The sequence below is a fragment of the Aliisedimentitalea scapharcae genome (assembly GCF_045277565.1).
In the GTDB taxonomy this organism is placed as follows: Bacteria; Pseudomonadota; Alphaproteobacteria; order Rhodobacterales; family Rhodobacteraceae; genus Aliisedimentitalea; species Aliisedimentitalea scapharcae.
Genome location: NZ_CP123584.1, coordinates 4060001 through 4117671 on the forward strand (window position 1 = coordinate 4060001; position 57671 = coordinate 4117671).

Here is a 57671-nt window from a genome sequence, read left to right on the forward strand (position 1 = left end):
CGGACCGATGCGGATGAACTGATCTGCCTGGACCCACAGCTGTTCACAGGGTTTGAGGATCTGTTTTCGCAAAACTCCGGCGACGCTCTTTTTGCCTTGGGGCTGGAGGTTTTTGAATCCCCGACGGATTCCCCGATCCCAGATGGCACATCGGCCCTGAACCATCGACGTTCCGCGGTCTTCAGCGGTCACTACTCCAAGGCCTGGGCAGTTCGAAAACGAATTGGGCTGAAACGTCACGGAATCAAGATCCGTTCCAAGCTGGTAGAGAGCTACCCCTTTGTGATGCCGCCCGGTGTGTATCTGGCCCATCTCAAATATGCGAATTTCGACGTCTTATGGAGCACAAACGAAGTGCGCAAGGAAGTCGCACGGAGCAAGGGAAAGGGATTGCCCGGAACTGCGTGGCGCAAGGCAGACCGATTGAGCAAACAAAAAATACTGCGGGCCACCCAATTGCCGGAACTGCCCTGGGATCAGGCCCGGGATCAGGCCTGGGCAGCTTTGCAATCCCCCTTGCGCGACCCAAAGAACGGACTTGTTCGAACCCGTTCGCTGCGGTTCGAGGCCCGCACTCAGCTCCCCGACTGGTTCGCCAATCTATAGCAGGCTTCGGCCAATCCGACCACACTGCGCCGACCACAGCGCGCCATCGGCGCGCTGCCTGGCCCAACGGCCTGCCTGGCATCTGTGATGCCTGGCAGGCGGGCGGGAGCTCAACGAGAGTAAGAGCACGCTCAGGTTTTGAAAATCCGGTAGATCGCCGGGATGACCAGAACAGTTAGCAATGTGGATGACAGTAGCCCGAACAGCAGGGAAATCGCCAACCCCTGAAAAATCGGATCGGCCAGGATCACCACTGCGCCGATCATAGCCGCCACCGCCGTTAGCAGGATCGGCTTGAACCGAATGGCCCCCGCGGCCAACAGCACGTCTATCGTCGGTTTCTTCGGATCTCCTTCATGACGAATAAAATCCACCAACAGGATCGAGTTGCGCACGATGATCCCTGCCAATGCGATGAACCCGATCATTGACGGTGCCGAAAAGGGTGCTCCGAACCACCAATGCCCGCCCATTATCCCGAGAAAGGTCAAGGGAATCGGCGTCAACACCACCAACGGCAACTTGAACGATCCGAACTGCGCAACCACCAGGATATAGATCCCCAGCAACGCCACCGCGAACGCCGCGCCCATGTCGCGGAAGGTCACAAACGTCACCTCCCATTCGCCATCCCACAACAAGGTCACATGACTTTCGTCTTCGGGCTGGCCATGCATGGCGATCACAGGTTTCTCGCCTTGCTTCCACTCCATCTGATCCAACGCATCGGCCACGGCCAACATACCATACAAGGGGGCTTCAAAATCTCCGGCCAATTCGGCGGTGACCATCTCTGCCGCGCGCCCATTGTGTCGGAAGATGGGAAAGGACATCTGTTCCTCGCTCACCTGGACCACATCGCCCAATTCCACCACACCGCGCGCGCCCGGTAACACGTTGGCCGGAATCGGAGTGGTCAGAAAACGTTCATCCACCACCCGATCGGCCTTGTCGCGTTCAACCCGGATCGGAATTGGACGGCGCCCATCACCACGATGGGAATACCCCACAGTCTGTCCGCCGTTCAGCAGACCAACGGTAGAGAACACGTCGCCCTCCTCTACGCCAAAGAATTCGAGCTGATCCGAGGACACTTTGACCTTTAACCGCCGTGCCGGTTCACCAAAGCTGTCATCTACATCCACCACATAAGGAACGGTTTCAAAGGCCGCACGGATCCGCGCGGCGGCCGCGCGCCGCGTGCTGGCATCCGGCCCGTAAACTTCGGCCAGCAAAGTCGCAATCACTGGCGGCCCCGGAGGCGGTTCAACCGTTTTCAAACTGGTGCCAGCCGGCACCTCCAGTTCACGGAGCAACCCCCGGATCTCGAGCGCAATTTCATGACTGGTACGGTCACGATCGTGTTTTGGGGCCAAATTGACCTGCACCTCGCCCAATTGGGGTTCAGCGCGCAAATAATAGTGACGCACCAGACCATTGAAGTTGAACGGTGCCGCCGCGCCAGCATGGGTTTGCAAGGACACAACCTCGGAGAGGCTCAACAGGGCCGTGGCCACATCCTGCGCCACCGCATCCGTTGCCTCGACCGACGCCCCCTCGGGCAAATCAATCACCACCGACAGTTCCGACTTGTTATCGAAGGGCAGCAGTTTGACCGTCACGTCTCGGGTGTACAGCGCCGCCATCGACCCAAAGCTGAGCGTGGCCACTATCAAAAGGAACAACCCCGACCGAGCTTTTGTCTTCAACACCGGGGCCGCCACGGCGGTATATATCCGGCCCAGCCGTCCCCCCTGCCCTTCGTCATGATGCACCGGTGCCCCTCCGGCGATCTTGATCATCAACCATGGCGTAATGATCACGGCCACAAAAAACGAAAAAATCATCGCCGCCGAGGCATTGGCGGGGATTGGGCTCATATAGGGGCCCATGAGACCGCTTACGAACAGCATCGGCAACAACGCGGCGACCACGGTCAGCGTTGCGACGATTGTCGGATTCCCCACTTCGGCCACAGCTCGGATCGCCTTGGTCACCCGATTTGCATCATCCTTCATCCCCCAATGACGGGCGATGTTTTCGATCACCACGATGGCGTCATCAACCAAAATTCCGATCGAAAATATCAACGCAAACAGCGACACCCGGTTCAGCGTATAGCCCATGATCCAGGCCGAAAACAGCGTCAGCAGGATTGTCACAGGAATGACCACGGCCACCACGATACTTTCGCGCCAACCTATGGCAAAAAATACCAACCCCACGATTGACACCGTAGCCAATCCCAAATGGAACAACAGTTCATTGGCCTTTTCATCCGCGGTTTCGCCGTAATCCCGGGTGACCGTCACTCCGATCCCGTCGGGAACCAACCTGTGGTTCAGCATCTCGACCCGATGCAGGATCTCTTCTGCCACGACCACCGCATTGGCCCCGGCCCGTTTGGCGATGGCCAGTGTCACTGCCGGTGTGCGCAGAGCCTGCCCGGACTCATCCCGGGTCACATTCGCCACAATTTGGTCAGACCCATCCGGAACAAAGGAAATGTCGGCAACATCGCGCACATAAACCGGGCGGCCATCGCGTGCCGTCAAGACCAGGTTGCCTATATCTGCAGGCGCAGTCATCGTTTCACCCGCGACCAGCGGAATCTGTTGGCCACCGTCCCGAACAAGTCCGGTAGAAAACGCCTGATTGGCGGCCTGCACTTTGCCCGCCAGCTGTTGCAGCGTCACGCCGTACAGCGCCAACCGCTCGGGATCCGGGGCAATCCGGATCATCTCCTGAGCTTCACCAACGATATAGGTGAGGCCCACATTCTGGATTTTTGCCACCTCAACCTGCAATTCCCGTGCGACGCGGGTCAGTTCATTGGACTGGGCCTCGTACCCCGGTTTTGGCGTCAGGGTCAGGGAAACGATGGCTACATCGTCAATTCCCCGGCCAACCACCAGAGGCTCGGCAATTCCCATCGGGATCCGGTCCATATTCGCGCGCAGCTTGTCATGCACTCGCAGAATGGCGCTGTCGGCCGGAGTGCCCGTCAGGAACCGGGCCGTAACCATCGCATAGTCATCTCGGGTCTGGCTGTAGATATGTTCGACGTCATTGATCGCCTTGACGATGGTTTCCAGCGGCTCGGTCACCAGCTTGACTGCATCTTCGGCCCCCAGCCCAGGTGCCTGAACATGAATATCAACCAGAGGGACCGAAATCTGTGGTTCTTCCTCGCGTGGCAGGCTGATCAGGGACACCAACCCAACAGCCAGCGCCGCCAGGATCATCAGGGGTGTCAACGGGGATTGGATGAAAGCCCGGGTCAGCGCCCCGGCCATTCCCAAGGCAGGTTGCTTGCGTTCACTCATGGCTGATCACCACCAGGTCCCCAGCGGACAGACCACTGAGCACTTCGGTCCGTTCGTCCACAATTTCTCCCAGCACCACGGCGCGCTCGACCTGCCCGCCGTCATGCTGCACCGTCACAAAATCCAACCCCATGCGAGAGGAAACCGCATCTGACGGCACCAACAGCGCCGCGCGTTGACCAACCGGCAAATGCACCAGGACCCGCGCGTTGACGAAATCGGCATCGAATTCCGGGACATCGACGTCTGCAATCACACGGCCATTTTCAATCTGTGGATAGACCTTGGCCAGATGCCCCTCCTGCACTGTTCCGCTGCCCACGCGGATCGTGGCACCTTCTTTGAGGTCGACCCGATGACGTTCCGGCACCGCAAGCCGCAGGAACAACCCGCCCCCCGCCAAGACCGCAACCGGCTCACCCGGCATCACAACACCGCCGCTGGTCACAGGCACATCCAGAACCCGCCCTGCCACAGGTGCAAACACCGACCCTTCGGCAACCTGCTGTTCAACCACTTGCTTCTGTGCCTGCTGAGCGTCGATCTGGCTGACCAGAACCGCGACCTGTGTGCGCAATGCATCCAGACGCTGGGCCGTCGTGACACCACGTTCCAGCAAGCCTTCGCCCCGTGTCAGTTCGGTCTTTGCATTTCCCAGTTGCGAAAGCAGCGCAGCAATCTGGGCCTCGACGGCCTGCAGTTGCAGCGCCAGCTTTTCATCATGGATCCTGGCCAACACCTGACCACGTTCCACCTGATCGCCCTCTTCAACGGTTAGCTCAATCAGCGTTCCACCGATCCGGGCCCGCGCCGGAACTGTATCTCGCGGTTCCACCTTGGCGAAAACCGCCTTCCATTCGGTCACCATGACAGGCGTCAGCGCTTCCTGTGCCGAAATCACTGTGGGGATCAAGACCCCCATCATTATCGCAAATCCCAATTTCAACATGGCGATATCCTTATCCGGCGCGTGTTCACCACTTCATATGCATATTTTAGAATATAATTCAATCCCTGCACCTCCATTCTGCTATCAGGTCGCACCGCGACACATCCGCGTGAGACCAGGTCCAATACCGACGCATGGTCGTTTACGGACAAGCGGCAGGACAACGGCCGAACAGGCTGTTTCAATCCAAAGAAAGGCCTGACATGGATGCGATCCGACCACGCCGGACAAGGCGGCGAAACTCACCGCCCCTGGCGGCCCCACAGATCATCACTGGTGCCAAACGACTCATCCCGACCTATGATCTGGCGAGCGAAGACCGCCTGGATCTGATCGAGGCGCGGTCAGATCAACTCCTCAAAGAAATCGGGGTCAGGTTTGTAGACGACCCGGAAGCCCTGCGCTTGTTTCATGACGCCGGGGCGGATGTTCAAGGCGAACGGGTCCGGTTCGAGCCGGGACACCTGCGTCAGATCCTGCGCGCATCGGCGTTGCCCTCGTTTACCCAGCACGCCCGCAACCCCGCGCGATCAATCCAGATCGGTGGCGACAACGTGGTTTTTGGCCCCGGCTATGGCATGCCATTTGTTCGGGATCTGGACAACGGGCGCCGGTATGGCACGATCCGGGATTTCGAAAATCTGATCAAGCTGACCTATATGTCCCCCTGGCTGCACCACTCCAGCGGAACAATCTGTGAACCCACGGACCTGCCAGTGAACAAACGCCACCTGGACATGGTGTATGCCCACCTGACCTGCTCGGACAAACCCTTCATGGGGTCTGTCACGGCTCCTGAGCGGGCCAGAGACAGCATCGCCATGGCTCGCATCGCCTTTGGAGCCAGCTTTGTCGATCAAAACTGTGTAATCATGGCCAATATCAACATGAACTCCCCGCTGGTTTTTGACCACGCCATGTCCAGTGCAATCCGAATATATGCCGAAGCCAACCAATGCCCCGTGATTGTGCCCTTTGTGCTGGGCGGCGCAACGGCTCCGGTATCCATGACCGCCGCGGTGACCCAGGCCTATTCAGAAGTGTTGGTCGGCAGCGCACTGGGACAATTGGCCCGCCCGGGTTCTCCGGTCATTTTCGGCAATTTCGTCACCACCGTGGACCTCAAATCCGGGTCGCCTACCTTTGGCACACCCGAAGCCGCTCTTGGGTCTTATGTGGCCGGGCAGTTGGGGCGCCGCATAGGGTTGCCGTTGCGCTGTTCGGGTGCGTTTTCAGCGTCAAAACTGCCAGATGCACAGTCAATGATGGAATCCGTGACAGCTTTGCAGGCAGCCGTGATGAGTGGTGCCAATTTCGTTCTGCAATCGGCCGGCTGGTTGGAAGGAGCGTTAACCATGTCCTACGAAAAGTTGGTCATGGACGCGGACTACCTGGGCTCTTTGCACATCTTTCTCAAAGGTCTCCCCTTTGACGATGAGGCCTTTGCCATGGATGCCTTTGGCGAAGTGGGCCCTGGTGGACATTTCTTTGGCTGCGGCCATACGATGCGGCATTATCAGGACGCATTTTATGACGCTGTGCTGTCAGACAAGCAAAATTTCGAAACTTGGAGCGACCGAGGCAGCCAAGACATGGTGCAGCGCGCCAATCAGAAATGGAAACGCGATTTGGAGCAGTATGAAGCCCCAATCTTGGACCCCGCGGTGAACGATGAACTGCTCTCCTTTATGGCCAAGCGTAAAGAAGATTTACCGGACACCTGGCATTAGGCATCGCGCCAGGTATCCCAGTCTGTCGTTCAACACCGGTGGGCTCCCGCCAACCGGCGACGCTCCCTTGCGGGACCATCTTCGGTTGTTGGGCGTGGCATTGCACCTTTAGGGTGCAATGCCACGCCCAACGGGAACGGGGTCTCGAATGAGACCCCTGTGACGGGCGGGAGCCCATCGCGTTCATTAAAGATCAACGGTGATTTCCCCACCCTCTTCAACCGCTCGGCTTTGACAAAGGATAATAGCCCCTTCTCGCTGAGCTTTAGACAGAACAAAATCCCTGTGTTCCACCTCGCCCGAGATCAGCCCGCATTTGCAGACACCGCAAATCCCGTCAGAACATTTGACGTCGATATGAATGCCATTTGCAGCCAAAACATCCGTAGCAGTCTGGTCGGCGGGCACCTGCAACACCTGACCGGAACGGGCCAGCTTCAAGACAAACGGCCGGTTTTCATAGTCGGGCACCTCGGGTACCGAAAAATACTCGAGATGCCGAGCCGTCTCTGGGAAACCTTGCCGTTCAGCGGCATCAAGCACTGACGCCATGTAGCGATCAGGTCCACAGGTGTAGACATGCCACCCGGATTGATACCCTGCCAGCACTCCATCCAGATCCGCCCGACTGCCTTCGTCCGAGATGTGCAGCGTCACGCAATCGGCCCAAGGCACCGTTTCCAAATCTGACAGAAACCCGCCACTTGCACGGGATGAGACAGAGTAATGAACTTCGAATTTCGCGCCCAGCGCATACAGCCGATGCGCCATCGCCATCATTGGCGTGATCCCGATCCCACCCCCCATGAGAAAACTTTTCTGCGCCGCTTCCTCCAGAGCAAAATGATTGATCGGCTTCGAGATGAAAACCTTGCGCCCCTCTGCAAAGATTCTGTGCAGCAACAGCGACCCGCCGCGTCCTTTGTCTTCGCGCAACACGCCAATCTGATATCTGGACCGATCCGCAGGGTCGCCGGACATGGAATACTGACGCAGGAATTCAGGTGCCACCACAATATCCAGATGCGCCCCTGCCGTCCATTCAGGTAAGTCGGTCCCATCAATCGCACGAAATTCGAATTTGGCCACGTCGCTTCCCATCTGCTCGGCCTTGGCGACAACCACTTGCAACACCGGGCTCTCGCCATCGTTTTCATAGCGATGTTCCCAGGCCCCAGTCTCGCCTCGCGCCCGTCGGGATTGATACTCCTCGGCCGTGATCATAGCTTGATAGGCTTCGATCCCGGCCTCGCGGTCCATGGGAAAAGGGTAAGGCCAGGGGTGCGGGGCCAAAGGAGCTGGATAGACCGCCAGGGTCTGATCGGCGAAATTCAACGTCAGATCCTTTTGCAGGGCGCGGGTGTTTACTGGATTGGGCGTGGGCTGATACGCGCCTGCGGTGTCCAACTCCAGATCCCACCACCACTTTTTGACTGGGTTGACCTCACCATTGCCAACCAGATCATCCAATTTGGCCAGAGCCGGAGCCGTCTTGGGGAAATTCATCGCTGCCCATCGAAACGGAACCTCGGCAAACAATCCCTCCAGATTCCACGGGCAGGTTTTCATGCACCGGCCACACATGGCCCCGCCCGGTGTTCCGATCCGATACGTGGTGCACTTCTGGCTGTCCGATTTCCAGATCTCATACCCGTTAAACATCAACTTGGGACCAGCAGTGATTGCACCGCTCGGACATTCACGGGCACATTTGTTGCAGCTGCTACAAAAATTTTGCAGGCCAAAATCGATCGGTTTATCGTGTGTCAGCGGCATATCTGTGGTCACAACACCCGACTTTAGACGCGGTCCAAGAAACGGATTCAGGATCACTTCACCAATGCGGCTCACCTCGCCCAGACCACTCAGCAACAACAGTGGAGGCTGCAACACTTCACCGTCCAAAACAGTATGGGCCTTGGCCTTGTAGCCCAAGTTGCGGATCTGACGTGCGATAACTCCCCCCAAAAGGGAAAACCGCAGATAGGCCCGCATGGATTGAGCCACCGCGATCCAATCATCCCCCGACGTGCCATCAGTGGTCTCGAAACCCTGATCAATGATCATGCTGATCGCCTGGTCGTGATCTGGTTCAATCGGCGTGCCGGTCGCATCGTGGCTATACCAGGTCCAGTCTGGGCAACGCGATATCCCAACCGCGTCCACGCCCAGGAAATAACTGGCGGCCTTGATATTGGCAGCATTTCGGACCGCATCCGTCGGACGGGGCCCAGCGTCCGATGCTCCGTCCTGCAACAGAACAAAGGCACCCAGCATCCTTCGCTGTGCCATTGATGGTGCTGCCTTGCGGGCGTAGTGACCGCCCTTGGCCGCCTCCTGATTGGCCTTACCCATGTCTCCAAATTGAGCCCGGGCGAACATATCGGCGCGTTTGGGAACACGGGCGACATTGGGTTCATCTATATACGTGGTCGGCGTATCCACCCGCGAGAGGGTTTCGAAAGGATGCGGCCCATCCCTGAAAGCACGCTTTTCATAGGGATCTCTGTTCAAAGCCGAGCGCCGCGACCCTGCACCAACCCACCAGCGCGGCCCCTTGATCTGCAATATCGGCTGCTGGTCCGGCGGCAGGAGCGGCCTGTCGTGGGCCAGATCGAAATCAGTGGTCACCACAGCCACGCCGAACCGCGCCCCAACATAGGGGTTGGTCAGTTCGCTGCCCCTTACCGAGGCCAACCCCGCCGCCACCGTCACCTTGTTCAGGTCCACATCCGAGGTGGTCGCAGTGTGGGCTTTGGCATCCCATCCCAACAGCCGGATGTAATTTGCGATCACCACTGCTGTCTCGGTCGCCCGCAAACAGGCCCGATGGTGCTGGGCATCCTGCAACCAATCACAGCCTATTTCATCGACCCCAGGATCCCGCGGCATGTCGTAAAGAAAAACGATAGCGTGGGTGTGGGCATCAATCGTGGTCGAGGGCGCGTTCATCGCATCCTTGAGGTCAGCCATGATCATATCAATACCCGAAGCCAGGGTTTTGGTCTGGCGCGTTTTCAGATCATGGGACAGTCGGTCAATGTCCGGGTTGCGATATGGTTGCTCCAGACGCGCCGCATTGGGAAGCGGGCCAATTCCGACCATGCTGGCATCAGAGAAATAACCAAAGGCCTTGATGTGGTTGGCGCGCGCTAACGGGGACTCGGGACAGCCGGCTCGCGCAGGGTTTACCTGCCCGTGTCGGATTGCATCCATCATCGCCTGGTATTCCCCCATTGCGTTGACGATCGAGGTCGGCATGTCGGGACGGCGGAAATTCAACGGGTGAAATGGGGGAACCGCGTCCAAGTCGGGCACGGGTCCACGCATCAATCGTTCAAGAGGAAATGGCCCCATGTGCAAGGGGCGGTTCCGGGTCGAAAAAAGCTGGGGCATGTCTGGCTGTCCACCGAGTCGCTTGAATTTGTGGTCTCCTTGACTATCGCAAACTCTTGGGGTCAATCTGTCACCCGAATGGATGACAACTTTCCTCCCCGCCCTTTGCCCCGGGATGACGTGGCCGCATTGGTCGCTGCGGTCCCAACGCCGGACTTTGCCAACCGGTTGCTGGACTATGTTCGCCGGGCCGCCGATATCGCCAATATCGGCACATTCCATGTGGCGGACATGTCCCGCCCCGAACCTGTCCTGTCCTTCTGGGGCGGAGACATGAGTGGCTATTGGTTCAACCGAAACGCCAACGTAATCCTGTCCGATGACAGGTTGATCGACAGTATCCTGGACCGGATCCGTGCATCGCGGGACTATGGATTGACAATCGAGCGGTGGCGACCCGATCCGAGTGACCCGCTCAGCCCGATCTATGCTCGCGACGGGGTAATCGAACGGGTGACCACATCTTCCTGGACCGATCGCGTCGGGCTTCAGACCTTTTTGCTCAGAGGAGAGAAAGCAGGCTGGATCACCGATACTGAAATGGAGCGGCTGCAACGGGTTCTGCCGCTGGTGCATGAGCTGATTGGCCTTCGGCACCGGATCACCGGGTCGATGGGGCTGCGCACACCACCAACCGCACGTGTTTCAGCCCTGCGCGACCGGGATTCTGGACTGTTTGGACATCTGACACCGCGCGAAGCTGAAATCTGCGATTTTGCTCTTCAGGGGGTCACTGTTGCGGGAACCGCGCTGGAGTTGGGTATTTCAGAGAACACTGTGCGCACCCTTAGACGGCGAGCCTGGGCCAAGCTGGGCGTGAACTCGGCCACGCAGGTGGCTGCGCTCATTCTCAGCGAAGCCACCTAACTTTTGCGTCCTTGGAATTTTTGGACGGTCACGCCACCGGACTCCAGACTGCTGCGCACGGATTTCGCCAATTCAACCGCTTCGGCGGTGTCCCCGTGCAGGCAAATGGTATCAATGGCCGTTGGAATGCGTTTGCCGCTTTCGGTGATGATGGCACCTTCGCGCACCATCTCCAATATTCGTGGACCCGCAGCTTCGGGATCATGGATCACCGCACCAGGCAGGGACCGGTCCACCAGTGTTGCATCATCATTATAGGCACGATCCGCAAAGATCTCACCGCACCAATTGCATCTCAGGTCCCGCACCACTTCTTCCATCGCCGTGGCTGCCAGAACCATGATGATGATATCCGGATCAACATCCAGTGCAGCCTCGTAACAGGCGCGCGCCATGGCGTGATCAACGCAGGCCATGTTCGACATCGCGCCGTGCAGCTTCAAGTGACGGACTTGGGTCCCAACGGCCGTCGCCATGCCTTTTGCCGCACCCAACTGATATCGGATCATGTTGCGCAGCGTATCATGGGGCACATGCATCTTGCGCCGCCCGAACCCCTGAAGATCCAGAAATCCCGGGTGCGCACCGATCCCGACGCCATTGTCCCGCGCCCGGGACATTGTCCGGGCCATGACATCCGGATCGCCCGCGTGAAACCCGCAAGCGATATTGGCCGAAGTCACAATGTCCAACAGCGACGCATCATCGCCCATGTTCCAAGGGCCAAAGCTCTCGCCCATGTCGGCGTTCAAATCGACAGTCATGTTCATATCAGCTTTCCTTTTCGAACGGATCGGCCTTGGCCGAAATCACCCCACCAACCAATTGATAGGCCAATAGATCCGCAATGTCGGCCGGATCGCGCACAAGCGGTTGGCAGGCCCGACGCAGATCCTTGAGCTCTTTTTCAAATCGTTCTTCCGCTGCCAGCGCTTCGTCCAACGTGACCCAATTGAACCGCAGCGATGCGCCGGGCTGCGCCTGTGCGATACGGGGCAGATCACATGGCAGAACAGTCCCAATCCGAGGGTACCCCCCTGTCGTCTGGCATTCTCGTAGCAGGACAAAAGGCTTGCCGTCCCCCGTCATCTGGACATCACCGGGGGTGATTACCTCGGACAGGATATTCAATTGGCCTTCGGCAGAAAATCCAACCCCCTCGCTGACCAGCTCGACCCCCATCCGGTTGGCACGACTGCCCCGCTGAAACACAGTGCCCGCAAATCTGTCTCGTATGGCCTGCGAAAACAGAGCCGACTGAAAGCTCTCGACAATCCGCAATTCACCTCCGTCGAACCGGGGTGTAACAGCCAGAACCAGACCTGTTTCCGACCCGCTGTCCGGTCCGACCGGAATTTCATCGCCTGCAAGGATCGCGTGCCCCAGGCCCGCAGACTGATGTACGGCACGCGCGCCCAACAGAACCGGGCTGTTGATCCCACCGCCCAGATGCAAATACCCATAAACGCCACGACGCGCGGCACCAATCGACAGGGTTTGTCCGACCCCCAGCGGGTGAGAGGCATTCCAGGAAACGGGTTCGCCATCAATCGACGCGCTCATCACTGCGCCGGTCAGGGCAATACGCAGCGGGGCTGTGGCCTGAAAATCGCCGCCCATACCCGCCATTTCCAACGCGGCATGGGTCACGGGCTGCGCCAGAAGAGCCGCCCCTTCGGCAAGAGCACGGACATCAGCAGCTCCTCCCTGAGACACCCCCTGACCCAACAACCCCGGCCGCCCCATGTCCTGGATCGTGACCGCTGGGCCAATCCGCAGAACCTTTAGCGCGCTCATGCTCTGATCTCCGTGGCTGTCGCCCCGCCAAAGGATGGATCCCGTTCGCAAATGCGCCCGAATTCCTGTTCGGTGACGGCGTCAAACTGCAGCTCGTCCCCGGCCCGCAGGGCAAAAGGAGTTGCCGCCTTGGGCTGAAATATTCCAAATCCCGTCTGTCCGACATGTCGCCATCCTGTCGGAGTGGACGACGAGAACAGCACAAACTGACTGATTGCCAGCACCAGCGCTCCGGCCGGAACCAAAGGCGTCAATTCGGTTTGGCGCGGGATGTTCCATTCCTTCCCCAGCGGGCCCAGATAGGGTTGCCCCGGCGCGAACCCTATTGTCAGAACACGGACGCGCGAGGAGCTCAGGCTCTCGATCGCCTGGTGTTCGCTCATCCCTGCAAGGTCGGCAGCCTCTGCCAATTGTGGTGCGCGAGACGTCCCATAGACGGTCGGCACCCTCCAGAACCGGCGGCCAACAGGAAGCTCGGCTGCGTACCAATCTCTGGCATCCAGCAGCGTGGACAGGCAGTCATGCAGACGGGCGTGCGACAGGCTTTGAGGGTCGAACCGGACATAGGCCGATGCCAACGAGGTTGAGGTTTCGATAACCCCTTCCAAGTCCAGCTGTTCGATCGCAGTGCGGAATGCCAGCGTCGCCCGGTTCGATGCCTCGGTCATCTGATCGGCAAAGGTGACGAGCATCCCCTGAACACCAACAGTCCGGATCATCGGGAAGCCTTCAGTCTGAGCAAAGTGCACGGGCATAAAACCTCCTTAGCAGGATGGGTGTCAGATACATAGGGATCTGATAACAGCCGATAAAGATCAACAGTGGTTCTGTGGTTTCTGGCGGCAGCGCCACCAGAAACAGCGCGACATTGCGATTTCCAGCGACAATCCCCATCGGGATAGCGTTGCGATCCTGCCCCAGCACTGTCAACAGCGTGAAATATGCGACCTGCATGCCAAAGTTCACGGCGAACGCAACACTCAGCCACCAAAACAACCCCAGCGGGCTCTCAGAAAACGCAGGGCCAATGGCCGACATCAACGCGACAACGATGACGGCCAGCACAATGGATGTCAGCCCATCCAGCCCCGCCCGCCCACGGTCACCCAGATCCGGGGCAGCCAGTTGACGGACTGCAAACCCCAGCGCCACAGCACTGAGAACAACCAGGGTCAATCGCCCCGCAGCCCAAAGCACGTCCTGCAGATCACCGATCTGCGGAAGCAACCAGAACACCGGCAATGCCGTCACCGGCAACAGTGCGGTTCCCAGGACCAAGACCCGCAAGGCACGGGCCGGATCACCGCCCACCAGAATGGTAAAGTTTGGGGCACCGGTGACGGACGGTGCCGCCAAAACCAGAACGACGGCCATTGCCAAAGGCCCCAGCCCGAGATCCAGGCCGATCAACATCAACACTGCCCCCACCGGCAGCGCCAATTGCAAGATGAGGACCTGGCCAAACGCCTTGCTCAGATCCACCCCCGTTGCGTCGCGATAACCGACACGAAACGCAGTAAAAAACAGCAGCAGCGAAACCAGCTCGGGGATCCAGGGGCGCATCACCGCCGCCACCCCTGGCAAGATCAACCCAGCCAGCAAACCCAGAACCAGACAGAGCCGCCCATACCGGGCGACCCTGCCAAGGAGATCAATGATCATGCCACCGCTATCTCTGTCTGAGGTTATCAGGCAACCATGTGGCCAGTTCCGGGAAGGCAATCAAAACGAACACCATCAACACCATGATCAGGAACATCGGGATCGCAGCCCGAGCGATGTACCCCATCTCATGCCCTGTCATTCCCTGCATCACAAATAGGTTGAACCCGATCGGCGGTGTAATCTGTGCCATTTCCACAACGACAACGATGAAGATCCCGAACCAGATCAGGTCAATCCCGGCGGTCCGCACCACCGGCTCGAGCACGGCCATGGTCAGCACCACAGTCGAAATCCCATCCAGAAAACAGCCTAGGATGATGTAGAAAACCAAAAGCACCATCAACAACGCAAACCGCGAGAACTCCCAGCTGGCAATCATTTCAGCCAGCTCCTTGGGCAGACCGGTTTTGGCCATCGCGAATTTCAGGAACGCCGATCCCGCCAGGATCAATGCAATCATCGCCGAGGTCCGCACCGCCCCAATGGTGGAATCACGGAAAGTCTGCCAATTCAGTGACCCCTGCGCGATCGCCAGAACCCAGGCACCGACGACGCCCAACGCGGCCGCTTCGGTCGGAGTCGCAAAGCCCAGGTACATTGACCCGATCACCATCACCACCAAGAGTATTACCGGGATCAGGAACCGAGAATTCTTCAGCTTTTCCATAAATGTCATGCCGGTTTCCTGATCCGGGTTCCATGATTTCGACACTTTGGAATAGATCGCGACGTAGGCCATGAACATGGATGCCAGAACCAGACCGGGAACGATTCCGGCAAAGAACAATTTGATGATCGACACGCCATCAATGGTAACGCCATAGACGATCAACGTCAGCGATGGCGGGATCATCAGACCCAAGGTCGCCGCCCCGGCCAACGTCCCGATGGTCATGGTTTCGGGATAGTTACGTTTGCGCAGTTCCGGGATCGACATCTTGCCCACAGTGGTCAAGGTCGCGGCCGACGAACCGGACACGGCGGCAAACACGGTACACCCGACGATATTGGCATGGACCAATCCGCCCGGCAGGCGCGCCATCCACGGGCTCAGGCCTTTGAACATGTCCTCGGACAGTCGGGTCCTGAACAATATCTCACCCATCCAGATGAACATGGGCAGGGCAGCAAGTTCCCAGGATTTCGAGGCAGACCAGATCTGGCTGACCATATCCTGACCGATGGTGCTGGAATTCGAGAACAGTTCGAGCGCAACCCAGCTGACGCCCATCATGGCAATACCGACCCAAACACCGCTCCCCAACAACAGGAACAGGACGGCCAGGAAAATCAGAACCAAAAAGACATAATCCATGATTCAGACCTCCTGCGTTTCGATGTTGTCGTGGGAGATACGGTTTTCTCCCTTGAAGATCAGATTGATCAGGCTGTCTGTCAGGGCAATCGCAAGCAGGGCGCCACCAATGATCATCACCGATTGCGGGATCCACAGGGCTGTCCTGTCTTGGGCCTGGCTGACATCGTTGAATTTCCACGACCAGTAAACGAACTGGCGGGCGTGCCAGACAAAATACCACATCGTGGCCGAAGCCACGGCAAAGCACCAGATATCGACGTAACGCTTCATTTTCGGGCCGACGGCATTCAGCAACAGCGAGACCCGGATGTGCGATCCACGGTTCAAAGCTGCGGCAAACCCCATGAATGACGCAGCAGCCATAAAGTAAGCTGCATATTCGGGTGCGCCCGGAAATACTTCGCTGGACCATCGGGCCAACATTTGAAGCATGATCAGCGCCAGAATGGCAATCATGCACAAGGCCGCAATAAATTCAGCTAAGCGGTATAAAAAGTCCAGTCCGACCCTGAGGCTGCGCAGAACGCCCATCGTGTCACCCTCCCATTGGATGCAATTCGGGCGGCACGTGACGCGCCGCCCGATTGTTTTGTGTTACTGCATGGCTTTGAAGGCATCGACGATGGCTTTGCCTTCGTCGCCTGCGGCTTCCAACCACTCATTGGTCATGGTGACGCCGATTTCTTTCAGCTCACCCACCATCTGATCCGACGCGGGGCCAACAGTCATGCCACCATCGCGCAGCCCCTGAAGGGTGAACCCGGTGTATTCCTTGGCCCGCCAGTTGCCGGCATATTCAGCCAACTCGGCGCATCCCGTGATGACGTTCTTGTGCGCCTCGGCCGTATCTGCCCAGACTTCGGAATTCACCATCACATAGTTCCGCGGCAGCCAGGCATCGACCTCATAAAAATAGTCCAGGGATTCCCAGACCTTGCGGTCGTATCCAGTCGACCCCGACGACACCATGGATTCAGCAACCCCGGTGGCAAAGGCTTGGCTGATTTCAGCTGCCTCAATAGTTACGGGCAGCATTCCGGTCAGCTCGGCCAGACGCGAAGTGGCGTTGTTGTACGAACGGAACTTGATGCCCTTCATTTCCGCGACCGAGGTCACTTCGTTCTTGAAATACAGCCCTTGCGGGGGCCATGGCACAGCATAAAGCAGCGTCAAGTTCTGCTCGGACAGAACTTTTTCAAGGCTCGGCTTGGCCGCTTTCCACAATTTGGCGCTGTCATCAAATGACGTGGCCAGAAACGGGATCGAGTCGAACCCAAACAGGGCGTTTTCATTCTGATGACCAGAGAGCAGACGCTCGCCGATCGGGGCCTGGCCGGTCTGAATCGCGCGTTTGATATCCGCACCCTTGAACAGCGAGCCCGACGGATGGGTCACGATCTCCAGCTCGCCTCCGGTGCCGGTGGTCACGCATTTCGCGAATTCGGCACCCGTGGCGGAATGAAAGTTCGAGGCAGAATACGCCATCGGCATGTCCCAAGTTTCTGCCATCACCGGCGCGGCGGCAACTGTCGAAACGGCGGTCAGCGCGGTGGCTGCCATCAGGTTGGTCAATTTTTTCATGTTCTATCTCCCTATTGGTTGGTTTTGCCTGATCTTTTTGTGTCTGGCCTACACGTAACGTGCAGGCGAATAGACGGACACGTCAACGTTTGGTTGTCGTCCCGCTATCATTTGGGCCAGCAATCTGCCGGTCTTGGGGCCGCCCGTCAGCCCGATATGGTGATGTCCGAACCCGGTGTACGCGCCCTTGATCCCCGGGATTTCGCCAATCACCGGGATTGAGTCCGCAGGTGCAGGACGAAAGCCCATCCATTCCGTCATCTCTTTCCATTTCAACCCAGGAAAAGCCGATATACCGTTCTTCTTGAGCAGGTTAAGCGGTGCCTTCGAGGCCCCAGCCTCAATCCCGCCGAACTCGACTACTCCGGCCAGCCGTAGCCGCCCGTCCATAGGTGTCGCCACGAATTTACCCGATGCCACCATAACCGGGGTCTTGGGCATGAAATTCGGGTCCCACAATTCGATGTGGTATCCACGCTCCGCCTCCAGCGGAACCGACAGGCCCAGTTTTTTGGCCAACGGCCCCGACCAGACGCCGGTTGTTACAGTCACAGCATCGCAGGCGATGGTTTCACCACCCGCGCGAACGCCGGTGATCTGGCCATTTTCCTGCACGAAATCATCCACGGCGGCTGTCACCAATCGCCCACCCTGCGCCACCACATGTTTGGCCAGATCTTTGACATAGGCCGCAGGATCAGCAATCCGACCGTGATCACCCATCTTGACCGCAAACCCCAATTCGGGGGCAAAGACATCATCCCATGCGCGGAATGCGTCACCTTCCAGTTCGTCCCATACGACGCCATTTTCGCGTCGCAGCTGCCAGCCGAACGCATCTTGGTTAAAATGGGCACGGTCGTTGTAGATATAGGCGTAATCAGACGGCACAATCCATTTTTCAGCGCCTGTTCCAGCAGACAGAGCCAGGTGATCATTCAGGCTGTCCCCCACAATCCCGGCCACCGCGCGCGAAATCCGCCGGGTATCTTCGGCATTGGCATTGGACAGATACCGCATCAACCATGGTGCCAGTTTCGGCAAATACCCCCACCGCAGGAACAGCGGCTGGTCGGGGCTGAACAGCATCTTGGGTGCTTTCCTGATCAACCCTGGCCCTGTGACAGGCACGCTGGAACAAGACGCCAGAATACCGCCGTTTCCGGAACTGGCACCTTCGCCCGGACCAGCCTTGTCTATCAGAATGACGTCATGGCCATCGCGTTGCAACCAGATCGCAGTTGAAACTCCGATGATCCCGGCGCCGACGATTGCGATGGTTTTGCGCTGTTGGGTCATACTGTCTCCGTCGTACGAACGGCGTAGTGGGTCAGCTTGTCCAGGTCCGGACGCAGCCCCAACCCCGGTGCATCCGGTACAATAACCTGACCGTCACGGACCTCGAATGGCGTCTCCAAGATGTCTTCCTTGAGGAAGTATGACGCCTGATAAAACTCACACCCCAATGAAATTTCAGGCGTGGCTGCAATCATGTGGGTTCCCGCAAGATGCGCCAGACCCGCCTCGAACATGTCTCCACCATAGGCCATCAATCCGTTGGCCGCCGCAATCCGGGCCACTGACTGGCCCCGGCTGAGCCCGCCAGATTTCATGATCTTGACGGACACTCCGTCACAGATGCCTTCGCGAGCGGCACGCACCATGTCTTCGGGACCAAACACGCTCTCATCGGCCAAGAGCGGCACATCGATCATTCCCCGCAACCGGGCCATCATATCGAAATGATGATACCGCACAGGCTGTTCGATAAAGTCGGGTTCAAACTGGGCCACATCCATGACCTGACCCACGGCGTCTTCGATCTCCAGCCCTTGATTGTAATCGACCCGCACGCGGAATTCGGGGAAATCACGGGCAATGCGCTCCAAACGCATCACATCGAACGCGTGATCCTTGAAACCGGTTTTCAGCTTGATCAAGCCGACTTTGTCTTGGCGCAGGCGCTCCATCAACGCGATGTCATCATCGAAAATCGGATTGGCAATGGAACAGCTGAGCGGAATGGTGTCACGGCATTTCCCGCCCAGCAGAGCCCAGACTGGAAGGTCCGAGATCTGCCCGGTCAGATCCAACAACGCGCTTTCCAACGCGGCCTTGGCCTCGGTGCAATGCGCCACGCATTTGGCTGCGTCCTGCAGGATCGCCGCACGATCCGCGACCCGGCGACCGACGACCAACGGGCGGATATAGCGATCCAACGCGGCAAAGCTGGCCTCGGGGGAGCCGGTGAAAACCGACCAGGGCGACGCCTCGCCGAACCCCTGGCTGCCACCTTCTGCTGTCAGGCGCAGCACGACGATTTCGCACGACCCCGAAACACGGCCAATCCCATGATCACGGGCTGACACCACCGGCAATTGCAGGTGCCACAGGTCAAACCCAGTTATTGTCTGTTGCAGATCCACGAAACTCTCCCTTGTCCCTAGGACAGCTTGCGGACTCTACTCCATCATTTCCAATACTATTTTTTTCCAAGTCCATAATAAATTATGATACTATACGTTATGACATCTTCTTTCCGCCAATATCAGGCCTTTCACGCCACCATCGAAACCAGCACTGTCACCGGTGCCGCCGAACAGCTGGGCATCTCGCAACCCGGGATTTCGAACCTGATTTCCCAGCTCGAACGATCAACGAAATTGAAGCTGTTCGAACGCACCCGCGGGCGCCTGATTCCAACACCCGAAGCCATGGTCCTATTCGATGAAATTGACACCGTTGTCCGGGGGCTGGACCACGTAAATCAGGCCGTTGTCGATTTGCAGAACCAGAAAATGGGCCAGCTACAAGTCGCGACCAATCACGCATTGGCCTTCGGCTTCATGCCCGAGCAGATCCGTCAATTTGCGGAAACGCGCCCCGATCTGGTGGTATCTTTTCAGTCGCAATATTCGTCCAAAATCCAGGAATGGGTGATGGCCGGCCTGTTCGAGATCGGGATTTGTGAATTGCCCCTGCGCCATGATGGGCTGGACGCGCTGCATTTCCATTTTGAAACCCTATGCGCAATTCCCACCAATAGTCCCCTGGTCGAATACGATGTGCTGACCCCCGAACTGATGGATGATTATCCATTCATTGTCATGGGCGCTGAACATATGGTTAACCGGCGCGCCCGCGAAACATTTCACGCCGCGGGTGCCAAATGGCGCGTGCGGTGTCACACAGATCTGTTCCGCAATGCTCTGAACCTGGTGAAACAGGGGTTTGGTGCCTCATTGATCGACCCGTTTACGCTGATGAGCGATGATGGAGAGGGCTATGTTGTGCGCCGCTTTGAACCACGGATTCTGTTGGATATTGTTATCCTCACAGCTCGCAGTCGGGCCCTGTCCAACACCGGCAAACAATTCATGGATCAGGTCGCAACCAATATGGCAAGAATCGCAATCGACCCGTCATAAGTTGCGCGTTTCAGCTTCCGGATTGTCGGGTTTTTATAATGTTCTCAACGCGATCCCGCAAAGCCACGACAAAGGCCCCGGACAATCTGGACATAGGCTTGTTGTAGGGCGTCAAGATTGAATACCCAAAAGGAACCGCCGGTTCGAAGGGAACGAACCGAATCCGACTTTGGTCACCACGGCTGCTCAGGTAACTTTCCGCGCTCAGAACATCGACGATGGAACAGATCTGCCCCGCTTCGATAAAGTGAAACAGGGGTATGAAGTACTGTGCATCTATTCGGATGTTGAATTGGGCATCTCGTTCGGCAAAGGCACGCGTGGTTTCCAGATAGGTTCCATGATTGGGTTGCAAGACACCCATGGGCACCCCGTCCAGATCCTCGGCCTGAATAACATCCCGTTTTGCCAGAGGGTGATCCATGTGCAAGGCACACAGGCATTTGCAGAAAAGGTTTTCGCTGTCACACAGCAGATCCTGATCCAGAGTGTTGGACGTGTCGCAAAACCCCAAGTCAAAGCTTTGTGCTGCGATGAGGCTGCGAATCTGTGGCGAGCTGCGTGTGGCAAAAGTCACCTGCACATCGGGCGTGCTGTCGATGAATGAGCTGACAAATCGGGGCAGAATGTGCGCCGAAGGCCCCGGCATCGCCACGATTCGCAACACGCCTGACGTCCGGTCCCGCAAGCCGCTCAGGTTTGACTCGGCTGACTTTAACCGATCCAGAATTTCCGAGGCTTCGGACAAAAGATAGTACGCTTCAGGAACTGGGAGCAAGCGGCGGCCATCACGTTGAAACAACTCGATTCCCAGAGATGCCTCCAAAGCTTTTAGGGACGCGCTGATCGCGGGTTGCGTTCGGTGCAGATTGCGGGCCGCATCGCTGACGGATCCGGTTTTCATGACTTCGCGAAAGACGGTGAGCTGCTGGAAATTCATCCAAACGTCGTACCATATAGAAAACATTTATGGATACCGAAAAATTACCAATTTGTTTTTATGTATAAGCTTGCCATGCTGTCAAAATGGAAAAATGCACGTCCAAGGTCGACAAGACCGTGACGGAATCCAATGAGGGAGAACACGATGGGACTTTTTAACAAATTCACCGGCGCGGCCGTCGCGGCCTGCATGATGGCAGGTGCAGCCAGCGCGCAGGAAATGACCTTTTTCCGCATTGGCACTGGTGGTGCCGGCGGCACCTATTTCCCGATTGGCGGGATCATTGCCAACGCCATTTCCAACCCACCCGGGTCGCGGTCCTGCGAAGAGGGCGGCAACTGTGGCGTTCCGGGTCTGGTTGCGATCGCTCAATCGACCAACGCATCGGCCCATAATGTCAACGCCATCCAGAATGGCCAGATGGAAGCAGGCCTGTCCGGCGCGGCAACGCTGCATTTCGCCTATCATGGTGTCGGCAAATTCGAAGGCAATGCCAAACCCGACCTGCGGGTGATCGCCAATCTGTTCCCCGAAGACCTGCATCTGGTGATGCCCAAAGGCGCTTCATTGGACGGTCTGGGCGACCTCAAAGGAAAACGCGTTGGTATCGCCCAGGCGGGATCGGGCACACAGATCGCGGTCGAGCTGATCCTGAATGATCACGCCGTGAATCGGGACAACATGGAAGAGGCGGAGTTGAACAACGCACAATCTGCGGAACGCATCGCGGATGGTCAGTTGGACGCCTATTTCTATGCTGCCGGTACACCAGTGGCCGCGATGATCCAGCTGGACAACACCAAAGGAATGGAACTGTACAACTGGTCCGAGGAAGAAGTCGCCCAGGCCAATAAAACCGTTCCTTATTACATCCCCTCACAAATCCCGGCTGGGACTTACCCCGGTGTGGATTATGACGTGAACACGGTCGCCGTGTCTGGCATCATGGTCACCAACGCGAATATCGACGAAGAGCTGATTTATCAGATCACCAAGGCAATGTGGTCGAAAACCGCCCGCAAGCTTCTGGACAATGGCCACCCCAAAGGCAAGGTCATCACACTGGAAACTGCCCTGGATGGCGTGGCCGGGATCGGTGTGCCGCTGCATCCGGGTGCCGAGCGCTTTTATCGTGAAATCGGTGCTCTGAAGTAATTACCTCCCACTGGGCGGCGCTGGATCATGGTCCTTTGCCGCCCTTTTTCTTTCTGGCGCAACCCGCAGGGTGACGGCTTTGCCCCCAAACGGCGCGCCCCTTTGAACGGTGGATCCTGTAATGGGTTTGAACTCTCATCTCGACAACAAGGAACTGGAGGAGCTGGAGAAGCAGTACGACTCCGCCCTTCAGACACGGGACAACGGGCCGACGCTGACCAAACTGGTCTACTGGGCGACGATTGCCTTTGCGCTGTATCATCTGTGGACCGCCGGATTCGGCACGCCCGTTGATCATGTTCACATGGGCATCCATCTAGCTGGCCTGTTCCTGTTCATCTTCCTCAGCTTTCCGCTGATCCGCACCGATCAGTCGATGACCTATGGCAAAGGCAGCCTATGGGCTCCGGGCAACGTGCCATTGTATGATTGGGCATTGGCACTGACCGGGATGGCTGCCGCCTTGTTTCTGTGGGTCAGCTGGCGTGGTTTCACCGGAATGGGTCTGAACATTCCCGAACAGGCGCTGCGCCAAGGCAACCCGACCGGGATCGACGTGTTTTTTGGCACCATGCTTATCCTGACGGTTCTGGAGATCGCCAGGCGAACCATCGGATTTGTTCTGCCGCTGATCATCCTGATCTTTATGAGCTATGCGTTGTTCGGCCCCTATATGCCCGCGCAGATCCTGAAGCATCCGGGCGTGAACTGGCAGCAGTTCGTGAACAACATGTATTTCCCGTCCGAAGGCATCTTTGGTGTCACGCTTTGGGTGGTGTCCACGGTTGTCTTTCATTTTGTCCTGTTTGGCGTCGTGGCCCAACGGATGGGCCTGGGTCAGTTTTTTGTCGATAACGCCATGATCCTGGCTGGGCGCTATACCGGTGGTCCGGCCAAAGTTTCAGTTGTCAGTTCCGCGTTCTTTGGCACCATCTCGGGCTCCTCCATCGCCAACACGGTTTCAACCGGATCGCTCACCATCCCAAACATGAAAAAGATGGGGTATCCGGCCCATTTCGCAGGTGGTGTCGAAGCCGCCGCGTCAGCCGGTGGTCAGATCACCCCGCCAATCATGGGGGCCGCATCCTTCCTGATGGCCGAATATCTCGAGGTGCCCTATACCACCATCGTGATTGCCGCCATCGTACCCGCGATGATGCATTATATCGGGGTGATCTCGATCGTGCATTTCACCGCCAAACGGCTCGGCCTTGATGCCTATCCCAAAGAACAACTGCCCCAGTTCATGAAAGTCTGGCGCGACGGCTGGTTCACCATTATTCCTCTGGTCGCGCTGCTGCTGGTGCTGTTTTCGGGGTATTCGCCAAACATGGCTGCCTTTATCGGGCTCAGCCTGTGTGTGGTCGTTGGCTTCTGCGCCTTTAACAAACCGGCTTCTCTGGTGGTTCCCTTTGCGCTGCTTGGGTTCATCTTTTGGAAGGCGTCGCCCTACTCTGGCGAAGGTTATTCCCCGGAAATGGCAGGAATGCTCGCTGCACTGACCATCCTGGGCTGCCTGCATCGCAATGAACGCCAATCCTTCCGCGATCTGTTCGACAGCTTTCATGTGGGCGTGCAATACGCGCTGGCCGTTGGCGCGGCTTCTGCCGCCGTGGGCATCGTTGTTGGCGTGATCAACACCACAGGTGTTGGCTTCCGCCTTGGCTTTATGGTCACAGGGGGGGCGGCTGACATGGCTGCAAATCTGGCACCGCTGTTGGATTGGACCGGTATCGAGACCTTCAGTCAGCCTTCGATCCAACAATTCCTGTCTCTGGTTCTGATCGCCATGGCTTGTATCCTGATGGGTGCCGGTCTGCCGACAACGGCGCTTTATATCATGCTGGTCGCGGTCGCGACACCGGCGCTGAGCCAGTTGGGTGTGCCTCCGCTCGCGACTCATATGTTCGTGTTGTACTATGGCGTGATCTCGGAAATCACCCCGCCGGTCTGTGCCTCGGCTTATGCCGCTGCGGGGATCGCCGGGTCCAACCCGTTCCGTACCGGCGTCAGTGCCTTTACCTTGGGATTGGGCAAGCTGATGGTCCCAATGGTGTTCGTCTATGCGCCCACCATGCTGATCGTTTTGCCGGAATATTTCACCATCACATCGTTCCTGCAGGTCTCGATCACCTGTGCGTTGGGTGTCTTTGCCATCGCAACAGCGGTTTCCGGATATTTCCTGGCGCGCCTGTCAGGGGTTTGGCGTATCCTCATGGCCATCGGTGGGCTGTTCCTGGTTGCACCATCCAGTGGGTCCGATCTGACCGCTCTGGTGATTTTTGCTCCCGTCATCGTCCAGCAATTGGCACAACAACGCCAGGAGCGGGCAACGGCATGACCCAGGAAGACCAACCCGACGTCACGGTTCTGGGAGCCGGGATTGTCGGGATCTGTTCCGCGCTGTCCCTGGCCGAACGCGGATTAAATGTCAGGCTGATTGACCGGGACGCCCCCGGTCAGGCCACCTCCTTTGGCAACGCCGGGATCATTTCACCCTGGTCCATTGTTCCGCAATCCATGCCGGGTTTGTGGAAAAAGGTCCCGGGCTGGTTGCTGGACCCATTGGGTCCAGTGACTGTGAAACCCAGCTATTTGCCGTGGATCGCACCGTGGGGTCTGCGTTTTCTGTATGAAGGACGCGCCGAAAAAGTCAGCCATATCAGCGAAGCCATGGATTCGCTGAACCGCGACTGCGTTGATCTGTTTCGCCAACATCTGGCCGGGACCGGACACGATGATCTGGTGCAAGACAGCTATTATGTCCATGCGTTTCGCAACTCAGAAGCGGCCAATCTGGACACGGTCGAGTATCGGATGCGGCGGGACAAAGGGGCAGACCTGGAACGGATCACTGCCGCTGATCTCCAGAGCCTGGAACCTGCGCTGACCCACGATTTTCAGGCGGCAATTCTGATCAAGGGACAGGCCCGCGCCCTGTCGCCCGGACGGATCGGCACTGTGTTGGCCGACAAATTCCGCGCTATGGGCGGTGAAATCCTGCGGCAATCCGTCCGCGCCATTCTGCCAATCGAGGGGGGGGGCTGGCGCTATGTTACCGGTTCAGGCGAGGAAACTGTTCCAAAGCTGGTTTTGGCTATGGGTGTATGGTCGGCCGAACTGTTGAAACCTTTGGGCATCAACATCCCGATGCAATCCGAACGCGGCTATCATGTCTCTTTCCAAAATCCAGGTCTTGCCTTGAACAACTCAGTCATGGACATGGATATGAAATTCGTCGCGTCGCTGATGGAGGACGGGTTGCGCGTCGCAGGGACGGCCGAATTTGCCGGTCTCGATGCGCCAATCAACCAAAGCCGATTGGATGGGTTGGTGAAACTGGCGCAACAATTGTTACCGGATCTGAATTCCGACAATTTTTCGACCTGGTCTGGGCAACGCCCGTCGTTGCCCGACAGCCTCCCCTGCATCGGTGAAATCGACGGGTTTCCCGGGCTGATCGCGGCCTTTGGGCACAGCCATTATGGTCTGATGATGGCCCCAAAAACCGGACGTTTGGTGGCCGACATCACCACCGGTTTGTCCACAAATCATGACCTGACTCCGTTTCACCCCCTGCGCTATTAAAGGATATCAACCCATGGTTACCCACCCTGGCGGACAAAACATCTGCGGCATCACCATCGGTGTATTGTCTTTGGAGAGCTACTTTCCCAAACCACCTGGTCATATCAAAAACCCGTCAAGCCTGGGTTTTACGGTCATGTACGAAATGCTGGATGGCATTACGGTTCCCGAGCTTCTTGGCAACCCTACTGGCGAAATGAAAGATCGCCTGATCGATGCAGCCAAACGGCTGGAAGCCAAGGGCGTACGCGCGATCACTGGATCTTGCGGGTTTTTGGCCCTGTTTCAGGCCGAAATCTCAGCAGCCGTATCTATCCCCGTGTTTGTCTCCGCGTTGATCCAGGTGCCCATGGTCCATCACATGACCCAGGCACCGGTTGGTGTTCTGACCGCTTCCGCTGCGTCCTTGACTGACGCGCACCTGCGCGGCGTCGGTGCAGCCGATATTCCGATTGCGGTTCAAGGGCTTGACGAAACTGAGGAATTTGCCTCCGTGATCCTGCGAAACGAGCGGACCGTCATGGATCTGGATAAGGTAACCGAAGAGTTGTTGCAGGCCGGGCGGATCTTGGTCGAACGCGCCCCAGACATCCGGGCTATTGTATTGGAATGCACGGACCTGCCGCCCTATGCGTGGCGATTGCAACAGCAATTGGGGCTACCGGTTTTTGACCTGACCACCCTGTCGGGTATGATGGCAACGGCTGTGTTGCGCCAGCCCTATCCGGGCTACATCTCATGATCGCCCGATAGTCAAATTGGCCTAAGCCCCCCGCGCGGGACGGGTTTATTGTCCGTTGTGTTTGGGTGTGTCGCGCGTGCGCGCGGATTGGGGCTCTGCCCCCGCAGCCTTTGGCTGCTCCCCCGAGGTATTTGTGACCAGAAAGAAGCCGAAGCGGGCGGTGTGCCATGTGGTCGCGATCTGGGCTGGGGCGGCGGGACGGAAGCGGGGTGTTGCGGGTTTGGAATAAAAAACCCCGCCGGCGGAATGCGGCGGGGTTTGAGAGGTTGTTAAGGATCCTGTGGTTTACAGGTTCGGATAGAGCGGGAAGCGCGCGCAGAGAGTGGCCACCTGGGCGCGGACCGTGGCTTCGACATCGGCGTTGCCGTCTTCTCCGTTGGCGGCCAGACCGTCGACGACCTGGATGATCATATCCGCGATCTCGCGGAATTCCGCCTCGCCAAAGCCGCGGGTGGTGCCTGCGGGTGTGCCCAAACGGATGCCCGAGGTTACGGTCGGTTTTTCCGGATCAAACGGGATGCCGTTTTTGTTGGTGGTGATATGGGCACGGCCGAGGGCCTTGTCCACGATGTTGCCGGTCACGCCTTTGGGGCGCAGGTCGACCAGCATGACATGGGTGTCGGTGCCGCCGGTCACGATGTCCAACCCGCCTTTGATCAGCTGATCGGCCAGCGCATCGGCATTCAGGCGCACCTGACGCATGTAGGCTTTGAACTCGGGGCGGAGCGCTTCGCCAAAGGCCACGGCCTTGGCCGCGATGACGTGCATCAGCGGACCACCCTGGATACCGGGGAAGATCGCCGAATTCACCTTCTTAGCGATTGCTTCATCATTTGTGACGATCATGCCCCCACGCGGACCGCGCAGGGTCTTGTGCGTGGTGGTCGTGGCCACATGCGCATGCGGGAACGGCGAGGGATGTTCGCCTGTGGCAACCAGACCGGCGAAATGCGCCATATCAACATGGAGGTAGGCACCAACCATATCAGCAATCTCACGCATCCGGGCAAAATCGATGACCCGCGGGATGGCAGACCCGCCCGCGATGATCATCTTGGGCTGGTGTTCCTTGGCCAGGGCTTCGACCTCGTCATAGTCGATGAGGTTGTCGGACCGGCGCACGCCATATTGCACGGCGTTGAACCATTTGCCCGACTGGTTGGGCGCAGCCCCGTGGGTCAGGTGACCGCCCGAGGCCAGGTTCATGCCCAGAATGGTGTCGCCCGGCTGCAGCAGCGCCTGGAACACGCCTTGGTTCGCCTGGCTGCCTGAATTCGGCTGCACATTGGCAAAGTCACAGCCAAACAGCTGCTTGGCGCGGTCGATGGCCAGGTTTTCGGCCACGTCCACATATTGGCAACCGCCATAATAGCGACGCCCGGGGTAGCCTTCGGCATATTTGTTGGTCAGAACGCTGCCCTGGGCTTCCATCACGGCGGCCGAGACGATGTTTTCAGAGGCAATCAGCTCGATCTCATCGCGCTGACGGCCAAGCTCGGCCGTCACTGCGCCATAAAGCTCAGGGTCGCGCGTCGAGAGTGACTCGGTGAAAAAACCAGTGTCGCGGGGGGTGTCGGTCATGTTCGGGGCTCCTAGTGGTAATATGTTATCCGGTCCAACCCAAACCAGCAGCGACGCAATTCATGGATTGCATCAGAGGAATGGGCAATGTCGGCGATGCGGCGGCTCGGTTTTCCTGTAACAAGGAAACCTGTACCGTATGAATGTCATGCAACATGTCGCGAATACGATCGAACCGGGTTCGCAATTTGGGAAAGCGACGGGCCAGTTCTGAGGATCCCGTCAAGAAGGCAAGAGCTTCACGGCTGGCCTGGTATTCTTTGAGCACAGATCCAAACATCAGATCGCGGGTTTGCGTGTCTTCCACCAGCGACGCATACGTCCGGGCAATGTCCATGTCAGCGAGGAACAGCGCTTTTTCAACCTCATCCACAACCAATCGGAACAAGGGTGCCGTGTGAAACATTTCCTTGAGAATGGCTTCGCCCTGGGCTCCGCGAAAGCGACGGAAGCTGGAAACAGCACTGCCGAACCCATACCAGCCCGTGATCATATGGCGATTCTGAGACCAGGCAAACACCCATGGGATTGCGCGCAGATCGTCCAGCGAACTGGCTCCAAACCGGCGCGCCGGACGCGACCCGATCTTGAGCATGGCCAGCTCCTCTACCGGGCTGGACTGCTGGAAATAGTCGATGAAGCCTGGCGTATTCAGCAGGTTGGAATAAGCCGCTTGGGACATCCCCGACAAGGCTTCGAATGCGTCTTCGTGATCGGGGTTCAGTGCCGGAATGTCGGGGCGCAAAGAATGACGCAACACCGAGGAAACCGTCAATTCCAGCTGCTGTAACGCAGTGCCACGATTGGCGTATTTTGAACTGACAACTTCACCCTGTTCGGTGATCCGCAGCCTGCCCGCGACGGTGCCTGCCGGTTGGGCCGCAATCGCACGTTCTGTCGGTGCCCCCCCGCGCGAGACTGATCCACCGCGCCCATGGAAAAACACCGGCTGCAAACGATGCGTTGCCAAAGTACGCGCAATCAAGCGCTGCGCTTTTTCCAGTTCCCAAGTCGAACAAACAAAGCCACCGTCCTTGTTGCTGTCGGAATACCCCAACATGACCTCGATCCGACCACTGCCATCCTTGAGCGAACGACGGGCAAAGGGAACATCCAACACCCCATTCAGAATGCGCGGAGCTGCGCGCAAATCGTCGATGGTTTCAAACAGCGGCACCACGCGCAGGGTTGCCTTTTCGGCACCGAAACCGGCGTATCGGGCCAGCAGATAAACCCCCAGAAGATCATCCGTAGACCGGGTCATCGACAGGATAAACGGGCCCAACGCACTGGGATCGTCCCCACCGACCGTCTGTTTCATCAGCCCCAGGAGGCCAATGAGCTCCGCGCTTTGATCGCTCAACTGTGTCGGATCCACAAAGCTGAGAGAGGCGCTCCCCAATTCCCGACGCAGACGCTGAGACCACTCGGCTGTGCCATAGGTTGGCGTGTCTCCGGTACAGCTCCAGATGTCCGTAAGCGCTTGCGTCGTGACGGTTGAATTCTGTCGAATATCCAATGTGACTGTACGAAAGCCGAACACCTGAGCTTTCCAGCGGATCGGCCGGATGTAGCGATCCGCCAGACGATCAGCCCCGAGATTCCCCAAAGCCGCCTCGACTGCACACAGATCAGCGATAAAGTCATCCACATGATCATAGGCCGTTCCAGCCCTGTCTATCGTGTCCGAAATCCGGGTTCGGATCGCTTCAAGCGCCTGACGGAAGATTTCGCCCGTGTTCTGGTGCAACGCCTTGTAAGGGTTCGAAGTTTCGACAATACGCTGGATGGCATCGGAATCGGGACCGGCCAACGACAAGATCGCCGAGGAAATCGAAATCCGCGCGGCCGCCCTGGACAGATCGCTCAGATAGGTTTCCAACACGGCCAACCGGTTGGCTCCCAAAGCCTGAGCCGTAGCCTGGACCGTGACATTGGGGTTGCCGTCACGGTCGCCGCCAATCCAGGAATGGAATTTGAGACAGGGTGTCACATCATCCTTTTGGCCGGTGATTGGGGCGGTAGCTGCGATAAAACGGTCAAACAGCTGAGGCACTGCATCGAAAAGACTGTCGCGAAAGAACTGCAGCCCCCATTGGATTTCATCATTCAGTGACGGGCGTTCCCGGCGTAACTCTCCGGTCAGCCACAGCAGATCAATTTCCGCTCGCAGGTCTTCGAGCAGATCCGCACGTTCGCGTGGCGTCCAGCGCTTTTCTTCCAGCGAAACGAGCCCCCGGTAAATGCGCCGGTGGATTTCCAAAATCGTCACACGTTTGGCTTCGGTCGGATGGGCGGTCAGCGTTGGCCCAAACGACAGACCCTGAATCACCTGGGTCAAACGTTCGGGAGTCGCCAATGCCCCATCCTGCTCCAAAGCCAGAGCAAAACTGCCCTCAACCGCTTGGGGGCCGTCTTGGGTTTCAGCATTGCGGCGGTCCCGCATTGCAGCGTTTTCATCAATGATCTTCAGCAGCTGGAACCAGATGTTATGGGCCTGCAAATGCGGAATCGCGCTATTGGGGTCCTTGAGGGTCCACCGGGTACCGGATTGGATTCTCTGGGCGACTTCGGGTGCACGTTGTTTGAGAACATCCAACCAAAGGGCCCGCAGTTCCACGCGCAGCGCGGCTGCATACCCTGTGTCGGGGGCGGGTGTCGGATCGGCTTCGGCAGGACGGTTCATATCAACTTACGCGGTCACGTGGATCGCGCCCTTCAAAGAAATCGGTGAGGTTGTCAACAACGCGGAAACCCATGGCCTCGCGCGCCTCGCGGGTGGCAGAGCCCAGATGCGGCAACATCACCAGGTTGTCGCATTGCAGCAGATCGGGGTTGATCCGGGGTTCGCCGTCAAACACATCCAGAGCAGCTCCTCCGATGGTTTCAAACATCAATGCCCGGCTAAGCGCCAGTTCATCGATCACTTCACCGCGGGCTGTATTGATCAGGAACGCGTCTGGCTTCATCAGGTTCATCATGCGGGTGTTGATCAGGTTGCGATTGGCCGGACCGCCCGGGCAATGCAACGAGATGAAATCGCACTGCGGCATCAGATCTTCGAGGCTGTCGACCTGAACAGCATTGAATTTGGCCAACACGTCGGGGGGCACGCGTGACCGGTTCTGAACAATGATTTTCATTCCGAACCCATGATGGGCGCGACGGGCCATTTCCTGACCAATGCGGCCAAATCCGACGACACCCAACGTCTTGCCCGAAACCTTGGTACCAACCAGATGTGTCGGGCGCCAACCGGTCCACTGACCGGCACGTAATTCGCGCTCACCTTCTCCTGCGCGACGCGCCACCATCAGCAAAAGCGTCATAGCGATGTCGGCGGTGCATTCGCTGAGAACGTCAGGGGTATTGGTAACCATCATACCGTGATCGGCCACACGCTCCATATCAATATGGGAGTAGCCGACGCCGTAATTGGCCAGAATACGCGCCTGGGGCTGCGAAACATCCAGCGCCTTGGCAGATACCGTATCGGTCACCGTTGGCAAAACCGCATCAAAACTGCGCAGCGCATCACGGATTTCGATTTCGTTCAATGGCTTGTCACCGGTGTTCAGCACGGTGTCAAAACGTTCGCTCAGCTGGGCTTCGACTGCAGCTGGCCAGCGACGCGTAACGAGAACCTTGGGCTTTTGCATGACGTCTCTCCCTCAAGCGACTGTGAAATTGTGACGCTTCGCCCCCTCCATTGCCCCGGACAGGAGGCGAAGCGCCTTAGGTGCCTTATCCGCAGGACGGATCAGGCAGCATTCACGACCCGGGCGATGGTTTCGCCAATCACGGCCGGGTTTTCAGCGACGGTCACGCCGGCTGCTTCGAGGATCTCCACCTTTTCCGAAGCAGATTCACCAAACGCCGAGATGATCGCGCCTGCGTGGCCCATAGTCCGGCCTTTGGGCGCGGTCAGACCCGCGACATAGGCCACCACCGGTTTGGTCACGTTTTCCTTGATGTATTCGGCGGCTTCAGCTTCCTGTGGGCCACCGATTTCACCAATCATGCAGATTACCTTGGTCTCGGGATCGTTTTCAAACCAGGTCAGGATGTCCAGGAACGAAGACCCGTTGATGGGATCACCGCCAATACCAACCGAAGTCGAGACTCCCAGGCCCAGCTCTTTGAGCTGCGCTGCGGCCTCGTACCCCAAGGTTCCGGACCGGCCAATGATGCCCACATTGCCCTGAAGATAGATATGACCTGGCATGATCCCCAACAGCGCCTTGCCGGGGCTGATGGTTCCGGCACAGTTCGGGCCGGTCAGGATCATGCGATCCTCTTTCTTGTAGCGGCGCATGTAGCGTTTCACGCGGATCATGTCCTGAGCAGGGATGCCGTCGGTGATGCAGACGCAATATTTGATGCCTGCGTCCGCCGCTTCCATGATAGAATCCGCTGCGAACGGAGGCGGTACAAACACCAGAGACGCGTCGGCACCAGTGGCAGCCACAGCTTCCTTGACGGTGTCGAACACCGGCACGCCTTCGACGGTTTCACCGCCTTTGCCCGGGACCACGCCCCCAACGACATTGGTGCCATATTCAATCATGTCCTTGGTGTGGAACCGGGCCATTTTGCCGGTGATCCCCTGGACAATAACTTTGCTTTCGCGATCGAGAAGAATGCTCATCAGACAGCCCTCACACGAGTGTTTTGATCGAGATCGTTTTTCCACGCACCCACGGCGCGTTCGGCGGCTTCGTTCAGCGACGTCGCACGGATCAGCGGTAGACCGGATTGCGCCAGGATTTTCTGACCCTCTTCGACATTGGTACCGGCGAGACGGACAACCACAGGAACATCGACCTGAACTTCCCTCAGCGCTTGAACGACACCTTCAGCGACCCAGTCGCAACGGTTGATCCCAGCAAAGATGTTCACCAGAACCGCCTGAACGTTCTTGTCCGACATCACCAGACGAAATGCTTTGGCGACACGTTCTGGCGTCGCGCCACCTCCGATGTCGAGGAAGTTGGCGGGTTCGCCTCCGGCCAGCTTGATGGTGTCCATTGTCGCCATGGCCAGACCTGCACCGTTCACGATACAGCCGATATTTCCGTCCAGACCGACATAGTTCAGGCCACGATCGGCCGCACGGCTTTCGCGCGGGTCTTCTTGGCTTTTGTCACGCAGTTCGCTGATTTGCGGGTGACGGAACAGAGCGTTGTCGTCAAATGTCATCTTGGCGTCCAGCGCGATCACCCGGTTGTCCGACGTTACGACCAACGGGTTGATTTCAACCATTGTCGCGTCCAGTTCGGAAAACGCCTGATAGCAGCCCTTGAGCGTACGCACCATCTGCTGCGTCATGGTCGGATCAATGCCCAGCTTGAACGCGATTTCCCGCGCCTGGAAATCCTGCAGACCAACTGCCGGTTCCACGGTCGACCGCACGATCGACTCGGGACGTTCGGCCGAAATCTCTTCGATCTCCATGCCACCTTCGGACGAGGCGACGATCATCACACGCTGCGATTGGCGGTCCAGAACAAAGCCCAGATAGATCTCGCGTGCGATCGGTACTGCCGCTTCGACATAGACACGATAGATGCCTTTGCCTTCGGGGCCGGTTTGATGGGTGACCAGCTTTTTGCCGAACATGCCCTCGGTGGCTTCCAGGATCTCGCTATCGGACGAGCACAGTTTGACACCGCCCGCCTTGCCACGGCCACCGGCATGCACCTGGGCTTTGACGATCCATTTGTCTCCACCCAATTCGCGCGCGCGATAGGCCGCCTGTTCCGGGCTATAGGCCAGCGCCCCGGGGGGCACTGTAACACCAAAGTTGCTCAGAACTTCCTTGGCTTGATACTCATGTACATCCATTGGATCTCTCCTCCCTATGGATCGTGTTATTCAGCAGCCAGGGCTGCGTCATAGTGCCGGTCGAGCAGAGCGTTGATCGCGTCCATGTCAACCGATGCGCCCATGTCGTTCATCGCATTGCCAAACCGGTTCACAATGTCCGAAATCTGGGACTGGGTGATTTGGTTCAGGATCCCGATGCGGACTTGGACTGGTTCGGACAAGGTCGGCCAGATGCCGAAACCTACTGCGCGGCAGTTGCCCACCAGCTCTTTTTCACGGCCAGCCAGATCACCAGGCAGGTTCAGAACCACCAGGCTTGTCATGTTGCTGGTCACGTCGCACCCCATGGCCGTCACGGCGTCGCGCAGGGCTTTTTCATGGAACGCATAATCGCGGGCCTTTTGGGCGCGGCCGTGCTGGAGCGTGATGCGCAGCGCTTCGTGGAAGGCGGCAACCGCATAACCGGAATGCGTGCGGTGATAGGTGCCCGCGGCCACATCCTGTCCGTCCACAACACCCCAATGACGGGCTTCGAGGATCGGGTTGTGCACATAGGAATGGCAGCCGTTTTCTTTGACCGTTTCAATGTAGCGGTCGCTGAAAGATACAGGCGCGTAGGTCAACGGCAAGCACAGCACGCCTTTTTGCGGGCAGGACGCCCAACCGACCACACCGGGAAAATCGTCGATCGAAAAGTCTTCGATGCCCAGCGACGACACCGCGTCGATCAGACCCATGGCACCGTGTTTTTCACAAGCGTCTGAAAAACCCTGGAGATCATTGATGCGGCCAGACCCGGTTTCCCAATGCGCCATAAAGGCCCATTTGGGTTTCTTGTCAGCCAGAACTTCGTCGACATGTTTGCCCGATACCGATTCACCATGGGGAACGTCGATCACGGTCACATTCGCGGGTTGCGGGTTCATCGGGTTAGCGGTCAACTCTTCGCGGGTTGCGGCCTTCATGCGGATTGTCATCGCGTCGATGCCCGAGAAGGTGCCGTTCATGAAAACGACAACGCTGTCACCGGGCAGGATCGCATTCAGCATACAGTCCAAACCGGAGAAACCAGTACCACCGACACCGTAGGTATAGGTGTTGGTGGTGCCCCACAGATCACGCAACATGCCTTTGCATTCGATCATGCCGCGCAGCACATCAGCCTGCATGTGGTCCGCCAGACCGGTGTTGGCGAAAGCCGCCAGAACACGGGCGTCAGTGTTGCCGGGGCCAGGGCCCGCAGCCAAAGTCTCGGGGATTTCCAGGCTGGGGAAGATCGTGGGTTCAGTCATTGTATCGGACCTCTAGTCAGGTTTGCGTTCGCGCCGATGCATCAGCTTTTCCGGCATTTTTGCTGGTAGGCAAAAACATTTCCCGTCAGGCAACATCGCTTGTCCTCAGCAAAACCTAGGTCGACAAAACTCACAACATCCCTATATCCTGCTTTTGGGTATCTAAATAGATGGGTTTATACCTACCCATTTAGGTAAAAATACCGTAGTATACCGAATAACCACCTACCCACTTGGGTTGTTTTCGACCAAAGGATACAAAATGGCTACGATAAGCGACAAAGTTTCCCCGATTTCGGTCATGCTCGCTGACTCAAATCCGCTGGTGCTCACCGCAATGTCCGAGATTTTCGAAAAGGACCCGCGATTCTCGCTCGTGGCGACCTCTTCAACCGCTGAAGGGTTCCTGGGAACCGTCATGCGCGTCCCGGTTCAAGTCGGAATCATCGACTGGAACCTGCCGGCTCTGGGTGGTGCCAAATTGATCGAGGTCCTGCGGGATCAGGCCAACGCGCCCAAATTGGTGGTCTATGGCGACGAAGGCTCCGAAACCCCACGCAAAGCAATGAGCGCCGGGGCAGCGGGATTTGCAGCGCGATCCAGCGCGGTGGAGAGTCTTCTCGACACGTGCCATGCCGTGGCGGGGGGCAAAATGGTTTTCCCGTTTCTGGACGTACGCGACCTGCAGACCGATCCGATCGAACAACTGTCTCGGCGCGAACGCACGATGCTCGAAGCTCTGTCAAAGGGGTTAACGAACAAAGAGTTGAGCAAGGAGCTGGGAATCACCACAAACACGGTAAAATTCCATCTCTCGAACCTCTACGAAAAACTCTCGGTCAAGAACCGCGCCCAGGCCATCGCGTTCTACTATGCCACCCGCGCCGAGCGGGGCGATTTCGGAACGGGAGGGTGACCTGGCAACACGGGCGGACTCGCGCGCGTGCGTATACGCGCGCAGCGCCCGCGCACCACGCGCGCCCAAGTATTAGTATGAAAATTTTCTTCTTGACAGGAAACCCCTTGCTGTTGGATGCCTAGAACCAGCCCCGCCAATTGCAACGCGAAAAAGGAGCGTTTCTCATGTCATTCCACGCTATCGAACAAGCCCCCGGCCGTCTAAACCGCAGCGAACTGGCCATCCCCGGAAGCCAGCCTCAAATGTTTGAAAAAGCTGCTAAATCTGATGTTGACGTCATCTTCCTCGACCTCGAAGACGCCGTCGCACCGGACGAAAAGGAACAGGCCCGCAAGAACATCATTCAGGCTCTGAATGACATTGACTGGGGCAACAAATCCATGTCCGTCCGAATCAACGGCCTGGACACTCATTACATGTATCGCGACGTTGTCGATGTTGTTGAGCAAGCTGGCGAGCGCCTGGACCTGATCATGATCCCCAAAGTTGGCACCGCCGCTGACGTCTATGCGGTGGACATGATGGTCACCCAGATCGAAGACGCCAAAGGTTACAAGAAACGCATTGGTTTCGAACACATCATCGAGACCGCTTTGGGTATGCAAAACGTGTCCGAAATCGCCGCTGCATCCAAACGAAACGAATCGCTGCATTTCGGGGTCGCTGACTATGCTGCTTCGACGCGTGCACGCACCACGATCATCGGTGGTGTGAACCCCGATTATTCGGTCCTGACCGACCCCGCCGCTGACGGATCGCGCGACGTACATTGGGGTGACATGTGGCACTATGCTCTTGCACGCATGGTTGTCGCTGCCCGCGCCAATGGCCTGCGTCCAATTGACGGCCCGTTTGGTGATTTTCAGGATCCCGAAGGCTATAAGGCCGCTGCAAAACGTGCTGCGGTTCTCGGGTGCGAAGGCAAGTGGGCCATCCACCCCAGCCAAATCGCCCTGGCCAACGAAGTGATGTCTCCGTCGGACGCCGAAGTGACCAAGGCCCACCGTATTCTCGAAGCGATGGCTGAAGCCGAAGCTGCCGGTAAAGGTGCAGTTTCGTTGGACGGCCGTCTGATTGACTATGCATCTATTCGTCAGGCAGAAGTTCTGGTGGAAAAAGCAAAGCAGATCGCCGGAAACTGATTTCCGCCCGGGGCGTCAGCCCACGATCTTCACAAGACCCCAGCCGCCCTGGTTCGTTTCCGGGGCGGCTTGATCCATATCGCGGGAGCCCCCAATGACTGACCTTAACTGCACCGCCCTGGCCTTGTTTCAGGCCGCCATCGACAGGGCTGATCCAGCCCGGGCCCTGCACCAGCAACTTCAGTCATCCCCGCTTTCTGACCTACCAGACGGAGGTCGCAATTTCATCCTCGCAGTGGGCAAGGCCGCGATCCCGATGATGCGCGCCGCATTGGAAATATTTCCGACCCCGTCACAGGCTCTGGTGATCACAAACCCCGAAAATGCAATAGAAATTCCGGGAACCACAGTTCTATCTGGATCCCACCCTGTCCCAGATGAAGCCAGCGAATCCGCAGGTCTGGCCGCTATTCGCATGGTTCAAGGCATGTCGCAAAATGATCGCTTGATCGCCCTGATTTCTGGTGGCGGATCGGCGCTGATGGTTGCCCCCGCCCCCGGTTTGACCTTGGCCGACAAGACGGCCGTGAACAAACTGTTGTTGGCCTCCGGGCTGGAAATCAACGACATGAACCTGATCCGTCAGCAGCTTTCGGACATAAAGGGGGGCGGACTGCTGCGCCATGCACGGGGCGCTCAGGTTCAAGCTTATATCCTGTCCGATGTCATTGGAGACGATCTGCGCGCCATCGCATCTGGCCCGACGGTGGCTCCGATTGGCTCGCGGACCAACGCCCGCGCAATCATGCAGAGTGCCGGCATCTGGGACACCGCGCCCGTTGCCGTCAAAACGCATCTGGAGCAGCCTGACGTTTCATCCGACACATTGCCTGCGGCGACCAACACGCTCATCGGATCAAACCGCTACAGCCTCAAGGCGATGATGGCATTGGCGGCCGATCAGGGATGGACCGCCCGGCTGATCACCCACCGGCTGGTCGGAGATGTTCAGGAGGCTGCCGAGACCGTCATTCAAGCCGCACAAACCGCCCCACAGGATCGACCCATCGCCCTTGTCTTTGGGGGTGAGACCACCGTTCAAATCACCGGAACCGGCACCGGCGGACGCAATCAGGAATTGGCCCTGCGTGTCGCACAGCGCGCCAAAGACATTCCCGGTGATTGGGTATTTCTGTCTGGTGGCACAGATGGCCGCGATGGCCCCACAGACACCGCAGGCGGCCTGGTAACCCCGCAAACCTGGTCTCGCATACAGCAGGCCGGACAGGATCCTCAGGCATTACTGGACAACAACGACAGCTATGCCGCGCTGGCTGCGGCGGACGCTTTGGTTATGACCGGCGGCACCGGCACCAATGTTGCCGATGTCCAGGTTTTCCTATGTAAGCCCAAATAAAAACGGCGGGACCAAAAACCCCGCCCCCCCTTCATCTCGCCAAAAAAACTCCCGCCGGAGGCTCCCGAAACAAACACGGGTACTGCCCTCAGGCTGGCAATCGTTTTTCACCCCATTCGGCCAGATCATTGACCAACATCAGCGCCACGCGCCGGAACACAGCCCGCAGTCTTTCGACACCTGGGCCGGCCAGTTTCAGATCCAACAGCGCCTGATCCATACATTTCAGCCAGTTTTCAGCATCTTCAGTTGTGATCGGCACATGTTCGTGCATCAGCTTCACATCCATATGGCCGTGTTTTTCCTGATAATACTTCCGACCTCCCATGAAACCGGACAGAAAGTTGAACTGCTCGACCCGCGCGTGCCCCATACCATGGCCTCGTTTGTGCAGCTTGACGATCTGCGCACCTTCGGGGTTTTCCTCGACGAGGTCATAGAAATGCTCCACCAAAGCGCGCAGCGTTTCTTCTCCGCCGATCTCGTCAATCAATTTCCGAACCATTCAACTCTCCCTTTGCACCGGGTTGGACACTTCTCAAGACTGAGGTCGCGTCTTCTTCGGGTCATAATGGGCAAAGGCTACGATTTTGGCGGGCAGTCGTTTTTGATGTCCGTCAAGTTTCCCTATTTCCACCTCGGTTCCGACCTCGGCGTGGACCACATCAACCCGGGCCAACGCGATGTTCTTGCCCAACAGGGGCGACCGCATCGACGACGTTACTTCGCCAATCTGGGCGCGACCGATATGCACGCAATCGCCATGTCCCACATCGATCGCGGAATCGATGTCCAGACCCACAAGCTTGCGCGCGGGCGTGGTTTTACGTCGGATCAGGGCATCTCGCCCGACAAAATCATCTTCCTTTGACTTCAGCGGCACGGTGAAACCAACGCCAGCCTCAAACGGGTCAGTCTGGTCGCTGAAATCATACCCGGCAAAGATCAGACCGGCCTCGATCCGCACCATGTCCAGCGCTTCGAGGCCCATGGGGCGGATGCCATGCTCCTGCCCTGCCTTCCAGACCGCATCAAACACCTCACCCGCGTGCTTGGGGTGGCAGAAAATCTCATATCCCAGTTCGCCGGTGTAACCCGTCCGGGACACCACAATCGGAATACCCTGGTCATCACCAATCCGCGCAGGTGTAAATCGGAACCACCCCAGCTCTTCCAACTTTGGATTGTGCGGCATGGTCCAGATGATCTTTTTGAGCAGATCGCGGCTCTCTGGTCCCTGCACAGCGATGTTGTGCTGCATGTCTGTCGAAGACCGCACCAGAACGTTCAAACCCAGCTTTTCGGCCTGTTCGCGGATCCACTCCCCACCATAGTCGTCACCGCCGATCCAGCGGAAATTATCCTTGCCCAGACGGAACACGGTGCCATCGTCGATCATGCCCCCGTGTGGATAGCACATAGCGGTATAGACCACCTGCCCTACTGCCAGCTTTTTGATATTTCGGGTAAAGATATATTGGCACAGCGCCTCGGAATCCGGGCCGGTGATCTCCCATTTCCGCAGAGCAGACAGATCCAGCACCACGCATTTTTCGCGACACGCCCAATATTCCTCAATCGGCCCGGCTTCGGCATAACAATTGGCCAACCAATAGCCTTTGTACTCGACAAAGTTGCGGGTCATCTTGCTGAGGCGGTCGTGAAAACCGGTTTCCTGGGTCATCTTGGGCTCCGATTCAGGGGTCGCACGGATCGCGACAGATCGTTGAAATTTCTCTTCGCCGCTATAGGTGCGGACATGAATGTCGGTGGGGTTCCAGCCATTGGCTGCACTGGTGTCGTCCGGACAGGCCGAGCTGACACAGACCAGATCGGTCAAGGCCCGCAACAACACATAATCACCCGGGCGGGTCCAGGGTTCATCAGCGAACATCACGCCGTGATCGTCGAGCCCGGTGTTGAAGAAGAAGTTGATGGCCATCCAGCCCGCACGCGACGCCACACCATGTTGTGCCAGTGCGCCGTTAAAATTGTCGGAACAATTGGCATGTCCCGGATAACCGATGTCGTCATAGTATTTGGCGGCACATGCCAATGCAAAAGCGTCATGCCGCCCTACTGTGTCCTGTACCACCTCGATCAGCGGCGACATGTCCTGATCATAGTATTTCGCGTGCAGGCCCGGCATCGGATAGGCATGCCCCATCAGTGTTCTGGTTGTCGTCACATCCAGCGCGTGTTCGATACCTTTGTCGAGCTTACGCGCGGCAAAACACTGGAAATCGGTGCATTGGCGACCGTCCACATCAATGATCTGGATATAGTCGCCCGCTTTCACGAAATAGCTTTGGGCGGTTGCATTATGAATCCGAATGTCGGCGACGGGATCCGCCAGCGGATCAGGCAATTCAAACCGGGCAACCTGTTTGATCACAGCACGCTTGACCAACACGGTGAGCGGCGTCGTTGTATCTTGTACCTCGAAATCCATGATACCGCCGGGTGCCGCAATAACGACAACACCATCACGCTGAACCACAAACGTCTGCTCGGTTTTCGCAGGTGTTCCAGCATCAAAAAACCGAACCGCTCCACCCAAGGCCAAATCTATTCCCCGGGCTTCCAATCCCATGCGCAGGCCACGCAAGGATTGAACCGATGATTCCAACAGTGCCTTCAGACCAGATGCGTCGCTGTTTGCCAGGGCACCGATCACACCAGCATCTATCGCCCCGGTCTTGTCGGTCGCCACGATTTCGCAGGGTTGCCCCCCTTCGTCGTTGGACACAGCGATCTGGTCACCGGCCTCCACCGCAATCAGAATGGCCCCGCAACCCTGAATATTATAGCGCTCGGTTCCGGGCGGCAGCGAAAAGACCGAAGGCTGGTACAGGCCGGACGGTCGCGGTGGTCCGCTGGGAACTTGTGGAAAGCTCATATCGTTCATCGTGCCTTCTCCCTGGTCTTAGCTCCACATTTTTTGCATTTGTGGAATATTTATTTATTGAAAAGAATATCCAGCCCCTGCACTCTAAGCAACAGTCGAGTTGCATTTCATCATAAAAAATGCCCCATTGTTGAGATGCGACACATTCCGTGGCCCAGGTGCCGCATATGAGGAGGTACACCCATGCAGGCGTTGATCTTGGGGCTCGCCGCGGCCTTGGCCTGGGGGGTTCACGACCTCTGCGTTCGCTTGGTCGCTCCACGAACCAGCATCCCATCCGCCATTTTAACCGTATTTCTGACTGGTGCGATTCTGGTCTCTATTGCCGCATTCTTTCACGGTGAACTGTCATTGCCGAGCGGCCCGGCGTTGTGGCTGTCCTGCCTGTCTGGTGCCGTATTCGCCGGTGGCTCGTATGGGATATATCGGGCCTTTGCGATTGGGCCCGTTAAACTTGTTGCCCCCATTATCGGGTCTTTTCCCATCCTGTCTGTTGCACTGGCCAGCCTGCAGGGCAAAACATCCACCTTGGATCAGTGGCTGGCAGTGTTCGTCGTGGTCGGAGGCGTTGGCTGTGTCGCCATTCTTTCCAAAGACGAAGAGGAAGGGACAGCCAGCACCGCCGCGATCCTCTGGAGCATTCTGGCGGCGACCTGTTTTTCAGCGTCCTTTGCGCTGGGTCACGCGGCAACCCAGGCCGGTTCCGAAATGCCGGTTCTGGTTGCCACACGCCTGGCTGGTGTTGCGACCATCGCAATCGCAGTTCTGGCACGCCGAAGCGCATTCCTGCCAACTTTGCGAACACTGCCGGTTTTGATCGCTATGGGCTTGCTTGATGCGCTCGCCTTGGGACTGGTGCTCATGTCGGGGAATCTCCCCAACCCCGAATTTTCCTCGGTCAGCTCTTCGCTCTTTGGACTGATAACCGTCATCCTGGCTTGGGCTTTGCTGCGCGAAAGCATGACCAAAGCGCAATGGGTCAGTGTCGCAGTGACATTTTCGGGGATCGCCTATCTGGGTCTATGACCCCGCATGGGATCTGCTGTTTGAAGTTGTAATTCTAGCTGGCCGAACGGGCTTAACCGATGGGGGAAATGGACAAAGGCGGCCCTTTAGGTGGGCCGCCTTTGTTGGTTTGTTTGTTGGTTTTCCGCGGATCAGGCTGTGAGGCCTTCTGGTTCGGGCAGGTTGTTGGCGCGGCAGGCGGCTGTGACGGTGTTGGCCAGCAGGCAGGCGATGGTCATGGGGCCAACGCCGCCGGGGACCGGGGTGATGGCACCGGCGCGCTGTGCTGCCGAGGCGTAATCCACGTCGCCGACCAGCTTCATCTTGGGGCTTCCGTCTTCATTGGCACCCTTTTCCGGTGCCGGGATGCGGTTGATGCCCACGTCGATCACGGTGGCACCTTCCTTGATCCAGTCGCCCTGTACCATTTCGGGACGGCCCACGGCGGCGACCACGATATCGGCACCGCGCACCACGTCCGGCAGATCCTTGGTGCGGCTGTGCGCGATGGTCACCGTACAGCTGTCACCCAGCAGCAGCTGCGCCATTGGTTTGCCGACGATGTTCGAGCGCCCGATCACAACCGCGTTCATGCCCGACAGGCTGCCGTGATAGTCGCGCAGCATCATCAACGAGCCCAGCGGCGTGCAGGGCACCATCGATTTCTGACCGGTGCCCAACAGGCCCACGTTCGAGATGTGGAACCCGTCCACATCCTTGGCCGGGCTGATCGAATTGATCACCAGGTCTTCGTTCAGATGCTTGGGCAGCGGCAGCTGCACCAGGATGCCGTGGATCGCCGGGTCATTGTTCAGCTGATCCACCAACGCCAGCAGATCCGCCTCTGATGTGTCCGCGTCCAGCTTGTGCTCGATCGAATTCATGCCGACCTCGACGGTCATCTTGCCCTTCGAGCGCACATAGACCTGGCTGGCCGGATCTTCACCCACCAGCACAACCGCCAGGCCCGGCGTGATCCCGTGTTCTTCCTTCAGGCGCGACACGTGGCCCGCCACTTTTTCCCGTACGGTGGCCGCGAAGGCCTTCCCATCAATGATATTTGCAGCCATTGCTCTCTCTTCCTTTGTGCAGCGGACAGGTAAAGATCCGCCTAATCTCGTATCCTTCAGACTTCCCGGATCACCTGCGCTTCGCGGGCAATCGACCACTCCACCAGCCGCCGCCACAGATCTTCGACCAGATCCGGGTCCAGACCTTTGGTCTCTGCCGCGGCGCGGGCATTGGCGACCACTTCCTCGACCCGATCCGGAATACGCGCAGGCCAGCCATTGTCGGACTTGAGCGCAATCGCCCGGTCAATATAGCCCGCCCGCAGCGCCAGCATCGCGATCAAATCGCCATCCAACCGGTCAATCTGCGCCCGCAAGGCACCCATGTCGGCACACTCCTGGGGTGGTCTGGCCTGTGGCAGTTTTGATGTCGTCATCGTCGTCATGGTTGTCATAGCCCCGGCCCCAGAATTTGCTTCGTCTTAACAGAAGGGGAACGGGCCGGTCTTTGTGGTGGCGCAATCCGATGTGCACTGCGCCCCCAAACATAGGGTAAAACTCAGAAAGGCCCGGGTTTCCCCGGGCCGCTGAATGTCGCAATTTCCGTCTTAGAACAAGCCTTCGATCTGGCCGTCGTCGTTCAAGCGGATGCTTTCGGACGCCGGTTTGCGCGGCAGACCCGGCATCGTCATGATCTCACCACAGACCGCAACGATAAAGCCCGCACCCGCGCTCAGGCGCACTTCGCGCACCGGAACCGAATGGCCCACTGGCGCACCGCGCAAGCTCGGATCCGTCGAGAAGGAATATTGGGTTTTCGCCATGCAGACCGGCAGATTGCCGTATCCTGCGTCTTCCCATTCCTTCAGCTGGTTGCGGATCTTGTTGTCGGCCAGCACTTCGTCCGCGCGGTAGATCCGCTTGGCGATGGTGTCGATCTTGTCGAACAAAGACATCTCATCGGGATAGATCGGGGCAAAATTGGCCTGACCCGCATCAACGATTTCAACAACTTTGCGCGCCAGATCAGCAGACCCTTCGGACCCCAGCTCCCAGTGACGCGACAGAACCGCCTCGACACCATGGGTTTCGGCATAGGCTTTGACCGCAGCAACTTCGGCATCGGTGTCGGTGACAAAATGGTTGATCGCAACCACAACCGGCACACCAAAGGATTTGATGTTCTCGATGTGACGGCCCAGGTTGGCACAGCCCGCGTTCACGGCCTCGACGTTTTCAGCGCCCAGATCGGCCTTGGCCACGCCGCCGTTCATCTTCATCGCGCGCACGGTGGCAACCAGCACAACCGCGGACGGTGCGATGCCTGCCTTGCGGCATTTGATGTTCATGAACTTTTCAGCACCCAGATCAGCACCAAAACCGGCTTCGGTCACCACATAGTCGCTGATTTTCAGCGCCGTCTTGGTGGCAATGACCGAGTTACAGCCATGGGCGATGTTGGCGAACGGGCCGCCGTGTACAAACGCCGGGTTGTTTTCCAGGGTCTGCACCAGGTTCGGCTGCATCGCGTCCTTGAGCAGAACGGTCATCGCGCCTTCGGCCTTGATGTCGCGGCAGTAAACCGGGGTCTTGTCACGACGATAGGCAACGATGATGTCGCCCAGACGCTTTTCCAGGTCTTTCAGGTCGTTGGCCAGGCACAGGATCGCCATGACTTCGGACGCAACAGTGATGTCAAAACCGGCTTCGCGCGGGAACCCGTTGGACACGCCGCCCAAAGACGCGGTGATCACCCGCAGGGCGCGGTCGTTCATGTCGACAACACGACGCCATGCGACGCGACGGGTGTCGATATCGCATTCGTTGCCCCAATAGATGTGGTTGTCGATCATCGCCGACAGCAGAGAATGCGCCGAGGTGATCGCGTGGAAGTCACCGGTAAAGTGGAGGTTCATCTCCTCCATCGGCACAACCTGAGCGTAACCACCGCCTGCGGCACCACCCTTCATGCCAAAGTTCGGACCCAGGGACGCCTCGCGAATACAGATCATCGCGTTCTTGCCGATCTTGTTCAGACCATCACCCAGACCAACTGTCGTCGTGGTCTTGCCCTCGCCCGCAGGCGTCGGGTTGATCGCCGTCACCAGGATCAGCTTGCCATCATCATTGCCCTGAACAGAGTTGATGAAAGACTGCGATACCTTCGCCTTGTCATGACCATAAGGCAACAAATCCTCATGCCCAATCCCGATCTTTAAACCAATCTCCTGAATAGGCTTCTTCTGCGCCTCGCGCGCAATCTCAATGTCGCTCTTATAGCTCATGTCTCTCTCCCTGGTGGCCCCTGCCTTTGCAGGGCTTTGCTTTGGACCCATCCATGGGATGAGATGGGCTGAACTCTGGATTTCTTCCGACTCTCTTGTCGAAAATATATTCCCATTAATTAATTTTCATTCCTGTTAGTCAACATCCAAGTTGAAAAATGACCGAAAAATTATGCTGAAACTGCCCGGAACCCCATGTGGTCGGCTGGTGCGACAGCCGTTGCCCCAAATGCGACAGCCTCATCCATTGGAAGTTTGTCTTGAAATGAAAAAGGCCTGGCCGGGGGGAACGGCCAGGCACAAAACACACAGGATATCAGGGGATCAGATATCCAGAGTGTTGTCTTTCTCCCAACGCGAGAAATGGTTCACAAAGGAATTCCACTCCTGCTGCTTCATCTTGAGATAGGCATTGGAGAATTCTTCGCCCATCATCGACTTCAGCTCTTCGTCTTCGTCATAAAAGCGCATAGCGTCCAGCATGTTCAGCGGCAGCTTGGGTGCGTCGGTGATCTTGTGACCCTCTGCGTACATGTCGATGTCGCGGCGCGGGCCAGGATCGGCCTTGGACCGGATACCCGACAGTCCGGCAGCGATGATCACCGCCTGCAGCAGATAAGGGTTCACCGCCCCATCGGGCAGGCGCAGTTCGAACCGACCAGCACCAGGCACGCGAACCATATGCGTCCGGTTGTTGCCGGTCCAGGTCACGGTATTCGGAGCCCAGGTGGCACCAGACATGGTGCGCGGCGCGTTGATCCGCTTGTAGGAATTCACGGTGGGGTTGGTGATCGCTGCCAGAGCCGAGGCATGTTTCATGATGCCACCCAAGAAGTGTCCACCCTGTTCAGACAGACCCAGTTCGGCAATCTGACCTTCGCCCTTTTCAGCGGCAAACACATTGATCTTAGAATCCGAACCCGGCGCATCCCAGACCGAAATATGCGCGTGACACCCGTTGCCGGTCAAACCTTCGACAGGTTTCGGCATAAAGGTTGCGCGGAAGCCGTGCTTTTCGGCTACCGACTTCGCCATGAATTTGAAGAAGCTGTGCTTGTCGGCGGTCGCCAGGGCGTCGTCGAAATCCCAGTTCATTTCCCACTGGCCATTGGCGTCTTCGTGGTCGTTCTGATACGCACCCCAGCCAAGTTCCAGCATATAGTCGCTGATTTCGCGGATGACGTCCAAGCGGCGCATCATCGCCTGCTGGTCATAGCAGGGTTTTTCCGCCGTATCGAATTCGTCCGAAATCTGCTCTCCATCCGGAGTCAGCAGGAAGAATTCGGCCTCGATACCGGTTTTGACGTGCAGCCCTTCTTCAGCGGCTTCGGCGATCAAGCGGCGCAATACGTTGCGCGGTGCCTGAGCAACGTCTTCGTCTTCCATCACGCAGTTGCCGGGAACCCAGGCGATTTCCTTGTTCCAAGGCAGCTGGATCACCGCATCCGGGTCCGGCACGGCCAACATGTCGGGGTGCGCTGGTGTCAGGTCCAGCCAGGTCGCAAACCCGGCAAATCCTGCGCCATCTTCCTGCATATCCGCGATCGCCCGGGCGGGAACCAATTTGGCCCGCTGTCCACCGAACAGATCGGTGAAGGAGATCATGAAATACTTGATGCCTTTTTCTTCTGCGAAAGTAGCCAGATCTAAAGCCATGAGTCCACTTTCCTTTCCCTGTTAAACGTCATCTGTTGAAAAGGCGCGGCCCCAAGAGACCGCGCCAAAATTTTACTTAGAAACCAGCTTTGCCCGGGTACCAATCAGTGCCGGCAAGCGGAACTTTGGCCATGGCAGCGGCTTCCATTGTCAGCGCGCACAGATCCTCGGGTTCGAGGTTGTGCAGGTGATTGTGACCACAGGCGCGGGCAATGGTCTGCGCTTCCAGCGTCATCACCTTGAGATAGTTGCGCAAACGGCGTCCAGCATCAATCGGGTCCAGACGCTGCGACAGTTCCGGCGTCTGGGTGGTGATCCCAGCAGGATCGAGACCTTCGTGCCAGTCATCATAGGCACCGGTGGTCGAACCCAGTTTCTGGTATTCCTGTTCCCATTTCGGGTCGTTGTCACCAATCGCAACCATTGCCGCGGTCCCGATCGAGACCGCATCTGCACCCAAGGCAAGCGCCTTGGCCACGTCAGCGCCTGTACGGATACCGCCGGAAATAACCAGCTGCACTTCACGGTGCACACCCAGATCCTGCAATGCCTGCACCGCGGGACGGATACATGCCAGTGTTGGCAAACCCACATGCTCGATGAACACATCCTGGGTTGCGGCCGTGCCGCCCTGCATGCCATCCAGAACCACAACGTCTGCGCCTGCTTTTACGGCCAGTGCAGTGTCATAATAGGGACGGGTGCCACCGACTTTGACATAAATCGGCACTTCCCAGTTGGTGATTTCACGCAATTCCAGGATTTTGATTTCCAGATCATCCGGACCTGTCCAGTCGGGGTGACGACAGGCCGACCGCTGGTCGATACCTTTTGGAAGGGTGCGCATTTCTGCAACCCGGTCAGAGATTTTCTGACCCAGCAACATACCGCCACCGCCGGGTTTGGCACCTTGGCCGACCACGACTTCGATAGCGTCGGCTTTGCGCAGGTCGTCCGGGTTCATCCCATAACGGCTGGGCAGGTACTGATACACCAACTGGGTGGAGTGGCCGCGCTCTTCGGGGGTCATGCCTCCGTCACCGGTGGTGGTCGATGTGCCCGCTGCGGATGCACCACGGCCCAAGGCTTCTTTGGCTGGACCGGACAATGCACCAAAGCTCATGCCTGCAATGGTGATCGGGATGTCCAGTTGGATCGGCTTTTTGGCAAACCGGGTCCCCAAAGTCACGCTGGTGTCGCATTTTTCGCGATACCCTTCGAGAGGGTAGCGCGAAACGGATGCGCCAAGAAACAGAAGGTCGTCAAAGTGCGGCACGCGACGTTTAGCGCCGCCACCACGAATGTCGTAGATGCCAGTTGCGGCGGCACGGCGGATTTCCGCGTTGATCGGGTTCGAGAACGTGCTCGATTGGATCGGAACCGTGCGTGGGATGCTGTTGTTATCCATAACTGTGGTCCTTGTCCTTAATAGGCTTGCGCGTTGTCGACATCAAAGTTGTAGAGCTGACGGGCAGACCCGTAGCGCTTGAACTCTTCGGGTTTTGCGTCGGCACCGGCGCGGGCCAGCAAATCCTTGAGGATCTCGATATGTTCGGGACGCATCTCTTTTTCGATGCAGTCCGCACCCAGGCTCTTGACCGAACCCCGCACAAAGAAGCGCGCTTCGTAACAGGAGTCACCCAGCGCATCACCCGCATCACCCAGAACAACCAGGTTTCCGGATTGCCCCATAAAGGCACACATGTGACCGATGTTGCCGTGTACGACAATGTCGACACCCTTCATGGAAATCCCGCAACGCGAACTGGCGTTGCCTTTGATGACCAGTAGGCCACCATGCGCGGTTGCACCGGCATATTGGCTGGCATCACCTTCGACGATGACCATACCGGACATCATGTTTTCCGCGACACCCGGTCCAACAGACCCTTTGACATGTACCGTCGCCTGCTGGTTCATGCCGGCACAGTAATAGCCGGTCGATCCATTGACGGTCACGTTGATCGGGGCATTCAAACCACAGGCAATCGCATGGCTGCCCTTGGGGTTGATGATGTCCCAGTTTTCGTCAGTGACGTTTTCATTCTGAGCGTGCAGGGTCGAATTCAGACCGCGCAGGCCATCTGCTTCAAGATTGTATGTCTGCATCTTAGTGGTTCCAGAAGTAAACGGTTGCGGGTTCGGGCTCCCAGACCTTGGCGTCTTCGATGCCCGGCAGGTTCACCAGTGCGCGGTATTCGGAACCGAAGGCCACATACTGGTCGGTTTCCGCCATGACCGCCGGCTTGCAGGCGATCGGGTCACGGACCACGCCAAAGCCGTCTTTGGTACCCACAACAAAGTTGAAGAAGCCGTCGAGATCGTCGATCGAGCTTTCCAGGGCTTCGCCCAGAGACGCACCATTTTGCATCTTCCAGGTCAGATAGGCGGCACCCACTTCGGTATCGTTCATGGATTCGATCCGAACCCCTTCACGCTTCAGCTTGCGGCGCCACGAATTGTGGTTGGAGAGCGATCCGTTGTGCACCAGGCACTGGTCTGTGCCCGTCGAGAACGGGTGCGCACCCTCGGTTGTCACGGCGGACTCTGTCGCCATGCGGGTATGACCGATACCGTGGGTACCGCCCATTGCAGACACATTAAATCGGGCGGCCACGTCTTTGGGCAGACCAACTTCCTTGTAGATCTCGATCACGTCACCGGCGGACATGATGCGCAGACCGTCGCGCAAATTCGCCAGAGCGGCGCGCGCCTCTTCCAGCTTGTCGTGCGGCATATCCAGGATGGCATGCGTGTCGTTGCGACGGAGACCGACAGGCGTGCCAATCGCATCGCTCAGATCATCGGCCAAGGTCGCAAAATCTGCATCTGCGTTGTCAGACTGAACAGTCAGCTTAGAGCTGTTGTCGCCGTCTGCACCATAGATCGCAATGCCTGCACTGTCAGGTCCACGATCCGTCATAGTGATGAGCATTTCGGTGAGCATTTCGCCCAGCTTTGGCTCAAGAGTTTTGTCTTTTAGAAAAAGACCGACAATCCCGCACATGGGTGTGCCTCCCTAGTTTTCATCTCGAATCAACGCTAACAGGTCGGCGCGACACTATCAACTGTTATGAAACTTATTTTCCTTAGAAGGAAAAACGGGCGCATCGTTTAATGCGCCCGTCCAGTGGAGAAATCTTAGTATTTCTCAAGTATCTTATGGATTTTCTCTTCGTCACCCATATGTTTAGCCTCTTCCAGGTGCTTGCCCTCTCGGACAAATTGGATGCGGTGCCACCCAATCCAGAAGGCCACCCCTAAGATCACCATCAGCACTTCGCTTCCCTGGAAGGGATAGACGGGGCCGACATCCGCCAGATCCACAGCCCAGCTTTCGTAACCAATCGTAGACATTTTGATTCTCCTTAACTTGCTGTGATTTTATTGACCGGCCAGAGCGGCCTTGTCGGCGGCAATGATTTCGGCTTTTGCGTCTTCGTAAGCGTGGTGCTCAGCGTAATCGAGACCTTGCAACTCCACCTCTTCGGGGATCCGCAACACGCCAGCTGCGGCCTGCATCTTGGACACGATGAAGGCAGGCAACCACCCCAGGACAAAGAACATGATAAAGGCACCAACAGTCTGACCGATCGGGTTGATCGCCGCGTACCCTTCAAACGGCGAACTCGGAACGCCCCAGAGCAGGAAACCCGCGATGATCAGACCAACCACACCAGAGTACCCGTGTACCGCAACTGCGCCCACAGCATCATCCAGCTTGAACTTGCGCTCGACCCAATAGTGCAGCTTGTAGACGATGACGACACCGACAGCGCCAACCAGCATGGCCTGGATCGGATGATACAGATCGTTGCCCGCAGATGCGGTGATGATACCCGCGAGACCACCCGAGAACGTCCAGAACGCGTCGCCCTTGGACACCACATAGGCCGCCATCAGACCGCCGGACAGCGACATGAGGAAGTTGAAGGTGATCGCCGACAGCGATGTAGGAGCCAAATAGATATTGGTTGCAGTCCACGTGGTTCCAACGATTTCGCCACCGATTACTTCGGGTGAAATCAAAGGCACGTTACAGGCCGCATAGAAGCCCCAGAAGCCCGAATAGATCAGAAAGATACCGATCGTCAGCATCCACGGATTATGAGGCGGAATATCACGCGGCGTGCCGTCGGGGGCAAATTTGCCGATCCGTGGACCCAGCACCATGATCACACCCAATGCATAACCACCGGCAATCGCATGGATAACACCGGATGCATAGGCATCGTGGTAACCCAGTTCACGCACCATCCAACCCGCATAGTGCCAGCCCCATGCCGCATCAATGATCCAGAACACCGAGCCGATCAAAACTGCGTGGACCCACAGCGCCGAAGACCGGATCCGTTCAATCACTGCCCCGGACACGATTGACGCCGCAGTCCAGGAGAACAGAAGGAATGCAGCCCAGAACACACCGGTGATTCGATCAGCCAGGTTGGTGCCCATGGTTTCCGACCACGGCAGATTCGCCGGTGCCAAATCCTGGTTCAAGCCGCCAAAGAACGGGAAATCCGGAAACGCCCAGTAGATCCACCACCCAAAGAAGAAAAAAGTCACCGTGACCAACGGAATGATCATGATGTTTTTCATCAATGTGTGCATATGATTACGATGACGGCTCGCGCCGACTTCGTACATGCAGAACCCGACGTGAATCAGGAACATGAAAACAACTGTCACCCAGTAGTAAAACTCGGTGAATATCGTTGTAAGCGCATTTAAATTACCATCCACTTTTAGCCCTCCCTGTTGGCTGTTTGATGGGCATTTTGCCTCTTGGTGAAAAAATATTCTTGAAACATTGCGCGACGAAAGCTGAATGTGTCAACAATCATGTGAAAAAAAGTTCACTTTCAGGAATTTCTTGGCACCCAAATAACGCCCCGATCGCGATGCCTGATTCTGTAGCAACCCTGGGAAAAACCGAATCGGGGCACCTTCTGCGCATCGACAGCGAACCGACATCTCCAGCCCCTAAAGACGCTGTTCGGTGAGGATCCTGGTGTTTCCGTGGCTTTGACCTGGGCCAAGCATGAAGACACCCCAACAGGAAACATCTGGTTCAAACTGGTCTAAAGTCCCCTTGCAGGAAACATCTGGTCCAAACTGGTCCAAAACACCCCTGCAAGTTACCGCGCAACCAGACCCTTAAGAGAAATTCTTTTTCCTGATGGGAATAATTATTGACAATCACAGGGCTCAAAGGGCTAACTGGCCTAGACCAAAATGAACCAAACGTGGATTCTGGTACCACGCGAACAGGGAGATAACAAAATGGCCATCATCTGGCGGACTTCGGCGCTGGCACAGCGTCACAGGGAAATCGGCGCCGAGCTTGAGGACTGGAATGGGATGGGAACCGCCTGGTTCTATGATCACACGCCGGAACGCGCCAAAGCCGATTATGAAGCGATCCGGACCAAAGCCGGGCTGATGGATGTCTCTGGCCTGAAAAAAGTTCACGTTGTTGGCGAACATGCCGCCCAGGTCATCGACCGTGTCACCACCCGCAATGTCGAAAAGATCATGCCTGGACGCTCGACCTATGCCTCGATCCTGAATGATCAGGGCAAATTCGTCGATGACTGTATTATCTACCGCCTCTCGGTCAACAGTTGGATGGTCGTGCACGGCACTGGCACCGGCATGGAACAGCTGAGCACCGTAGCCGCCTCAAAAAACTGTGCGGTGATCTTTGACGACAACATGCATGACATGTCGCTACAGGGTCCGGTTGCCGTTGATTTCCTGGCAAAACATATCCCCGGCATTCGGGATCTGACCTATTTCGGCATCATGCAGACCAAATTGTTCGGCTGCCCCGTGATGATCTCGCGCACCGGCTATACCGGCGAACGCGGATATGAGATTTTCTGCCAATCCAAAGACGCCGTTCACCTGTGGGACAACATCCTGTCGGATGGCGCAGACATGGGCATCGTGCCGGTTCAGTTTTCGACCCTCGATCTGCTGCGCACCGAAAGCTATCTGTTGTTCTATCCGGGCGACAATTCGGAAACCTATCCGTTTGACGGCGAAACCTGTGGTGATACGCTGTGGGAACTGGGTCTGGAATTCACCGTCTCCCCCGGCAAAACCGGATTTATCGGTGCCGAAAACCACTACGCAGCCCAAGGCAACGAACGGTTCAAGATCTACGGCGTGATGCTGGAGGGAACCACACCCGCCGACGAAGGCGCGGACCTGCTGCAGAACGGCGAAAAGGTCGGCGTGGTCACTTATGGAATGTACTCCGAGGTGAACAGCCACAACGTCGGCATTGCACGCATGCCGGTTGCTTGCGCCTCGCCCGGCACAGCGCTGACCGTCCGTAACGGTGATGGCACCGAGATTGCAGCAACAGCCGAAGAGATGCCCTTCTACGACAAGGACAAAGCCGTCCGTACCGCAAAGGGCTGACCCGGATCCCGAGCGTCCCCATCCGGGGGGCGCTCGCTTTCGTCAATCCGACCGTAGGAACAGACCCACATGTCGAAAACCGTATTTCCCCCCTCGATCAACAGCCGCCCGGTTTACGGCGAGCTTGAGGTGCGTCCGGGCAAACACCATTTGATGATCGCCGATGCGACCGGTGCCGAGGCCATTCTTGACCTGGCCAAGGATGCCCCCGCCGATCTCTGGGCCAAAACGCACATTATCTATATCCCCAAGGACACCGGTGAAAGATACACCGGTGAGCTCAAGGCCCTGACCCCCGCGCAAATGTATGTTGGCCCATCTTATGAAGCCGCAAAACAGCGCATCACCGATACTTTTGCCAAGGCGCACATGGGCCTTCAGGTCTATCTGACCGGCACCGAAGGTGTGATGGGCCAAGCCATGGCTGCCGCCATCGCTGCGGGTATTCCGCACACAGCCATTCAGACAGAACACCGCGGATCAACCGCACGCCGCATGCAATGTGTGCACTGCAAAGGCATCACCGAAGACGTGACCACCGACCCGTTCGTGTGTTCGCACTGCGGCCTGAATCTGTTCGTGCGTGATCACTATTCCCGTCGCCTGGCCGCATTCCAGGGTGTCTGCATCGACGCCGAAGACCCCGGCAACGTCCCCCCGCAAGTGGAGGTGTTCAAATGAGCGCAGGAACAGCCAAAATCAATGTCACCGTAGCCGAAGTCAAACCGATCAACGACCTTGTGACCCGGTTCAAATTTGTCCGCACCGGCGGCGGTGAACTGCCCACCTTCTCTGGCGGTGCACACACGGTTGTCGAGATGCAAGACGGAAGCACGACGCGCCTGAACCCATACTCGCTGATGTCCGATCCGGCCGATCGCGGGGCCTATATGGTCTCGGTCCGCCGCGACGACGAAGGCCGCGGTGGATCGCTATTCATGCACAACAATGTCCGTGAAGGCATGGAGATGGTGATTTCCAACCCGGTGAACCTGTTTTCGCTGGATCTGCGCGCCAAAAAACACCTGATGCTGGCTGGTGGCATCGGCATCACACCTTTTGTCGCCCAAATGGCCCAGCTGTCGCATACCAATGGCTTGTTCGAGCTGCACTACTCGGTCCGCACCGCATCGCTGGGCACCTATGCCGAGGAGTTGAGCGAACAATACGCCAACAAGGTACACATCTATCACGATGATCAGAACGAGCGCATAGATCTGGAAACCTTGCTGGATGGGCAGCCATTGGGCACCCATATCTATGTTTGTGGCCCCAAGGGCATGATCGAATGGGTTCACAAGACTGCCGAAGAACTGGGCTGGCCCCGAGAAGCCGTTCATTCCGAAGAATTCCTTGCACCTGCTTCCGGCAAACCGTTTGAAGTGAAGTTGGCCCAGTCCAACAAGATCATTCAGGTCGGCGAACACCAGTCACTGCTCGAAGCTTTGGAAGCCAACGATGTGGATGCGCCCTATCTGTGTCGTGGTGGCGCATGCGGCCAGTGCGAAACCACGGTTGTCGAATGTGATGGCAAGCTGGTCCACTATGACCATTGGCTGACAGACGAACAACGCGAAGGCGGCAAGCTTATCATGCCCTGCGTGTCGCGGTTCGAGGGCAAGACACTGGTTCTGGACCGGTAAGGGAGAGATGACGCAATGACGATCCAATTCAACGACGAAACCTTTCGCGACGATTTCACGTTTCGAAATTCACCCAAAGCGATCCAACGCTTCCCCTTTCCGTTTCACGAAGACAGCTACATGTATTCGGTGAATCTGGAACCACATCTATCAACCCGTCCGGGCTCACCTTTCGAGTTCGCCTTTGACGTCGATGAACACTATGTCGCCGAGATGCGCGACCGGGCCCAGGTTCTGGCGGATGACCCGCTGAGGTGCCAATCGCTGCCGCATATGACGTTGGCAGGCTGGGATCTGGTCGAATATATCATGGAGGCCAAAGCCCGCGACTATCCGGACTTGTTCGAATTGCACAAGGACGGAGATCGCTGGCGTTGGATCAACAAGCCGCTGGGCATTGATGACACCTTCACTTTCCTCGATGAAAGCACCCTGCCCTATGGGCCGATGGAATATATCACCCGTCAAACCCAAGGCGATTTTGCCCTTCTGGATCAACGCGATGACAACCTGTGGATGGACGCCGGAATGGTCACCACCCAGGCGGATTGGTCCCTGGATTTCGACATCGGCATGAACTTCTTTGAATGGCATGCGCCCGTGCCCAAGGCCAATGAAATGGGCATTTTTGTGCGTGCGTTGAAATTCCTGCTGAACCTACAGCAGGGCGCGCCGGTGCGCCGCCTGAACTGGACGATGACCGTGAATCCGCTGCTCGATACCAGCCCCGAGAACTATCATAAATGGGGGACGATGAAGACCGGGCTGACCATGGACAACATCGGTGAAAAACAGCACCTGCGGGTTGAGCTGCAAACTTTGTTCCGCCTGCCAAGGTCGAACGCGATCTGCTTTCCGATCCGGGCGTATCTGGGCAGCTTCAATGATCTGGTCAGCGTACCCAAATGGGGCCGCCGCCTGCACCGTGTCATCCGCGATTTGCCTGAGGAACTGGCAACCTACAAAGGGTTCATCGACAATCGCCCTCTTATGGTCGAATGGCTGTCGCAATACGATGATGGGGCTCCGACCTCGGACGGTATTTTCCCGGACGATTGATCCGGTTCAACTCAGGCATTCGGCAACGCCTCCCCGTTTTCGAGTGCCCTTTGACTGCCGATGTGCTCCCCCGCATCGGCAGTTTTGGTTTGTCACCCATCAAGATCACCGGAAATCTCCCGCCCTTGCGCTGTCTGATGGCGACGCCCTACGACAATGCAGCGTTGGGCCAAGCCCCCTGCCCGTTTAACGGGCTGGGGGCCGTGTCAGCGCCGTGCATCGCCGTGCACCCACACGGCGATGCACGGCCCAACGGGAGGACGCCCCCGAATGGGGGCTAACGACGGACGGGAGCCCTCCGGGCCTGTCGCTTCGTCAATTGGACTGTGGGTATGAGATGATCGACAGATACCGGGCCGGCAGTTCAACGAGCACTTCGGGTCCGTGCGGAGCATCAGCGTCAAAGAACAGTGTATCCCCAGGCTTAAGGGCAAACACCTGATCTCCATGACGATAATTCACCTCGCC

47 protein-coding genes (2 of these 47 running past the window's edge) are annotated in these 57671 nt (G+C 57.5%); 16 read left to right on the forward strand and 31 right to left on the reverse strand.

Features of this window, described 5'->3' with window-relative positions; translation table 11 throughout:
* Positions 1 to 606 carry the 3' portion of a glycosyltransferase family 2 protein gene (locus tag QEZ52_RS18910; RefSeq protein WP_406646107.1) on the forward strand. 258 nt of this gene lie to the left of the window's left edge, so 606 of the gene's 864 nt are visible here — the last part of the coding sequence; its start codon lies beyond the left edge, outside the window; it ends in the stop codon at positions 604 to 606.
* A 131-nt stretch (positions 607 to 737) separates the two neighbouring features.
* On the opposite strand, the gene QEZ52_RS18915 is transcribed toward QEZ52_RS18910, so the two are convergent.
* Both QEZ52_RS18915 and QEZ52_RS18920 read right to left on the reverse strand, forming a co-directional pair.
* Positions 738 to 3932, reverse strand: a complete 3195-nt coding sequence (locus QEZ52_RS18915) for an efflux RND transporter permease subunit (RefSeq protein WP_406646109.1) — start codon at positions 3930 to 3932, stop codon at positions 738 to 740.
* Positions 3925 to 4881 carry an efflux RND transporter periplasmic adaptor subunit gene (locus tag QEZ52_RS18920; RefSeq protein ID WP_406646111.1) on the reverse strand — a complete coding sequence of 319 codons (957 nt, stop codon included), beginning with the start codon at positions 4879 to 4881 and terminating at the stop codon, positions 3925 to 3927. The genes QEZ52_RS18915 and QEZ52_RS18920 overlap by 8 nt, the downstream gene beginning before the upstream one ends.
* A gap of 203 nt (positions 4882 to 5084) precedes the next feature.
* Between QEZ52_RS18920 and QEZ52_RS18925 the strand changes: the two genes are divergently transcribed.
* Positions 5085 to 6611 carry a trimethylamine methyltransferase family protein gene (locus QEZ52_RS18925; RefSeq protein WP_406646113.1) on the forward strand — a complete coding sequence of 509 codons (1527 nt, stop codon included), beginning with the start codon at positions 5085 to 5087 and terminating at the stop codon, positions 6609 to 6611.
* Between the two features lie 186 nt (positions 6612 to 6797).
* Here QEZ52_RS18925 and QEZ52_RS18930 read toward each other — a convergent pair whose 3' ends face one another.
* Positions 6798 to 10007: a 2Fe-2S iron-sulfur cluster-binding protein gene (locus tag QEZ52_RS18930; RefSeq protein ID WP_406646116.1), complete on the reverse strand. Its 3210-nt coding sequence runs from the start codon at positions 10005 to 10007 to the stop codon at positions 6798 to 6800.
* A gap of 78 nt (positions 10008 to 10085) precedes the next feature.
* On the opposite strand from QEZ52_RS18930, the gene QEZ52_RS18935 reads away from it, so the two are divergent.
* Entirely contained in the window at positions 10086 to 10874 is a 789-nt protein-coding gene (locus tag QEZ52_RS18935; protein WP_406646118.1) for a helix-turn-helix transcriptional regulator, read from the forward strand.
* Here the strand turns inward: QEZ52_RS18935 and QEZ52_RS18940 are convergent.
* From QEZ52_RS18940 to QEZ52_RS18980, 9 genes are all read right to left on the reverse strand, one after another.
* The gene (locus QEZ52_RS18940; RefSeq protein ID WP_406646120.1) at positions 10871 to 11644 is read right to left on the reverse strand and encodes a LamB/YcsF family protein; all 774 of its coding nucleotides are present in this window, start codon (positions 11642 to 11644) and stop codon (positions 10871 to 10873) included. The two genes, QEZ52_RS18935 and QEZ52_RS18940, sit on opposite strands and share 4 nt — an antisense overlap.
* Before the next feature lies 1 nt (position 11645).
* Positions 11646 to 12671 carry a biotin-dependent carboxyltransferase family protein gene (locus QEZ52_RS18945; RefSeq protein ID WP_406646122.1) on the reverse strand — a complete coding sequence of 342 codons (1026 nt, stop codon included), beginning with the start codon at positions 12669 to 12671 and terminating at the stop codon, positions 11646 to 11648.
* A complete protein-coding gene (locus QEZ52_RS18950) occupies positions 12668 to 13426 on the reverse strand; it encodes an allophanate hydrolase subunit 1 (RefSeq protein WP_406646125.1) in 759 nt (252 codons plus the stop codon). Before QEZ52_RS18950 ends, QEZ52_RS18945 begins: the two co-directional genes overlap by 4 nt.
* Entirely contained in the window at positions 13401 to 14333 is a 933-nt protein-coding gene (locus tag QEZ52_RS18955) for a hypothetical protein (RefSeq protein WP_406646127.1), read from the reverse strand. The genes QEZ52_RS18950 and QEZ52_RS18955 overlap by 26 nt, the downstream gene beginning before the upstream one ends.
* 7 nt (positions 14334 to 14340) lie before the next feature.
* A complete protein-coding gene (locus tag QEZ52_RS18960) occupies positions 14341 to 15651 on the reverse strand; it encodes a TRAP transporter large permease (RefSeq protein WP_406646130.1) in 1311 nt (436 codons plus the stop codon).
* Positions 15652 to 15654: 3 nt separating this feature from the next.
* On the reverse strand, positions 15655 to 16185 hold the full coding sequence (locus QEZ52_RS18965; RefSeq protein WP_406646134.1) for a TRAP transporter small permease: 531 nt from the start codon (positions 16183 to 16185) through the stop codon (positions 15655 to 15657).
* Positions 16186 to 16248: 63 nt separating this feature from the next.
* On the reverse strand, positions 16249 to 17235 hold the full coding sequence (locus QEZ52_RS18970; protein ID WP_406646136.1) for a TRAP transporter substrate-binding protein: 987 nt from the start codon (positions 17233 to 17235) through the stop codon (positions 16249 to 16251).
* Between the two features lie 48 nt (positions 17236 to 17283).
* Positions 17284 to 18534, reverse strand: a complete 1251-nt coding sequence (locus tag QEZ52_RS18975) for an NAD(P)/FAD-dependent oxidoreductase (RefSeq protein ID WP_406646138.1) — start codon at positions 18532 to 18534, stop codon at positions 17284 to 17286.
* A complete protein-coding gene (locus QEZ52_RS18980) occupies positions 18531 to 19661 on the reverse strand; it encodes an enolase C-terminal domain-like protein (RefSeq protein ID WP_406646141.1) in 1131 nt (376 codons plus the stop codon). The genes QEZ52_RS18975 and QEZ52_RS18980 overlap by 4 nt, the downstream gene beginning before the upstream one ends.
* Before the next feature lie 99 nt (positions 19662 to 19760).
* On the opposite strand from QEZ52_RS18980, the gene QEZ52_RS18985 reads away from it, so the two are divergent.
* Positions 19761 to 20663: a LysR family transcriptional regulator gene (locus tag QEZ52_RS18985; RefSeq protein ID WP_406646143.1), complete on the forward strand. Its 903-nt coding sequence runs from the start codon at positions 19761 to 19763 to the stop codon at positions 20661 to 20663.
* A gap of 10 nt (positions 20664 to 20673) precedes the next feature.
* On the opposite strand, the gene QEZ52_RS18990 is transcribed toward QEZ52_RS18985, so the two are convergent.
* Positions 20674 to 21630, reverse strand: a complete 957-nt coding sequence (locus QEZ52_RS18990; RefSeq protein WP_406646146.1) for a LysR family transcriptional regulator — start codon at positions 21628 to 21630, stop codon at positions 20674 to 20676.
* A gap of 120 nt (positions 21631 to 21750) precedes the next feature.
* Here QEZ52_RS18990 and QEZ52_RS18995 point away from each other — a divergent pair, with 120 nt between their 5' ends.
* The 4 genes from QEZ52_RS18995 to QEZ52_RS19010 all read left to right on the forward strand — a co-directional run bounded on the left by QEZ52_RS18995 (position 21751) and on the right by QEZ52_RS19010 (position 27091).
* Positions 21751 to 22761, forward strand: coding sequence for a TAXI family TRAP transporter solute-binding subunit (locus QEZ52_RS18995; protein ID WP_406646147.1), 1011 nt, complete (start codon positions 21751 to 21753; stop codon positions 22759 to 22761).
* Between the two features lie 121 nt (positions 22762 to 22882).
* Positions 22883 to 25102 carry a TRAP transporter permease gene (locus QEZ52_RS19000; RefSeq protein WP_406646148.1) on the forward strand — a complete coding sequence of 740 codons (2220 nt, stop codon included), beginning with the start codon at positions 22883 to 22885 and terminating at the stop codon, positions 25100 to 25102.
* Complete coding sequence (locus tag QEZ52_RS19005; RefSeq protein WP_406646149.1) at positions 25099 to 26349, forward strand: NAD(P)/FAD-dependent oxidoreductase; 1251 nt, start codon at positions 25099 to 25101, stop codon at positions 26347 to 26349. The genes QEZ52_RS19000 and QEZ52_RS19005 overlap by 4 nt, the downstream gene beginning before the upstream one ends.
* 13 nt (positions 26350 to 26362) lie before the next feature.
* The gene (locus tag QEZ52_RS19010; RefSeq protein WP_406646150.1) at positions 26363 to 27091 is read left to right on the forward strand and encodes an aspartate/glutamate racemase family protein; all 729 of its coding nucleotides are present in this window, start codon (positions 26363 to 26365) and stop codon (positions 27089 to 27091) included.
* Between the two features lie 285 nt (positions 27092 to 27376).
* Here the strand turns inward: QEZ52_RS19010 and glyA are convergent, their stop codons facing one another.
* The 6 genes from glyA to QEZ52_RS19040 form a co-directional block, all read right to left on the reverse strand.
* Complete coding sequence (gene glyA, locus QEZ52_RS19015) at positions 27377 to 28672, reverse strand: serine hydroxymethyltransferase (RefSeq protein ID WP_406645357.1); 1296 nt, start codon at positions 28670 to 28672, stop codon at positions 27377 to 27379.
* Positions 28673 to 28697: 25 nt separating this feature from the next.
* Positions 28698 to 31358, reverse strand: a complete 2661-nt coding sequence (locus tag QEZ52_RS19020) for a phosphoenolpyruvate carboxylase (protein WP_406646151.1) — start codon at positions 31356 to 31358, stop codon at positions 28698 to 28700.
* 1 nt (position 31359) lies between these two features.
* Positions 31360 to 32331 (reverse strand): D-glycerate dehydrogenase, encoded by a 972-nt coding sequence (locus QEZ52_RS19025; protein WP_406646152.1) that lies wholly within the window; start codon positions 32329 to 32331, stop codon positions 31360 to 31362.
* Positions 32332 to 32432: 101 nt separating this feature from the next.
* On the reverse strand, positions 32433 to 33320 hold the full coding sequence (gene sucD, locus QEZ52_RS19030; RefSeq protein ID WP_406646153.1) for a succinate--CoA ligase subunit alpha: 888 nt from the start codon (positions 33318 to 33320) through the stop codon (positions 32433 to 32435).
* Positions 33320 to 34516 (reverse strand): malate--CoA ligase subunit beta, encoded by a 1197-nt coding sequence (locus QEZ52_RS19035; RefSeq protein WP_406646154.1) that lies wholly within the window; start codon positions 34514 to 34516, stop codon positions 33320 to 33322. Before QEZ52_RS19035 ends, sucD begins: the two co-directional genes overlap by 1 nt.
* 26 nt (positions 34517 to 34542) lie before the next feature.
* Positions 34543 to 35790 (reverse strand): aminotransferase, encoded by a 1248-nt coding sequence (locus tag QEZ52_RS19040; RefSeq protein WP_406646155.1) that lies wholly within the window; start codon positions 35788 to 35790, stop codon positions 34543 to 34545.
* A gap of 262 nt (positions 35791 to 36052) precedes the next feature.
* Here QEZ52_RS19040 and QEZ52_RS19045 point away from each other — a divergent pair, with 262 nt between their 5' ends.
* The 3 genes from QEZ52_RS19045 to QEZ52_RS19055 all read left to right on the forward strand — a co-directional run bounded on the left by QEZ52_RS19045 (position 36053) and on the right by QEZ52_RS19055 (position 39208).
* Positions 36053 to 36706 carry a LuxR C-terminal-related transcriptional regulator gene (locus QEZ52_RS19045; RefSeq protein WP_406646156.1) on the forward strand — a complete coding sequence of 218 codons (654 nt, stop codon included), beginning with the start codon at positions 36053 to 36055 and terminating at the stop codon, positions 36704 to 36706.
* Between the two features lie 167 nt (positions 36707 to 36873).
* Complete coding sequence (locus tag QEZ52_RS19050) at positions 36874 to 37851, forward strand: HpcH/HpaI aldolase/citrate lyase family protein (protein WP_406646157.1); 978 nt, start codon at positions 36874 to 36876, stop codon at positions 37849 to 37851.
* 94 nt (positions 37852 to 37945) lie between these two features.
* Entirely contained in the window at positions 37946 to 39208 is a 1263-nt protein-coding gene (locus tag QEZ52_RS19055) for a glycerate kinase (protein WP_406646158.1), read from the forward strand.
* 88 nt (positions 39209 to 39296) lie between these two features.
* Here QEZ52_RS19055 and QEZ52_RS19060 read toward each other — a convergent pair whose 3' ends face one another.
* The gene (locus QEZ52_RS19060; protein WP_406646159.1) at positions 39297 to 39713 is read right to left on the reverse strand and encodes a group II truncated hemoglobin; all 417 of its coding nucleotides are present in this window, start codon (positions 39711 to 39713) and stop codon (positions 39297 to 39299) included.
* Positions 39714 to 39746: 33 nt separating this feature from the next.
* A complete protein-coding gene (tdm, locus tag QEZ52_RS19065; RefSeq protein WP_406646160.1) occupies positions 39747 to 42116 on the reverse strand; it encodes a trimethylamine-oxide aldolase Tdm in 2370 nt (789 codons plus the stop codon).
* 183 nt (positions 42117 to 42299) lie between these two features.
* Between tdm and QEZ52_RS19070 the strand changes: the two genes are divergently transcribed.
* The gene (locus tag QEZ52_RS19070; RefSeq protein ID WP_406646161.1) at positions 42300 to 43142 is read left to right on the forward strand and encodes an EamA family transporter; all 843 of its coding nucleotides are present in this window, start codon (positions 42300 to 42302) and stop codon (positions 43140 to 43142) included.
* Positions 43143 to 43273: 131 nt separating this feature from the next.
* On the opposite strand, the gene folD is transcribed toward QEZ52_RS19070, so the two are convergent.
* From folD to QEZ52_RS19115, 9 genes are all read right to left on the reverse strand, one after another.
* On the reverse strand, positions 43274 to 44191 hold the full coding sequence (gene folD / locus QEZ52_RS19075; RefSeq protein WP_406646162.1) for a bifunctional methylenetetrahydrofolate dehydrogenase/methenyltetrahydrofolate cyclohydrolase: 918 nt from the start codon (positions 44189 to 44191) through the stop codon (positions 43274 to 43276).
* Positions 44192 to 44247: 56 nt separating this feature from the next.
* The gene (locus QEZ52_RS19080) at positions 44248 to 44586 is read right to left on the reverse strand and encodes a chorismate mutase (protein ID WP_406646163.1); all 339 of its coding nucleotides are present in this window, start codon (positions 44584 to 44586) and stop codon (positions 44248 to 44250) included.
* 153 nt (positions 44587 to 44739) lie between these two features.
* Positions 44740 to 46416 carry a formate--tetrahydrofolate ligase gene (locus QEZ52_RS19085; RefSeq protein WP_406646164.1) on the reverse strand — a complete coding sequence of 559 codons (1677 nt, stop codon included), beginning with the start codon at positions 46414 to 46416 and terminating at the stop codon, positions 44740 to 44742.
* A gap of 324 nt (positions 46417 to 46740) precedes the next feature.
* Positions 46741 to 48072 carry a type III glutamate--ammonia ligase gene (glnT, locus tag QEZ52_RS19090; RefSeq protein WP_406646165.1) on the reverse strand — a complete coding sequence of 444 codons (1332 nt, stop codon included), beginning with the start codon at positions 48070 to 48072 and terminating at the stop codon, positions 46741 to 46743.
* 76 nt (positions 48073 to 48148) lie between these two features.
* Positions 48149 to 49480, reverse strand: a complete 1332-nt coding sequence (locus QEZ52_RS19095) for an FMN-binding glutamate synthase family protein (protein ID WP_406646166.1) — start codon at positions 49478 to 49480, stop codon at positions 48149 to 48151.
* Positions 49481 to 49497: 17 nt separating this feature from the next.
* Positions 49498 to 50181 carry a protein GlxC gene (locus tag QEZ52_RS19100; RefSeq protein ID WP_406646167.1) on the reverse strand — a complete coding sequence of 228 codons (684 nt, stop codon included), beginning with the start codon at positions 50179 to 50181 and terminating at the stop codon, positions 49498 to 49500.
* Position 50182: 1 nt separating this feature from the next.
* Positions 50183 to 51079: a glutamine amidotransferase family protein gene (locus tag QEZ52_RS19105; RefSeq protein ID WP_406646168.1), complete on the reverse strand. Its 897-nt coding sequence runs from the start codon at positions 51077 to 51079 to the stop codon at positions 50183 to 50185.
* Between the two features lie 134 nt (positions 51080 to 51213).
* A complete protein-coding gene (locus QEZ52_RS19110) occupies positions 51214 to 51429 on the reverse strand; it encodes a hypothetical protein (RefSeq protein WP_406646169.1) in 216 nt (71 codons plus the stop codon).
* A 27-nt stretch (positions 51430 to 51456) separates the two neighbouring features.
* Complete coding sequence (locus tag QEZ52_RS19115) at positions 51457 to 52815, reverse strand: ammonium transporter (protein ID WP_406646170.1); 1359 nt, start codon at positions 52813 to 52815, stop codon at positions 51457 to 51459.
* A gap of 540 nt (positions 52816 to 53355) precedes the next feature.
* On the opposite strand from QEZ52_RS19115, the gene QEZ52_RS19120 reads away from it, so the two are divergent.
* From QEZ52_RS19120 to QEZ52_RS19135, 4 genes are all read left to right on the forward strand, one after another.
* On the forward strand, positions 53356 to 54501 hold the full coding sequence (locus QEZ52_RS19120) for an aminomethyltransferase family protein (protein WP_406646171.1): 1146 nt from the start codon (positions 53356 to 53358) through the stop codon (positions 54499 to 54501).
* 69 nt (positions 54502 to 54570) lie between these two features.
* On the forward strand, positions 54571 to 55182 hold the full coding sequence (locus QEZ52_RS19125) for a dimethylamine monooxygenase subunit DmmA family protein (protein WP_406646172.1): 612 nt from the start codon (positions 54571 to 54573) through the stop codon (positions 55180 to 55182).
* Complete coding sequence (locus tag QEZ52_RS19130) at positions 55179 to 56144, forward strand: PDR/VanB family oxidoreductase (RefSeq protein WP_406646173.1); 966 nt, start codon at positions 55179 to 55181, stop codon at positions 56142 to 56144. The genes QEZ52_RS19125 and QEZ52_RS19130 overlap by 4 nt, the downstream gene beginning before the upstream one ends.
* Before the next feature lie 15 nt (positions 56145 to 56159).
* Positions 56160 to 57203, forward strand: coding sequence for a DUF3445 domain-containing protein (locus tag QEZ52_RS19135; RefSeq protein ID WP_406646174.1), 1044 nt, complete (start codon positions 56160 to 56162; stop codon positions 57201 to 57203).
* Positions 57204 to 57518: 315 nt separating this feature from the next.
* On the opposite strand, the gene QEZ52_RS19140 is transcribed toward QEZ52_RS19135, so the two are convergent.
* On the reverse strand, positions 57519 to 57671 hold the end of the coding sequence (locus tag QEZ52_RS19140; protein WP_406646175.1) for an XRE family transcriptional regulator. The gene runs 504 nt beyond the window's last position; the window shows 153 of its 657 coding nt (coding positions 505–657); its start codon lies off the right edge, out of view; its stop codon occupies positions 57519 to 57521.

What these genes read in the sequence shown, in the direction of transcription:
- QEZ52_RS18915 (WP_406646109.1), bottom strand. Translation starts at nt 3,932, where the DNA reads ATGAGTGAACGCAAGCAACCTGCCTTGGGAATGGCCGGGGCGCTGACC.
- QEZ52_RS18920 (WP_406646111.1), bottom strand. Translation starts at nt 4,881, where the DNA reads ATGTTGAAATTGGGATTTGCGATAATGATGGGGGTCTTGATCCCCACA.
- QEZ52_RS18925 (WP_406646113.1), top strand. Translation starts at nt 5,085, where the DNA reads ATGGATGCGATCCGACCACGCCGGACAAGGCGGCGAAACTCACCGCCC.
- QEZ52_RS18930 (WP_406646116.1), bottom strand. Translation starts at nt 10,007, where the DNA reads ATGCCCCAGCTTTTTTCGACCCGGAACCGCCCCTTGCACATGGGGCCA.
- QEZ52_RS18935 (WP_406646118.1), top strand. Translation starts at nt 10,086, where the DNA reads ATGGATGACAACTTTCCTCCCCGCCCTTTGCCCCGGGATGACGTGGCC.
- QEZ52_RS18940 (WP_406646120.1), bottom strand. Translation starts at nt 11,644, where the DNA reads ATGAACATGACTGTCGATTTGAACGCCGACATGGGCGAGAGCTTTGGC.
- QEZ52_RS18945 (WP_406646122.1), bottom strand. Translation starts at nt 12,671, where the DNA reads ATGAGCGCGCTAAAGGTTCTGCGGATTGGCCCAGCGGTCACGATCCAG.
- QEZ52_RS18950 (WP_406646125.1), bottom strand. Translation starts at nt 13,426, where the DNA reads ATGCCCGTGCACTTTGCTCAGACTGAAGGCTTCCCGATGATCCGGACT.
- QEZ52_RS18955 (WP_406646127.1), bottom strand. Translation starts at nt 14,333, where the DNA reads ATGATCATTGATCTCCTTGGCAGGGTCGCCCGGTATGGGCGGCTCTGT.
- QEZ52_RS18960 (WP_406646130.1), bottom strand. Translation starts at nt 15,651, where the DNA reads ATGGATTATGTCTTTTTGGTTCTGATTTTCCTGGCCGTCCTGTTCCTG.
- QEZ52_RS18965 (WP_406646134.1), bottom strand. Translation starts at nt 16,185, where the DNA reads ATGGGCGTTCTGCGCAGCCTCAGGGTCGGACTGGACTTTTTATACCGC.
- QEZ52_RS18970 (WP_406646136.1), bottom strand. Translation starts at nt 17,235, where the DNA reads ATGAAAAAATTGACCAACCTGATGGCAGCCACCGCGCTGACCGCCGTT.
- QEZ52_RS18975 (WP_406646138.1), bottom strand. Translation starts at nt 18,534, where the DNA reads ATGACCCAACAGCGCAAAACCATCGCAATCGTCGGCGCCGGGATCATC.
- QEZ52_RS18985 (WP_406646143.1), top strand. Translation starts at nt 19,761, where the DNA reads ATGACATCTTCTTTCCGCCAATATCAGGCCTTTCACGCCACCATCGAA.
- QEZ52_RS18990 (WP_406646146.1), bottom strand. Translation starts at nt 21,630, where the DNA reads ATGTTTTCTATATGGTACGACGTTTGGATGAATTTCCAGCAGCTCACC.
- QEZ52_RS18995 (WP_406646147.1), top strand. Translation starts at nt 21,751, where the DNA reads ATGGGACTTTTTAACAAATTCACCGGCGCGGCCGTCGCGGCCTGCATG.
- QEZ52_RS19000 (WP_406646148.1), top strand. Translation starts at nt 22,883, where the DNA reads ATGGGTTTGAACTCTCATCTCGACAACAAGGAACTGGAGGAGCTGGAG.
- QEZ52_RS19005 (WP_406646149.1), top strand. Translation starts at nt 25,099, where the DNA reads ATGACCCAGGAAGACCAACCCGACGTCACGGTTCTGGGAGCCGGGATT.
- QEZ52_RS19010 (WP_406646150.1), top strand. Translation starts at nt 26,363, where the DNA reads ATGGTTACCCACCCTGGCGGACAAAACATCTGCGGCATCACCATCGGT.
- glyA (WP_406645357.1), bottom strand. Translation starts at nt 28,672, where the DNA reads ATGACCGACACCCCCCGCGACACTGGTTTTTTCACCGAGTCACTCTCG.
- QEZ52_RS19020 (WP_406646151.1), bottom strand. Translation starts at nt 31,358, where the DNA reads ATGAACCGTCCTGCCGAAGCCGATCCGACACCCGCCCCCGACACAGGG.
- QEZ52_RS19025 (WP_406646152.1), bottom strand. Translation starts at nt 32,331, where the DNA reads ATGCAAAAGCCCAAGGTTCTCGTTACGCGTCGCTGGCCAGCTGCAGTC.
- sucD (WP_406646153.1), bottom strand. Translation starts at nt 33,320, where the DNA reads ATGAGCATTCTTCTCGATCGCGAAAGCAAAGTTATTGTCCAGGGGATC.
- QEZ52_RS19035 (WP_406646154.1), bottom strand. Translation starts at nt 34,516, where the DNA reads ATGGATGTACATGAGTATCAAGCCAAGGAAGTTCTGAGCAACTTTGGT.
- QEZ52_RS19040 (WP_406646155.1), bottom strand. Translation starts at nt 35,790, where the DNA reads ATGACTGAACCCACGATCTTCCCCAGCCTGGAAATCCCCGAGACTTTG.
- QEZ52_RS19045 (WP_406646156.1), top strand. Translation starts at nt 36,053, where the DNA reads ATGGCTACGATAAGCGACAAAGTTTCCCCGATTTCGGTCATGCTCGCT.
- QEZ52_RS19050 (WP_406646157.1), top strand. Translation starts at nt 36,874, where the DNA reads ATGTCATTCCACGCTATCGAACAAGCCCCCGGCCGTCTAAACCGCAGC.
- QEZ52_RS19055 (WP_406646158.1), top strand. Translation starts at nt 37,946, where the DNA reads ATGACTGACCTTAACTGCACCGCCCTGGCCTTGTTTCAGGCCGCCATC.
- QEZ52_RS19060 (WP_406646159.1), bottom strand. Translation starts at nt 39,713, where the DNA reads ATGGTTCGGAAATTGATTGACGAGATCGGCGGAGAAGAAACGCTGCGC.
- tdm (WP_406646160.1), bottom strand. Translation starts at nt 42,116, where the DNA reads ATGAACGATATGAGCTTTCCACAAGTTCCCAGCGGACCACCGCGACCG.
- QEZ52_RS19070 (WP_406646161.1), top strand. Translation starts at nt 42,300, where the DNA reads ATGCAGGCGTTGATCTTGGGGCTCGCCGCGGCCTTGGCCTGGGGGGTT.
- folD (WP_406646162.1), bottom strand. Translation starts at nt 44,191, where the DNA reads ATGGCTGCAAATATCATTGATGGGAAGGCCTTCGCGGCCACCGTACGG.
- QEZ52_RS19080 (WP_406646163.1), bottom strand. Translation starts at nt 44,586, where the DNA reads ATGACAACCATGACGACGATGACGACATCAAAACTGCCACAGGCCAGA.
- QEZ52_RS19085 (WP_406646164.1), bottom strand. Translation starts at nt 46,416, where the DNA reads ATGAGCTATAAGAGCGACATTGAGATTGCGCGCGAGGCGCAGAAGAAG.
- glnT (WP_406646165.1), bottom strand. Translation starts at nt 48,072, where the DNA reads ATGGCTTTAGATCTGGCTACTTTCGCAGAAGAAAAAGGCATCAAGTAT.
- QEZ52_RS19095 (WP_406646166.1), bottom strand. Translation starts at nt 49,480, where the DNA reads ATGGATAACAACAGCATCCCACGCACGGTTCCGATCCAATCGAGCACG.
- QEZ52_RS19100 (WP_406646167.1), bottom strand. Translation starts at nt 50,181, where the DNA reads ATGCAGACATACAATCTTGAAGCAGATGGCCTGCGCGGTCTGAATTCG.
- QEZ52_RS19105 (WP_406646168.1), bottom strand. Translation starts at nt 51,079, where the DNA reads ATGTGCGGGATTGTCGGTCTTTTTCTAAAAGACAAAACTCTTGAGCCA.
- QEZ52_RS19110 (WP_406646169.1), bottom strand. Translation starts at nt 51,429, where the DNA reads ATGTCTACGATTGGTTACGAAAGCTGGGCTGTGGATCTGGCGGATGTC.
- QEZ52_RS19120 (WP_406646171.1), top strand. Translation starts at nt 53,356, where the DNA reads ATGGCCATCATCTGGCGGACTTCGGCGCTGGCACAGCGTCACAGGGAA.
- QEZ52_RS19125 (WP_406646172.1), top strand. Translation starts at nt 54,571, where the DNA reads ATGTCGAAAACCGTATTTCCCCCCTCGATCAACAGCCGCCCGGTTTAC.
- QEZ52_RS19130 (WP_406646173.1), top strand. Translation starts at nt 55,179, where the DNA reads ATGAGCGCAGGAACAGCCAAAATCAATGTCACCGTAGCCGAAGTCAAA.
- QEZ52_RS19135 (WP_406646174.1), top strand. Translation starts at nt 56,160, where the DNA reads ATGACGATCCAATTCAACGACGAAACCTTTCGCGACGATTTCACGTTT.